Genomic DNA, 56,584 nt, shown 5'->3' with positions numbered 1-56,584 from the left:
CGCTCCAGGGCGGCGACGGAGGCCTCACTGCGTTCGATCAGCCCCGTCACGATCGCCGGATCGGTCGGGATCGGTGCGGGTGCGGGTGCGGGTGCCGGGGCGGAGGCGGGCTCCGCAGTGGACGTGGACGTGGACGCGGCGGTGGGTGTGGGGGCGGAGGCCGCGCGGGGCCGCGCTCCCTCCGGACCGGCGTCCGGACCGGTGTCCGGGAGCGGCAGGACGAAGTCGTCGCGGTCCAGGACGCTCTCCAGCGCGTCCCTGACCAGCGGGTCACCCTTCCCCATGAGGTCCAGGAGCGCGGCCCGGCTCGCGGGCGCGGCCAGCCGCCGGGTGACGTCGACGAACAGCCTTCCGCCCGCCTCCGCCATCGGCACCATGGCCGTCCGTCGCCATGTGGACAGCCCCAGCGGCTTCATGGCGTCGGTCATCATCTGCTGATGGCCGACGGAGACGTAGATGTGGTTCTCCCGGTCGTCACTGGCCGGGACGGGGAACAGCGTGGTGACCGGCCGGCTCTGCACGAGGTGGAAGCCGTCGTCGGCCAGGCACCACTCGATGTCCTGGGGGCGGCCGAAGTGGGCTTCGACGACCCGCCCGAGCCGTACGAGCTCGACCGCCTGGGCGTCCGTCAGCGCGGGCTGCTCCTGGAGTGCCGCGTCGACGGCCGTCTCCTGCGTGCCGCCGTCCGGCAGGGCGAGTACGGCACGCTGCTTGGCGGCGATCGTCCTGGCGACCACCTCACCGTCGCGCACCTTGAAGACGTCCGGGTTCACCAGGCCGGAGACCAGCACCTCGCCGAGGCCGAAGCCGGCGTCCACGGTGGCCACCCTCCGGTTGCCGGTGACGGGGTCGGCCGTGAAGAGGATGCCGGACGCCTGCGGGAAGACCATCTTCTGCACGACCACCGCCATGTGGACCGCACGGTGGTCGATGCCGTTGCGCCGGCGGTAGGTCACGGCCCGCTCCGTGAACAGGGACGCCCAGCACCGGCGGACGTGCCGGAGGATCTCCGCGGGCCCGACGACGTTCAGGTAGGTGTCCTGCTGGCCGGCGAAGGAGGCGGACGGCAGGTCCTCCGCCGTCGCGCTGGAGCGGACCGCGCAGGCCTCCTGCTCGCCGAGCCGGGCGAGCGCGCCGGTGATCGCGCCCGCGATGTCGTCCGGGACGTCGATCTCCTCGACGGTCCGGCGGATTCCCGCGCTGAGCGTGCGGATCGCCGCGCGGTCGTCGGGGTCCGCGTCCGCCAGCCGGTCGAGCTGACCGCCGAGCGACGGTCCTCCGGCCATGAACCGCCGGAAGGCGTCCGTCGTCACACAGAAGCCGGCCGGCACCCGCGCGCCCTCGATCCGCGAAAGGTCCCCCAGATGCGCTCCCTTGCCGCCCACCAACGCGACCTGGCTCCGGTCGGTCTCCTGAAGAGCCGACACGTACCGCTCGCTCATCGCGTTCCCCCCGGGACAGTCGTGATCCGTCGCGTTGTCACCCGCACGTAGTGCCCTCGTTTCCGCAGGTTGTGGCCTCGGCGGAAGATTCTGCGCCGTACCCGGGGCCTTGCCGCAAGCCCCCCTGTGCGCTATAACTTGAGACAGGCAAGGAGAGCACTCTCCTTGTCTTTGCCGTTTCCTGCCGGGAGTTGGTGCGCCGCAGGCCCGCGGGTCGGGCCGGTCAGGCCTTGCGGAGGTCCTTGACGCGACGCAGTTTGCCGAGGGAACGCTCCAGGGTGTCCGGGTCGACGATCGCGACGTCCACGGTGATCCCCACCCCGTCCTTGACGCCCTGGGCGATCGAACGTGCGGCGGCCTCCCGCGCGTCGTCGGCGGTGCCGGGGCGGGCCTCTACGCGGACGGTCATGTGGTCCAGCCGCTCGCGCCGCGTCAGCTCGATCCGGAAGTGCGGGGCGACTCCCGGGGTGCGCAGCACGATCTCCTCGATCTGGCTCGGGAAGACGTTCACCCCGCGCAGGATGACCATGTCGTCGCTGCGGCCGGTGATCTTCTCGATACGGCGGAACGCGGGCCGTGCGGTGCCGGGCAGCAGCCGGGTCAGGTCCCGGGTGCGGTAACGGACGATGGGCAGCGCCTCCTTGGTGAGCGAGGTGAAGACCAGCTCGCCCTCCTCGCCCTCGGGCAGGCTCTCCCCGGTGATCGGGTCGACGACCTCGGGGTAGAAGTGGTCCTCCCACACGTGCAGACCGTCCTTGGTCTCCACGCACTCCTGGGCGACACCGGGGCCGATCACCTCGGACAGGCCGTATATGTCGACGGCGTGGAGGTCCATGCGCTCCTCGATCTCCCGCCGCATCTCCTCCGTCCACGGCTCGGCGCCGAAGAGGCCCACCCGCAGCGAGGTGGACCGCGGGTCGACCCCCTGCCGCTCGAACTCGTCGAGCAGGGTGAGCATGTAGGACGGAGTGACCATGATGATCTCGGGCCTGAAGTCCTGGATGATCTGCACCTGGCGCGCGGTCATCCCGCCCGAGGCGGGGATCACGGTGCAGCCGGCCCGCTCGGCCCCGTAGTGGGCGCCCAGGCCGCCGGTGAACAGGCCGTAGCCGTAGGAGATGTGCACCTTGTGGCCGGGACGGCCGCCCGCGGCGCGGATCGAGCGGGCGACCATGTCGGCCCACATCGACAGGTCGTTCTCGGTGTAACCGACCACGGTGGGGCGGCCGGTGGTGCCGCTGGAGGCGTGGACGCGGCGGACCTGGTCCATGGGGACGGCGAACATGCCGAACGGGTAGGTGTCGCGCAGATCGGCCTTCGTGGTGAAAGGGAAGCGGGCCAGGTCGTCGAGCGTCCGGCAGTCCTCGGGGGCGAGGCCGGCCTCGTCGAACTTCTTCCGGTACGACTCGACGTTGTCGTAGGCGTGCCGCAGGGTCGTGCGCAGCCGGCTCAGCTGAAGGGCGCGCAGCTCGTCGGGGGACAGGCGCTCGCCGTCGTCGAGCAGGTGGTCGGGAAGAGGCTCCCCCCGGCGGGCGGGGGACGTGGCCGGGGTCTTGCGCTCGCTGGTCATGGCTGCGACTCCTCGATCCTCGAAGCGGTACGGCGGCTGCACCCGCGGAACCTGACGATCACCGCGTCACCTGGCAGAACGGTCGTGGCGTGGATGCCGTTCCGGCCGGAGACGAGGGCACTCATGTGCACCATCTTGTCACCCGACCGAACATTCGGTTAGCGTGCGGCACGGTCCATGCAGAGGAGTCCGCCCATGCCCGACGAGGTCTATCTGATCGACGGCGCCCGCACCCCGCAGGGCCGCTACGGCGGTGCCCTGGCCGCCGTGCGTCCCGACGACCTGGCCGCTCTCGTCGTGGGGGAGGCGCTGCGACGCTCCGGGGCGCCCGCCGAAGCCGTGGACGAGGTGATCCTGGGCGCCGCCAACCAGGCCGGCGAGGACAACCGGGACGTGGCCCGCATGGCGGTGCTGCTGGCCGGACTCCCGCACACCGTGCCCGGCTACACCGTCAACCGGCTCTGCGCCTCGGGCCTGACCGCGGTCGCCTCCGCCGCCCAGACGATCCGCGCCGGGGAGGCGGAGCTGGTCGTCGCCGGGGGAGTGGAGTCGATGACCAGGGCCCCGTGGGTGATGGCGAAGCCCGGCACCCCCTGGGCCAAGCCGGGGGAGGTGCACGACACCTCGCTGGGCTGGCGCTTCACCAACCCGCGCTTCACGGCCGCCGACCGGGCGGTGCCGGCGGACGCCGGACCCGAGGCGTCGAAGGTGACCCTCTCGATGGGCGAGACCGCCGAGGAGGTCGCCGCGCTCGACGGCATCACCCGTGCCGACTCCGACGCCTTCGCCCTGCGCAGCCACCAGCGGGCCCTCGCGGCCCAGGCGGCCGGGCACTTCGACCGGGAGATCGTGCCGGTCCCGGTGAAGGACGGCGAGGTCACCCGGGACGAGGGTCCGCGCCCCGGCACCACGCCGGAGAAGCTGGGCACGCTGCGCACCGTCTTCCGCGCGGACGGCATCGTGACCGCGGGCTCCTCCTCGCCGCTGTCCGACGGGGCGGCCGCGCTGGTGGTGGCGAGCGCGGCGGCGGTGGAGCGGTACGGGCTCGTCCCGCGCGCCCGGATCGTCACCTCCGCCTCGGCCGGCGTCCAGCCGAACCTCATGGGCCTCGGACCGGTGCCCGCCACCGAGAAAGCCCTCGCCCGAGCCGGGTGGCAGGTCGCGGACCTGGGCGCGATCGAGCTGAACGAGGCGTTCGCCGCACAGGCTCTCGCCGTCATCCGCCGCCTGAAGCCGGACGAGGAGAAGGTCAACGCCGACGGCGGTGCCATCGCCCTGGGGCATCCCCTCGGCTGCTCGGGTGCGCGCATCCTGCTCACCCTGCTGGGCCGCCTGGAACGGGAGGACGCCCGCAGGGGACTCGCCACCCTGTGCGTCGGCGTGGGGCAGGGTGTCGCGATGCTGGTGGAACGCGTCTGAGAGGGGCCGAGCGGGCGGTGCCGGGGGTGTCCGCGCCGGTGGGGTGCCCTCTGTGCAGGTCACCGGAGGCACTGGTGGACCGGCGGAAACCATCGTAGAATTGGCCGAACGAACGGTCGGTTGGGGAGAGTCCATGACAGACGCACAGGCCGGTCCGGCGGGGCCCGCCGAACCGGAGCTCCACAGGCACTTCGACGCGACGATCGCCCGTGACCAGCGCATCGAGCCACGCGACTGGATGCCCGACGGCTACCGCAACACGCTGATCCGGCAGATCGCCCAGCACGCCCACTCGGAGATCATCGGCATGCAGCCGGAGGGCGAGTGGATCACCCGCGCACCCTCGCTGCGCCGCAAGGCGATCCTTTTCGCGAAGGTCCAGGACGAGGCCGGCCACGGCCTGTACCTGTACTCGGCCGCCGAGACCCTCGGCGCGGACCGCGCGGACCTCACCGAGCGGCTGATCGCGGGCCGTCAGAAGTACTCTTCGATCTTCAACTACCCAACGCCGACCTTCGCCGACGTCGGAGTGATCGGCTGGTTCGTGGACGGCGCCGCCATCTGCAACCAGGTGCCGCTGTGCCGCAGTTCCTACGGCCCTTACGCGCGCGCGATGGTGCGGATCTGCAAGGAGGAGTCCTTCCACCAACGGCAGGGCTACGAACTGCTGATGACCATGATGCGCGGCACCGACGCCCAGCGGGAGATGGTCCAGGACGCGGTGAACCGCTGGTGGTGGCCGTCCCTCATGATGTTCGGCCCGCCCGACGACAACTCCCCCAACTCGGCGGCCTCCATGGCGTGGAAGATCAAGCGGCACAGCAACGACGAACTGCGCCAGCGCTTCGTCGACATGACCGTGCCGCAGGCCGAGAAGCTCGGGGTGACCCTGCCCGACCCGGAGCTGCGGTGGAACGGGGAACGCGGCCGGCACGACTTCGGCACCCCCGACTGGGACGAGCTGATGCGGGTCATCAAGGGCGGCGGACCGTGCAACGCGCAGCGCGTCGAACGGCGCCGCAGCGCCCACGAGGACGGCGCCTGGGTACGGCAGGCGGCCGCGGCCCACGCGGCGAAACAGCAGGCACGCGCGGCCGGGCGGCAGACCCCCGCGGCCGAGCGACGGACGGGCGCGCACGAAGGAGCGGCGGTATGAGCGACGAGCAGGCGACCAGGGCCGACTGGCCGCTGTACGAGATCTTCGTGCGCGGCAAGCGCGGGCTGAACCACGTCCACGTGGGCTCGCTGCACGCGGCCGACGACCGCATGGCCCTCAGCCACGCCCGTGACCTGTACACGCGGCGCAACGAGGGAGTGAGCATCTGGGCCGTGCGCTCGGAGCACATCGCGGCCTCCACCCGCGACGAGAAGGACCCCTTCTTCGAGCCCAGCGCCGACAAGGTGTACCGCCACCCCACCTTCTACGACATCCCCGACGACGTCCCGCACATCTAGTCCCGCATCGAGGAACAGGCATGAGTGACGACCACGTCTACATGACCCTCGCCGAGGGACACGACGACAGCGACGCCCGGTGGGCGTTCGGCACCGGCTTCGAGGACCCCCTGCACGGTGTCGACACCACCGTCCCGGCCGGTGTCGACCGGGACGACCTCGCCGCACGCTGCCTCGCGCTCGGCGACGACGCCCTCGTCTCGGCGCAGCGGCTCGCCGAGTGGACCACGCGCGCGCCCGAACTGGAGGAGGAGGTGGCCCTGGCCAACATCGGCCTCGACCTCCTCGGCCAGGCCCGCCTGCTGTACGCCCGCTGCGGCCAGGCCGACGGTTCCGGCCGGGGCGAGGACGCCTACGCGTACTTCCGCGACCCCGACGAGTTCCGCAACGTACGCCTCGCCGAACTGCCCAACGGCGACTTCGCGTTCAGTGTCGTACGGCTGCTGGTGCTGTCCAGCTGGCGGCTCGCGCACTTCGAGCGGCTGACGGGGGATCCGGACCCGGTGCTCGCCGCCGTCGCCGCCAAGGGCGTCAAGGAGCTGGCCTACCACCGGCAGTGGGCCGCCGAATGGGCCGTACGGCTCGGTGACGGCACCGAGGAGTCACGGCGCCGCACTCAGGCCGCGCTCGGCCAAGTCGCCCCCTACCTGGGCGAGTTGTTCTCGGCGTTCGACGTGCGGGACGAGGTGGTCGCCGTGCTCGGCCAGGTGACGGAGGCGGCCGGACTGAGCATGCCCGCCTGGCAGCCGCTGCCCGGACGGGGCCGCGAGGGACGCCACACCGAGCATCTCGCGCCGCTGCTGGCCGAGTTGCAGTCCGTGGCCAGGGCTCACCCGGGGGCGACATGGTGACCGCGTCAACCGCGTCAACCGCGTCGATCGCCTTGACCGACGTCGGGCGCGCCAGGCAGATCGCCTCGCGGGTCCCGGACCCCGAACTGCCCATGCTCACCCTGGCCGACCTCGGGGTGCTGCGTGACGTCGAGGTCGGGGCGGACGGGACGGTCGTCGCGACCCTCACCCCGACCTACTCCGGCTGCCCGGCGATGGCCGAGATGCGTGCCGCGGTGGCCGCCCGGCTGACGGACGCCGGGTACGCGCGCGTGGAGATCCGCACCCTGCTGGACCCGCCCTGGACCACCGACTGGATCAGCCCCGACGGGCGCCGCAAGCTCGCCGAGCACGGCATCGCCCCGCCCGGCCCCGCACCCCGGCCCACGCCCGGCCCGGTACCGCTGCTGCTGTCCCCGACCCGGCGCGAGGTGGCCTGTCCGCTCTGCGGTTCGGCGGACACCGAGGAGACCTCCCGGTTCGGGGCCACCTCCTGCAAGGCCCTGTGGCGCTGCCGCGCCTGCCGCGAGCCGTTCGAGTACGTCAAGGAGATCTGATGGAGGACCTGTTGAGCCCCGCCCCGGCCCGGGCACCCCGCCGTCGGCCCGCGTTCCACGCGCTGCGGGTGGCCGAGGTGCGGCGGCTCTGCGAGGACGCGGCCACCGTCGCCTTCGAGATCCCCGACGAACTGTCCGAGGAGTTCGCCTTCGCCCCCGGACAGTCGCTCACCCTGCGCCGCCGCGTCGACGGGCGGGACGAGCGACGGTCGTACTCCATCTGCGCCCCGGCCGGCACCCCGCCCCGCATCGGTGTGCGGGAGGTGCCCGGCGGTCTGTTCTCGTCCTGGCTGGTGCACGAGGTCGCGCCCGGAGACGTCGTCGAGGTGATGGCACCCACCGGCGCCTTCACCCCCGACCTCGCCACGCCCGGTCACCATGTCCTGATCGCCGCCGGCTCGGGCATCACCCCGATGCTGTCCATCGCCGAATCGGTCCTCGCCGCCGACGACCGCTCCCGGGTCACCCTCTTCTACGGCAACCGCCGCACCGACTCGGTGATGTTCGCCGACGAACTCGCCGATCTCAAGGACCTCCACCCCACCCGCTTCCAGCTCGCCCACGTCCTCTCCCGCGAGCCGCGCGAGGCCGAGGTGCTCTCCGGCCGCCTGGACGCCGAGCGGCTCACCGCGCTCGTCGAGGCGCTGGTGGACGTCGGTTCGGCCGACCACTGGTGGCTGTGCGGCCCGCACGGCATGGTCCGCGACGCGCTGCGCGTGCTCACCGGCCTCAAGGTCCCCGCCGACCGGGTCCACCAGGAGCTCTTCTACGCCGACGACGAGCCGGTGCGCGAGGTCCGCCACGAGGACGCTGCCACCGAGGGCCCCGTCAGCCAGGTCACCATCACCCTCGACGGCCGCTCCACCACCGGCGCCCTCTCCCGCGGCCGCAGCATCCTGGACGGCGCCCAGAAGACCCGCCCCGACCTGCCCTTCGCCTGCAAGGGCGGAGTCTGCGGCACCTGCCGCGCCCTGGTCACCGAGGGCGAGGCGGACATGCGCCGCAACTACGCCCTGGAGCCGGCCGAGGTCGACGCGGGCTATGTCCTGACCTGCCAGTCCTTCCCCGTCTCGGAGACGCTGACGGTCGACTACGACAGCTGACCTCGCCGTGACGTGGGGGACGGGCTGAATTTCTGGTGCGCCGGACCGGAGTTCGTGCGCACCATGTGCCGATGACGAATCTCGACGAAGGACTGATCGAGCTCCGCCGGGAGATCCACCGCCGCCCCGAACTCGCGGGCGAGGAGCGGGAGACGGCGGGGCTGGTCGCGCAACACCTGCGCGAGGCCGGGCTGGAGGTGACGACCGGCGTCGGCGGCCACGGCGTCGTGGCGGTGCTCGACGGTTCCGCGGACGGTCCGACCGTGGCGTACCGCGCGGACATGGACGCCGTCGACACGCGGACGAGCGCACTGCCCTTCCCGCGGTCCGACCGGGCTTTCGACGAGGGCTTCGCCTCCCGGGTCCGCGGCGTCGCGCACCTGTGCGGGCACGACCTGCACACCGCGATCGGCGTCGGCGTCGCCCGGGCACTGGCCCAGGGCTCCGATCCGGTGCGCGGCCGGCTGGTGTTCGTCTTCCAGCCGGCCGAGGAGTCCCTGCGGGGCGCACGCGCGATGCTGGACACCGGCCTGGTGCAGAGCCTCGCGCCGCGCGAGTTCTATGCGCTGCATTGCAGCCCGTTCCCGGTCGGCACCATCGGAGTCTCCCCGGGATACGGCCTGCCCGGACTCGACCACCTCCGGATCACGCTGCCGGGCGGCGACGAGGCCGGCTCCGCTGCCGCGGCCCTCACGGAACTCGCGGCCGAGGTGGGAGAGTTCGGCACGGTCGGATACCCGCGGAGCCTGGCCGAGTACCAGGGAGTTTTCCACTCGTTGCTGGACCCCGAGAGCGCCGCGTCGATCCAGGAGTCCGTGTGCCTCACCCAGTGGACCGAGCAGGCTCCCGACGGGCGACCCGTCGCCAACGTACTGCTGCGGGTCTGGCCGCAGGAACGGCTTCTGGAGCTGCGCGGGCAGGTCAAACGGCTGGTCGAGGCCGCGGGCGGACACGTCGAGTGCCCCGGTGACCCGTTCCCCGCCATGGTGAACTCGACGGACCTCAGCACGGCCGCCGGCCGGTACCTGAGCGCGGCCCTGGGACCCGAGTCCGTCGTGTGGGCCCGGGCGTCCTGGCCCTTCAACTGCGAGGACTTCGCCCTGTTCCTCCAGGAGGCGCCGGGCGCACAGCTCTATCTCGGTGTCGCGAACGCCGAGGCGGGGATGGACGGCGCCCCGCACAGCCCCGACTTCGCCGCCGACGAGCGGGCCATCGGCCACGGAGTGCGCGCCATGGCGGGTCTGCTGACCGACCGGCTGGGGGTTCGCGGGGGCGACGGTGACGGGCTCGGGGCCCGGTCCGGGGGTGAGGTGCGGGGGCGCGGTGCGGTGATTCCGGGCTCGGCGTGATCGTCGGGACGACCCGCGGCCGTTCCCTCGGAGGACGACCCCCACCCGCCCCTTCGGAAGAACGGCGATTCGACGCGTAGGCCGGGGCGACGGGGTTACCCGACGGGCATGGCGAGGCTGCATCTTCCAGGACACAAGGCGCATCACGACGAGACCGACACCGAGACCGAGCCTGAGGGCCGAAGGACCCCGGCGCCCGAGGAGGCCGGTCCGGGGCCCGAGGTGGAGCGCGAGGCACCCGACACGCCGGCCCGGCTGCCCAGACAAGCCTGGGGCGGGGTCTTCAAAGGGGCCGTGCGCGAGTTCAAGGACGACGAGCTGACCGACCGCGCGGCCGCCCTCACGTACTACGGGGTGCTGTCGCTGTTCCCGGCTCTGCTGGTCCTGGTGTCCCTGCTGGGCCTGACCGGCAAGTCGGCCACCGACAAGGTGCTCGACAACCTCAGGCAGCTCACCCCCGGCTCGGCCCGCGACATCATCACCCGGGCCGTCGAGCAGCTCCAGGGCAACGCCGGCACCGGCTCCCTCATGGCGATCGTGGGCCTGGTGCTGGCGGTCTGGTCCGCCTCCGGCTACATCGCGGCATTCATCCGGACCGCCAACAGGGTGTACGACATGCCCGAGGGGCGCCCGGTCTGGAAGATCCTGCCTCTGCGGGTCGCGCTCACGGTCGTGCTGATGATCCTCGCCGTGGCCAGCGCCCTGATCGTCGTCTTCACCGGCGGCATCGCCCGCCAGGCCGGGACCGCCCTGGGGATCGGCGACGCGGCACTGACGGTGTGGGCGATCGCCAAGTGGCCGGTCCTCGTCGTCCTGGTCACCCTCATGATCGCCATCCTGTACTGGGCCACCCCCAACGCCAAGGTCAAGGGCTTCCGGTGGATCACCCCGGGCAGCCTCCTGGCCCTGCTGATCTGGATGGTCGCCTCCGCCGGCTTCGCGTTCTACGTGGCCAACTTCGCCTCGTACAACAAGACCTACGGCACCATGGCCGGCGTCATCGTCTTCCTCGTGTGGCTGTGGATCAGCAACCTGGCCATCCTGCTCGGCCTGGAGTTCGACGCGGAGAGCGTCCGGCAGCGGGCGATCGTCGGCGGGTTGCCCCCGGACAAGGAGCCGTACACCGAACCGCGGGACACGCGGACGTGGACCGAGGAGGACGTCCGGAGGCTGGACGAGACCTGACGCCGCAGTCCTTGCGGCGGGGCGGCCCCTTGGCATCCGGCCTTCGGTATCCGCCCCCCGGTTATCCGCCCTCTCGGTCCGCCCTCAGCCGCCCGTCTCGCCCTGGGCAATCTCGATGTCCTCATGGACACGGACCGCCCCCGTGGCCGCCGTGGCGCAGGACAGTACGGCGCATGCGGCCAGCAACGCGGCGATCCACGGCACGGCGTGTCGCGTGGGCCGGGCGGGAGCCATGAGAGCGGCCACCCGCTGGGGCACCGGCCCCGTGGTCGCGGCGGGTGTGACCGTCGGCCGGGTGGCCTCCCTGCCGTTCGTGGCCAGTGCCGCGCGGGCGATGGCCCGCGCGGTCAGGCGCCGGTCGCCCACGGTGCCGGCCGCGGCTTCGTCGGCGGCCCGCTCGACGGCGAGCCGGATGGCGTCCCGGACCGGGCGCAGGGCCGGGTGGCAGTGGGCGGTGAGCTCGGCCACCGCCAGGAACCAGTGGTGGCCGCCGGTGTTGTGGGCCCGCTCGTGCGCGAAGAGCGCCTCACGCTCGGAGGCGTCGAGGCTGCGCAGCATGGCGGTGGTGACGACGATGCGGTGCGGGCGCCCCGGGAGCGCGTAGGCGTCGGGGCGCGGGGAGTCGATGACGCACAGGTCACCCGCGGCGGGCCGGCGGTCGGCTGCGGCGCGTGCCGTGCGCAGGCCCGCGCTCTGGCGTACGAGGGACAGCACCAGCGTGAGGGCGGCCAGGGTCAGCAGTCCGGCGGCGAGCGCGGCGAGCGGCAGCAGCACCCAGGCCGAGGGGGTGGGCAGCGGGTGGACCAGCTCGCCCAGCGCGGCGAAGGCCGGGATCTTGAGCAGACCGGTCAGGGTGAGGGTGCCCAGCGCCGCCACGCTGCCGCCCGCGAGGAGGACGGCCGAGACGGTCAGGGCCCACAGGGCGGCGGACGGGGAACAGTGGGCGGGCACCCGGCGGGCCAGGGCGGGGGCGGCCCAGGGCAGCAGCAACGGGACCAGCAACAGCGTGATCATCGGGGGCCGTCCTCGAGGAGCTGACGCAGGACCTCCTCGTCGTCGGGGCTGAGCCGGTCGACGAAACGGGCCAGGACCGTCGCCCGGTCGCTGTCGCGGTCGAGTTCGCCGTGCATGCGCAGGGCGGTCAGGCCGTGCGGGTCCTCTATGGGCCGGTAGGCGAAGCCGCGCCCCTGGCGCTCCCGTTCGAGCGTTCCCTTCTCGTGCAGCCGGGACAGGATCGTGGTCACCGTCGTGCGGGCCAGGTCGGAGGCGAGTTCCGCCTGGACCTGGGCCGGGGTGAGCGGGGTGCCCGCGGTCCACAGGGCGGCCAGCACGGCCGCCTCCAGTTCACCCGCCGGTCGCCGTTCGTCCCTTGCCTCGGTCATGGGAACCTTCCTCACTCCGCGATCGTCTACAGTGACGTAGACCGTCTACAGAATTGTAGTCAGTCGGAGTCGCCCTGTCAGGAGACCCCCGGCCGTCCGGCCGCCCGCAGCGAAGGGAACCACCAGATGACCGCCACCGTAGCCGGGCCGCCACAGCTCGCGGTGGGCCCCATGGCAAAGACCCTCGCCCTCGACGGAGCGTCGGTCGACGGCTCGGCCTACCGGGACGTGGTGGACCTGGCCCACCGGGCCCCAGGCTGGCTGGACGCCCTGGTGTCGGCCTGGTCGGCGTACGGACTCGTGCTGTTCGCCGTGTTGATGGTCGCGGGGTGGTGGCGCGCCAGACGCGTGGACGCCGCGGCGGCCGTGACCGCACTGGCCGTACCCCTGTGCGTAGGGGTGGCGTACGGCGTCAACTCCGTGATCAAGATTCTCGTGCAGGAGAACCGGCCCTGCCGGACCCTCGCGGTGAAGACCCTGGAGGCGTGTCCGGCGCGTGGCGACTGGTCCTTCCCCAGCAACCACGCGGCCATCGCCGCCGCCGCGGCCGTGGCCCTCCTCTTCGTCTCCCGAAGGCTGGGCGCGTGGGCGGTGGCCGGCGCGCTCGCGATGGCGGCCTCGCGGGTGTGGGTCGGCGTGCACTACCCGCACGACGTACTGGCCGGGCTGATCGTGGGCGCCGCGGTCGCCTTCGGCCTGATGACGCTCGTACGACGGCGGGCGCGGACCGTCACCCGCCTCCTCACCGGCACACCGCTGAGCCCGTTGCTCGCTCTCTCATGAAGCGCGGCGACGTCTCCGAACTGGCCGGCAGCATCGGTGTCGGCGCCTGGACTGCGTTCACGGTCCTGGCCGTCAACGCCGTCGGTGGCGACGGCGGCCCGCTCTGGGGCGACCGCTCCCTGCTCACCTGGTCGGTCCACCACCGCCCGAACCTGCTGTCGGCCCTCGCGCGGGGCGTGACCGCCACCGGCACGGGAGCCTTCCCGTACCTCCTCGTCGCGCTCGCCGGTGTGCTGGCCGGACGGACCGCGCGGCAACGCCTGACGGCCGCGGCACTCGGTCTCGCCTGCCTCACCGCCGGACAGGCCCTGCGCTACGGCCTGATGGAGGCCCTGCACCGGGCCCGCCCGCCGCGCGTGGACTGGGCCACGGCGGCGAGCGGCTGGTCCTTCCCCTCCGGGCACACCACTACCGCGGCGCTGACGGCGGGACTGCTCGTCATCGCGCTCACCCTGCGCGCCCCGCGTGGCGGCACGGCCTTGTGCACAGCCGTCGGCTGCTGGGGCGCACTGGTCGGACTGACCCGCGCCTACCTCGGCGTCCACTGGTTCAGCGATGTCGTCGCCGGCTGGCTGTTCGCCGTCGGCTGGCTCGGGCTGTGCCTGTGCGTCGCCGCCCACTGGCCGCCCGCCGCCTTCCTCGCCCCGCCCGCAGAACCGCGAACCCCGGAGGAGCATGCGCCCCAAGATCCTGGTCGTGGAGGACGATCACGCCCTGCGTGACGTCCTGCGCCGCGCCCTGAACGACGAGGACTTCACTCCCGTTCTCGCCGCCGACGGAGCCACCGCCCTGCGCCTGGCCGACGTCGACGTCTCGGGCGTGATCCTCGACGTCGGGCTGCCCGACGCCGACGGGCGGGACGTGTGCCAGGCCCTGCGCGCGGGCGGATTCCGCGGACCGGTCATCTTCCTCACGGCCCGCCACCACATCACCGACCGGCTCTCCGGGTTCTCCGCCGGAGGCGACGACTACCTGCCCAAGCCCTTCCACCTGGCCGAACTCACCGCCCGGCTGCGCGCCGCCCTCAGACGGTCCGGACCTCCGCCGCCGGCCACCGCGGGTGACCTGGTCCTGGATCCGGTGGGCCACAACGCGACCGTCCGCGGGGTGCCCGTCACCCTCTCGCCGACGGAGTTCCGGCTCCTGGCCGCGCTCGCCGCGGCGGGCGGCGACCTCGTGCGCCGACGGGACCTGGCCCGGGCCGGCTGGCCGGAGGGCGCCCACGTCAGCGACAACACCCTGGACCAGTACCTCACCCGCCTCCGCCGCAAGCTGCGCGCGGCGGACAGCGAACTGACGATCGGCACCGTACGGGGGATGGGGCACAGGCTGTCATGAACCGTGTCCGGCGCGGCCTCAACCGGGTTCAGGGGGGCCTCGATCGCCCTGTCGGCCGTGCCCTGAGCCGCCTCACCCCGCGCACTCTGCGTGGCCGCCTTTCCCTTACGGCACTCACCACCGCCGCACTGCTGATGACGGTCCTCACCGTGGTCTTCAACACGGTGATGGAACGGCACCTGGGACAGCAGGCGGACGACGAACTGCTCGGCCGGGCGGCCGCGGTCGCCACGACGGTCGACACCACCGGAACACGCGTCCGCGTCCTGGAGACCGGCCACGACGAACTCCTCGACACCAACGTGTGGATCTACACCGGCAGCCGTCTGCTGGAGGGGCCGCCGTCGGGCAGCTCCGCGCTGGAGAGACCACAGTCCGCGGCACCCGGCACGCCTCTCACCGCAGCCGGCAATCCCCGCACCACACCCGGCGATCCGCTCACCGCGGTCGCCGGCCGACTCGCCGCACAAGGCCGGCGAACCTGTTCGACGGTACGGGGGGAACGGCAGCGGCCGGTCCGCCTGTGCTCCGACATCGTCACCGGCGGCCGTACCACCGCCACCGTAATCACCGCCCTGGACCTTGCCCCGTACCGCAGTTCGGCCGACAGCATGCTGCTCGGCTCCCTCGTCCTCGACGCCGTGATGCTCGCCTGCACCTACGCCCTGACCCGCCTCATGGTCGGCCGCGCACTGCGCCCCGTCCGCGACATGACCGACCAGGCCACGCGATGGAGTGCGGTCGGTTCCGCCCAGCGCTTCGGCACGGTACGGCAGCCGGCCGAACTCGCCCGTCTCGGCGCCTCCTTCGACGCCCTCCTGGACCGCATCCGCGCGGTGCTGCGCCACGAGCGGCAACTGACCGGCGAGTTGTCGCACGAGCTCCGCACCCCGCTCGCCCGGATCGTCGCGGAACTCGACTGGTGGGGTGCCCGCCCCCGCTCGACGGCCGAGACCCAGGCCACCCACGAAGTGATCGCCGAGGCGGCCCACTCGATGCGCGCCATCTGCGACACGCTGCTCGACGACGCCCGCGACAGCACACAGAGCCCCGCGACCGCTCCCGGCACCGGCGAGGTCGGCCCGTCACTGCGTCGACTGTCCGAACTCCAGGGCACGGCCCGCGGAGTGGAGATCCGGGTCGAGACGCAGCACGCACCTCTGACCGCGGGCGTCACCGCCAACATCCTCGAACGGATCGTCAGCCCCCTGCTGGCCAACGCCCTCCGCCACGCCGACACGACGGTGACGGTACGCGCGCGCCCGGCCTCCGGTGCCGTCTGTATCGACGTCGAGGACGACGGCCCGGGCGTACCCAAGACCTTTGCCGCCGACCTCTTCCAGCCCGGCCGCCGTGCCGACCCCGACGACGGCCACGACGGCGCCGGCCTCGGTCTGTCCCTCGCCCGTCGACTGGCCCGCGCGGCCGGGGGAGACGTCGTGCACGACGCCGGTCACACACCGGGAGCCCGGTTCACGGTCACTCTGCCCACAGGGTGAGCGCGGAGCAGTGACCCACGGGGATCCGCAGGGACCCGCGCCCGCAGCGCATCGCCCCCATGCAACCCCGCCCCCAGCCCGTCGACCTGAACGCATCCTGACCACCGCGAGCATGTCCCCGCAGGTCACCACAGGCCGGGTCAGCATGCCCACATGCGCTCCGAGCCCGGCACCCACCCTCACGCTCACACCGACCAGAGCCCCACCCCCGGCCCGGCCGCCTGGCTCCGCCGCCGTCTCGGCCGTACCGTCGTCGTCTCCTACGCGCTCGCCGCACTCCTGCCCGGCCCCGGCCTGTGGCTCCGCCGACCGCACATCCTCCTGCTGGGGGACACCGCACGCCTCCCCCTGCACAGCGCACCGTTCCTCCTCGCGCTGGTCCTGTTCTCCGCCGGACTCCAGGTCCCCGCCCAGGCCTTGGGCGGACTCCTGCGACACCCGCGGACCCTGCTTGCAGGACTCACCCTCCATCTGGTCATCCCGCTGCTGGTCGTGCCTGCCCTGGCGTTCCTGCTCCGCCGGACCCCCGACTCCGACGGCGGCAGCGGCCTGGTCACCGCGATGATCCTGATCGTGGCGATGCCGGTCGCCGCGGGTGCGACGGTCTGGACCGGAAAGGGCGGCGGCGATCAGCCGACGATGGTCGGTCTCGTCCTCGCCTCCACCCTCCTCAGCCCTCTCGCCGTGCCCCTGACCATGAGGGCCCTCGCGCCGCTCGTCGACGAGGAGCACGCCGATCACCTCGGCCGGGCCGCGAACACCGCGGGCGGCGCCGTCACCCTCGGGGGAGTTGTCCTGCCCTGTGCGGCGGGTGTCCTGTGCCGTCTCGTCCTGCCCCCGGCCCCGCTCGCCCGGACACTGGCCGCGGTCGTCCCCACGGCGCTCGCGGGCTCGCTGCTGCTGACCTACGTCAACGCCAGCGGGGCGTTGAGCTCCTTCCTGACCCACCCACGCCCGCTGCTGCTGGCCGCCGCCCTCGCCGCGGCGACCCTGGTCTGCCTGACGTCCTTCGCCCTGGGCCGCGGCGCCGCCCGGCTGCTGCGCCTGGAGACGGACGCCGCTTCGTCCCTCACCCTCGCCTGCGGTATGAGCAACAGCAGCGCGAGCGCGGTCCTGATCACCACCACGCTGCCCGACAAACCGCACCTGCTCCTGCCGGTCCTCGCCTACGGCCTCCTGCAGAAGACGGCGGCGAACCACGTGGTCGGCGCACGCGCCGCGCGCAGGCTCAGACGTTGACGTTGACGTTGATGTTGGCGTTGACGCGGACGTCGCGCCGCGACACGGCGAGGTAGGCGACGAACGCCACGATCGCGGCCGTCCACGCGAGGGTGACCGGTGCGAGGCCGAGTCCCAGGCCGCCGCGGGTGTGCCCGAGGGCCATCCAGTCGGCGAGCGAGGCACCCAGCGGGCGGGTGATGACGTACGCCGTCCAGAAGGCGGTCACCGCGTTGAGCGTGCCGAAGCGGTGCGCGAGGGCGGGCAGGCAGATGGCGAGCGCGAAGAGCACGACCGAACCGAGGTACCCGAACCCGATAGCGGCGGTGAGGTCACCCGCCGCGGTACCGAGGGCGAAGGTCGCGAGGACGGCGGCCCAGTAGAACACCTCGCGGCGGCGCGTGCGGATGCCGTGGATCGACAAGGTCCCCTCGGAGCGGTACCAGAGGGCGAAGACCGCGGCCAGCACGACGAGGAAGGCCGGCGTCGAAGCGACGTACGGCACGCCGAGGCCGACATGCAGGACGTCGGCGGCCATGGTGCCGACGACGCTGACCATCACGACGGCCGTCCAGTAGGCCCAGGCGACGTACCGGCGAAGGGCGAACTGCACGGCGAGGGAGGCGATCAGGGCGAGACCGCCCAGTCCGACCGCGGGCACCGGTCCGAGGGCCTTCGCCAGGAAGTCCGACGCCGTCTCGCCCATGCCGGTGGTCAGCACCTTGATGATCCAGAAGTAGACGGTCACTTCCGGCACCTTGTTCGCCGTCCGGCGCACGGGGTCGAGGGGCCGGCTGTCAAGGACGTGCTCTGCGGTCATGATCCGCACGATGGCACCGGATCCCTGAACACAACCTGAACGCGACGGCAGGAGACCTTTGTTGCTGCTAGCGTGCAACTGCACATGATTCGCAATTGAGTCGGAGGACGTTGGACATGCCGGTGTACACGCTCCCGGAACTGCCGTACGACTACGCGGCACTCGCCCCGGTCATCAGCCCCGAGATCATCGAGCTGCACCACGACAAGCACCACGCCGCCTACGTCAAGGGCGCCAACGACACCCTGGAGCAGCTCGCCGAAGCGCGCGACAAGGAGTCCTGGGGCTCGATCAACGGCCTGGAGAAGAACCTGGCGTTCCACCTCTCCGGCCACATCCTGCACAGCATCTACTGGCACAACATGACCGGCGACGGTGGCGGTGAGCCCCATGAGGCCGACGGCGTCGGCGAGTTGGCGGACGCGATCGCCGCGTCCTTCGGCTCCTACGCCGGCTTCAAGGCCCAGCTGACCAAGGCCGCCGCGACCACGCAGGGTTCGGGCTGGGGCGTCCTGGCCTACGAGCCCCTCAGCGGACGTCTGGTCGTCGAGCAGGTCTACGACCACCAGGGCAACGTGGGCCAGGGCTCCACGCCGATCCTGGTCTTCGACGCCTGGGAGCACGCCTTCTACCTCCAGTACAGGAACCAGAAGGTCGACTTCATCGACGCCATGTGGGCGGTCGTCAACTGGCAGGACGTGGCCCGGCGTTACGCGGCGGCGAAGGAACGCGGCGACAGCCTGCTGCTCGCACCGTGAGGACGGACCGAAACGACCACCTCGGTGACCTCGGGCTCACCGGCTCACGAGGTCGCGCAGCGGCCGGCGACCACGGCGGCCCGGTCGCGAAGGGCGCTGCACTGATAGGCATGCGTCCTCCTACATCCGTTCGGGCTTCTCCCGTCGCGTGGTCGCGAACCGGCGCTGATAACCGGCAGGGGTGAGTGACAGCTCCCGTGCGAACACGCGGCGCAGGCTCTCGTAGCTGGGGAAGCCCGCCCTGGACGCCGCCTGGGTGGCGTTGTACCCCTGGTCGAGCAGTGACTTCGCGATGTCGAAGCGGATCGCCTCTACGTACCGGGCCGGCGTGGTGCCCAGTTCCTCCCGGAACAGCCGGGTCAGGTGCCGCGTACTGACGTTCAGCCGTCCGGCGAGCTCTGTCAGCGAGTGGTCGCCGACAGGGTCCGCCGTGACGAGGTCGACGACCCCGCGCAGGGCGGGGGAGCGGGGCGGCGGTCCCTGCAGGGGCGCGGAGAACTGTGACTGGCCGCCCGGCCGTTGCAGGTAGACCACCAGCGAACGGGCCACTTCCCGGCTGATGTCGGGTCCGTGGTCCTCCTCGACGAGCGCGAGCGCGAGGTCGATGCCCGCGGTGACGCCCGCCGACGTGTAGATCGTGCCGTCGCGCACGTAGATGGCGTCGGGCTCGACTCGCGCCTTGGGATATCGGGCGGCGAGTTCCGCGGTGATCTTCCAGTGCGTGGTCGCGCGTCTGCCGTCCAGAAGGCCCGTCGCCCCCAGGACGAACGCACCGGAACACACGGAGGCGACGCGACCGGCTCGGGCCGCCAGATCGCCGGCCGCCTCCGCCAGGTCGCGCGTGACCGCCGTCCGGGGGTAGACATCGCCACCAGGGACCAGGAACGTGCCGGGGTCCGGCTGCGTGGCGGCGCTGCCGTCGACGGCGATCCGCAGGCCGACCGACGAGGTGACGTCGGCGCCCGTCGTCGACACCAGCGCGATCCGGTAGTCGGCGCCGAGCAGATTGGCCTCCCCGAACACATCAGCGGGACCGGCGACGTCCAGCATCTTGACCCCGTCGTAGACGAGGACCGCCACCCGGTGCGGATCCGGGCTCACGGGCTCACCCTGGGATGACCGGATTCGAGTGGTTCATGGCCGGACCGAGGCGGCGCCGCCGGCCCTGGGTTCGGCACCGTGGAGGCCGGACGCATGGTCCACCCCCAGCATCTCGCATCGGAAAGCACGGGCATCATGACCGACATCATCGCAGGCGTGGAAATACCCGGGACCCCGGCTGTCGCGGCGGCCACGGAATTTCTCCGGGAGAGAACCAACCCCCTGATCTTCCACCACTCCCGAAGGGTATTCCTCTTCGGCTCCCTCCACGCCCGCGCAAGGGATCTCCGGCCCGATCCCGAGTTGCTCTACATCTCGGCGATGTTCCATGACACGGGTCTTCTGATCCCGTTCTCCGGCACGCCCCAGCGATTCGAGCTGGACGGCGCCGACCACGCGCGTACGTTCCTGCTCGACCGCGGATTCCCCGCGAGCGCCGCCGACGTGGTCTGGAGGGCGATCGCCCTGCACACGACGCCGGGGATCCCGGGCCGGATGGATCCCGAGGTCGCCGCCACGAACTACGGCGTGCTGACCGACGCGGTCGGCTGGGAGCTGAACAGCATCGAAAACGACGCGACAGAGGAGATCGTCAGCGCTCATCCGCGGGGCGATTTCAAGAAGGAATTCCTCGAGGCATTCGTCGACGGTCTCAAAGACCGTCCGGACACCACCTACGGCACGGTGAACGCGGATGTCCTGGAACATTTCCTGCCAGGATTCCGCCGAACGTCCATGGTCGAGCGCATTCTCGACGCCCCCTGGCCGCGCTGAAACCGACGCGTCCGCCCTCCACACCTCTCACTCCGCACCTCTCACTCCGCACCACGAAAGGAAAAATCGTGCGAGCCATAACTGTCCGGGATCGCAAGGCCGGGACCGACGGTCTGACACTCGAGGACCTCCCCCGGCCGAACGCCGCCGAGAACGACGTCATCCTGCGGGTGCACGCCGCGGGATTCACCCGAGGGGAGCTCGACTGGCCCGCGACCTGGACCGACCGGGCAGGCCGCGACCGTACGCCGAGTGTGCCCGGCCACGAGGTCTCCGGGGTGGTGACGGAACTCGGCTACGGAACGACCGGTCTCACCGTCGGCCAGCGGGTCTTCGGACCGACCGACTGGACCCGCGACGGCTCCCTCGCCGAGTACGTGGCCGTGGAGGCCCGCAACCTCGCGCCGCTGCCCGCCGACATCGACCACACGACCGCCGCGGCCCTGCCGATCTCCGGACTGACCGCCTGGCAGGGCCTGTTCGACCACGGCCGCCTCACCACCGGCCAGACCGTCCTGATCCACGGAGCGGCCGGCGGTGTCGGCTCGATCGCCGTCCAGCTGGCGAGGGAGGCGGGAGCACGCGTGGTCGGCACGGGCCGTGGCGCCGACCGCGACACCGTGCTCGACCTGGGGGCGCACACCTTCCTCGACCTGGAGACCGAACGGTTGGAGGACACCGGGCAGGTCGATGTCGTGCTCGACGTCATCGGCGGGGACGTCCTCGACCGCTCGGCCGCCCTGGTGCGCCCCGGCGGCACGCTCGTCAGCATCGCCCAGCCACCCGCCGTGCGCCCCGACGACGCGAGGGCCGTGTTCTTCGTCGTGGAACCCGACCGCGCCCGCCTCGTCGACCTCGCCCAGCGTCTGCGGGACGGCCGGCTCCGGGTACGGGTCGGCTCGGTGCGGCCCCTGGCGGAGGCGCCCGACGCCTTCTCCGCACGACAGCGTGTCCCCGGGCGCACGATCATCCGGGTGGCCGAGGAAAACTGATGGCGATCGACGGGAGCGCGTCCGACACTGTGCGAGTTCAGTGACTCCCGTGAGGTCTGCATGACGATCTACTTCTACGGCGCCGACGAGGTCCCGTACGGATGCTTCTCGAACTTCTCCGATCATGGTTTCGACCTCGACGGGTCGTGGTGGCCCACGTCGGAGCACTACTTCCAGGCGCAGAAGTTCGCGGGCACCCGCCACGTCGATCTCGTCCGGCGCGCTCGCACACCGCTGCGTGCGGCGGAACTGGGACGTGACGGGTCCAGGCCGCTGCGCAGGGACTGGGAGCGGGTCAAGGACGACGTGATGCGCCGAGCGGTGGGGGCCAAGTTCCGTGCGCATGCCGACCTCCGCGAGCTTCTGCTGTCCACCGGGGACGAAGAGATCGTCGAGGACACCACCACCGACCACTACTGGGGCCGGGGCCGGACCGGGAACGGCAAGAACATGCTCGGCAAGATACTGATGCGCACCCGAAGCCGTCTCCGCGACGAGGTTCGGTGAAACGGGCTGCCATGACCGATGAGCAGTACTCCCCACTGGCCGCCGAGCATCTTCCCGGCGAACGCGCGCAGCGCTGGACGGCGCTCCTGCGCCCGTGCGCACGCCTGCGCCGGGCCCTCGGTGAGCCCGTCCCCCCTGGGACCTGGGCCGGCGCCCGGGTGCTGTACATCCCGGAGAACACCCCGGTCGTCCCGGCCGATCAGCCCCCGGCCCTGGAGCCGCTCCCGCCCGTGGAACTCGGCGCGGACGACGGGCAGAGCGCCCCGGACCTGTCGCTGCCCCAGGCCCGGCGAGCCCTGCTCGGCGACACCCGCCCCTGGCCGCACCCCCGCGACACCCCGGCCGAACTCAAGCCGTTCGTCCGCACCTTCAGGCGGCTGCGGACCCGCATCGGCCACCAGATCGGCGGTCACGCCGTGCCCGTACAGGGCCCGGTGGAGTACGAGATCGCGAACGCGACGCACGGCGGCACCCAGGCATGGGGCGACGAGGCCGTTCTCTACTGGCTCATCCGGCCGGAAGACCTCGCCGCCCACCGCTTCGATCAGGCCCGGCTCACCGTGCAGGGGTGACGGGCCCCGCTCACCGTGCCGTCAGTCGCCACAGGTGATCGGCCGTGCCGTTGTCGTCCCACTGGAGTACCTGCGCGCCGGACGCCGTACTCATCTGGTCGACGCCGAGAAGCCGGCCGCTGTTGTAGTTGGCGATCTTGTAGTAGCCGTCCCGGGCCGGGATCACCTGCCACAGGTGGTCGGGGGTGCCGTTGTCACCCCAGATCAGGGCGGTGCCGCCGGACGCGGTGCTCGCGTTGGTGATGCCGAGCAGCAGTCCGCTCTTCTGGTTGACCAGCTTGTAGAGCCCGGAACCGGCCGCCACCAGCGTCCAGTTCTGGTCGGTGCCGGTTGTCGACGTGGCCTGGACGACCGAAGTCCCCTGTGCGGTACCCGCGTTGAGGGTGTCCAGCGCGAGGCCGCTGTTCCGGTTGGTGATCTGGTACCGCCCGGCCAGGGACGAGGACGTGCCGCTCGGTGTGATCACCAGGTGGTAGCCGTCGGAGGCGTTCATCGTCACCGGGACGGTGATCGAGCCACCCGAGACCGGGTAGTCGGCGTCGGAGATCGTGATCGGGCCCGGAGAGGCGGTCGTACGGCCGGTGTTGGGCGTGTACTCCAGCTTCACGTGGACCGTGCCCCCGAAGGCGGACAGGGACGACAGGCCGTTCACCGTCACCGCGCAGGAGCCGGCGCAGCCGCCCGCGATCACGCTCAACTGGTTGCGCGAGCCGTTGAGGGAGGCGATGCCGTCGATGCCGGTCTGCGCCGGGGGAGTGGTGACCAGCATGTTCCCCGACATGTCGCCGTACCACTTGTACATCCAGTACGAGCCGTTGGGTGATGCGCCGGTGTCGGTGAGGGTGTCGCCGAGGGTGCCGTAGTGGTTCCAGAAGGCGAGCTCGGCGTCATGGACGCCCGCCCGCTCGAACTTGGCGACGTAACCGATGAGGGAGCCCGGCACGCCCACCTCGGACGGCTCGGCGTACTCCTCGATGGAGATCGGGCGCGGGCTGATGCCGAGGCTCGACTCCAGCGCGCGGTACGCCGAGACATGCGCGGCGATGTCCTTGCTGCCCTGGAGCTCGTGCCAGGCGATGACGTCGGGGACCGTACCGCTCGCCTTGGCATCGGTGAGGAACGTCGACATCCACGACTGGTTCCAGGACGAGTAGCTCGGGCCCTGGATCGGTGTCGTGGCGTCCTTGGCGCGGACCTCCTTGTACGTCCGCGCCCAACCGGCGTCGAACGCGCCCGCGTTGGTGGTGTCCCACGTCCAGTCGGGCTCGTTCCACAGTTCGTAGGCCGCGATGTTCGTGGCGCCGGAGGACTTCACCGAGGCGATCTGCTTGTCCACCGCGGACAGCCAGTCGCTCCAACTGACCCACTTGTAAGGGAAGTTCGGGTACCAGTCCGGCATCCTCACGACCACCTTGGCGCCGGCCCGGGCCGCCTTCGGGGCCACGACGAGCGCGTCACCGGCCGGCGCGGGTTCGCCGTTGGGGAGCTGGGAGCCGCCCGGGGCCATCTGCACGAAGGTGTTCGGCTCCAGGGCGTTGGTGAGGCTGTCGCTGGGGGTGCTGTCGTTGGCGAGCCCGTAGAGGCTGCCGGTGGCGACATGGGTGACGGGGCGCAGGGTCTGGTTGGCGTTGACCACCAGGGTGGTGGAGGAGGCGGGGACCGCGGACGCCGGGGCGGCGGTGGCGAGTCCCGCGGCGGCGAGCACGGCTGTGCCGAGAGCTGCCGTGAGGCGCACGTGTCTGGTGTTGCGGCTCATTGAGGGGTTCTCCTGAGGAGAGGGGGATGGGGAGGACGACCTTCCTGGGGCGAGGCCGGTCCTTGCCCGGTTGATTCGGTCTCTGACCGGGTGGACTCGGTCCTTGACCGGCGGATCAGTCCTTGACCGCGCCCGCGGTGACACCCGCGGCCACGTAACGCTGGGCGAGTACCAGCAGGACCGCCGCCGGGACGGACGCGACGACGGCGGTGGCCATGATCGCGTTCCATTCCTGGTTGTTGTTGCCGATGTACTTGTAGATGCCGAGGGTGATCGGCCTGAGGTCGCCGCCGCTGTCGAGGGTGTTGGCGAAGACGAAGTCGGACCAGGCCCACAGGAAGCTGAAGAGGGAGACGGTGACCAGGGCGTTGCGGCTGACCGGCAGTACGACCGACCAGAAGGTGCGGAAGCGGCCCGCGCCGTCGATGCGGGAGGCGGCGATGAGCTCACCGGGGATGCCGGACATGAACGCGGTGAAGATCATGACGCCGAACGGCACGGCGATGGTGGAGTCCGCGACGATCAGTCCCCACCAGGAGTTGAGCAGACCGAGGTCCAGGAAGATGCCGTAGAAGCCCATCGCCATGACGATGCCGGGGATCATCTGGGCGACCAGCAGGGCGAGTCCGAGGAAGCCGCCGCCGAACGGCCGCAGCTTGGCCAGCGCATACCCGGCCGGGGCGGCCAGCAGCAGGGTGAGGGCGACCGTGCCCAGGCCGATGAGGAGGCTGGTGCCGAGGTAGGGCATCTGGTCGTCGAGGACGGCACGATAGCCCTCGAAGGTGGGGTGCAGCGGCAGCAGGTCCGGCGGGTCCTTGCGCATGTCCTGCTGCGGGGTGAGGGACACGTTGATCATCCAGTACACCGGGAACAGCATCACGGCGGTGAGCAGGAGCCCGATGACGGTGTAACGGCGCCTTCCGGTACGGGACTTCACGCTTCCTGCCTCCTCTGGACGCGGATGTACAGCAGACCGAAGACGAGCGCGATGAGGATGAGGATGTTGCCGACCGCCGCGCCGGGGCCGAACTTGGGCAGCAGGCTGCCGAACCCGAGCTGGTACGACCAGGTTGCGAGCGTCGAGGAGGAGTCGTCGGGTCCGCCCTTGGTCATGATCCAGATAAGGTCGAACACCTTGAGGGTGTAGACGAGTCCGAGCAGCAGGGTGATCGCCGAGACCGGGCGCAGCAGCGGGAAGGTGATCCGGTGGAACTGCTGCCAGGCGCTCGCCCCGTCCAGGGAGGCGGCCTCGTACAGCTCGGCGGGGATGTTCTGCAGTCCGCTGTAGAGGATGACCAGGTTGAACGGGATGCCGATCCAGATGTTGGCGATCACGACCGAGGTGAGCGCCCAGTCGGGCGAGGTGAGCCAGTCGACGGGGGAGGCGCCGACCAGGTGGAGGGCGTAGTTGATGACGCCGGACTCGCTGTTGAACATCCACGACCAGGTGGACGCGGACACGATCAGGGGGAGCAGCCACGGGATCAGGAACAGGGCCCTGAGGGTGCCCGCCAGGCGGAAGTGCCGGTTGAAGAAGACGGCCAGCGCGAGTCCGAGGACGTACTGGAAGGCGATCGACACGAAGGTGAACAGCATCGTGTGGCGCAGCGCCGGGCCGAACGTCGGGTCGTCGAGGACTGTACGGAAGTTGTCCCAGCCGGAGAACGGCGCGTCACCCGCGACGAACGAGCGGACGGTGTAGTCGCGCAGGCTCAGGTCGAGGTTGCGGTAGAGGGGATAGACGTAGAACGCGCCTAGGTAGACGGCCAGCGGTGCGAGGAACGCGAGGGCGGTCAGCCGGCTCCTGAGGCGTCGGCGGCGCCGCAGCGCGCGCCCGTCGGCCTCCTCGGCGGCGCCTTTCGCCCCGGGCCTTGCGGCCGGGGACCGCGGGGGGCGGTGGCCGACGCGGGCGGTGGTCATGTGCACTCCTGGATGCGGGCGGCCTGCCCGGGGCGCCGAACGCCCTCGGGCGGGCCACTGGGGAAAGGGGAGCCGACCGTCAGCTGGTGCCCTTGCCCGCGGCCGACTGCGCGGTGTCGAGGGCCTCCTGGGGGCTCTTGGCGCCGGACACCGAGGACTGGACGGCGGTCCACATCGGCTCGGAGATCACCGGGTACCTGGTGCCCAGGCCGCCGCTGGTGCGACCGCGCGCCGAGGCCACCGCGTCGACCCACGGCTTGAGCGCCGGGTTCGCCTTGACCTGCTCGGACTGCACGGCCGCGGTGGGTGCGACGTACGCCAGGGTGGTGTCCGTGGCCAGCAGATTGGCGGAGTTGGTGAGACAGGTGACGATCTTCTTGCTGACGTCGTAGCGCCCGGTGTCCTTCTGCACCGGGACGGTGACGAACTCGCCGCCGGTCGGCACGGGCGCCGAACCGCCGTTCCGCGCCGGGATGCTGAGGACGCCGTAGCCGAAGCCGGCCTTCTCGGCGTTGCCGAGCTGCCAGGTGCCGTTCTCGCCGAACGCGTACTCGCCGGTGGCGAACTCCTGCCAGCTGGTCGTCTGGGTGTTCTGGAGCACGTCCTTGGGTGCGTAGCCCTCGTCGACCCAGTTCTTCCACAGGGTCAGCGCGGCGACTCCCTGGGCCGAGTTCAGCTTGGTGAGGTCACCGCCGGCGCCCCAGAACCACGGCAGGAACTGGAAGCTGCCCTCCTCCGTGTTGATGGCGGAGAAGGTGATCCCCTTCTTCCCGGCCGCCTTGACCTTCTTCAGGGCCGCCGTCAGCGACGCCCAGTCCTTGACGGAGGCCGGATCGACCTTCGCCGCGGACAGCACCTTCTTGTTGTAGTAGAGGGCGAGTGTGTTCGCGCCGATCGGGACGCCGTACGAGGCACCGTCGATGGTGCCGGCGCCGATGATGTTCTTCTGGATCGACGCCGTGTCAAGACCGAGGTCGCTCGTCTTGTTGAGGATGCCGGCCTCCACCAGGGTGGAGACCACGGGGTTGTCCACGAGCATCACGTCGGGGGCGTTGCCCTGCTGGGCCGCCAGCAGGGCCTTGTTGCCCAGGTCGGTGGTGTCGTAGGCGGTGCGCTTGACGGTGACCCCGGCATCGGTGCCGCACTTGGCGACCAGCTTGCCCCACGCCGAGGAGGCGTCGAACTGCGGGTACGGGTCCCAGAAGGTGTACGTCCCGCCCGTGCTGCCGGACCCGGAGCCGGCGGAGTCGGACCCACCGCCGCACGCCGCGACGGAGGTGAGCGCGCCGAGGGCGGCTATGGCGGTGATCAGGGTGCGTCGGGGCTTTCTCACGGGTGACCTCGTTGTCTCGGCTCGGCGGAGAGGAAGCGCGGGGGGAAGTGGGGTGGAGCGGTGGAGCGATATACAACAGGGGGGTTCAGGAGGTGGGCAGCCAGACGCGCATGCTGCCGTCCCGGCGGTTGGCCCACGCGTAGTAGGGGACCGCGGTCAGTTCGAGGGGTGCGCCCGGCACCGGTGCCTCGGCGTCCTCCGCGCTCCGGTACGGCCACCAGCCCGTTTCCGGGAGGTGCCGACGGTGTCCGGCGGCGACCACGGTGGTGACTCCGCCCAGCAGGTCCGGGCGGTGCTTCACGGCGAGCGGTCCGGTGGTGTCGATGACCATGTCGTCGAGGCCGCCACCCGGGTGGTCGACCTGCTCCAGGCAGTACACCAGCGGCCCGCGCTCGATCGCCACGCAGCCGCGCACGGCGTCCACGCGCGGGTCGGCCGCGGTGAGCCGGGGCTCCATGCCGAGGTCGAGCACGACCTGGTCGCCGGGGGTCCACGTCCGCTCCAGACGCAGCCAGCCGTCGGTCACGGGCGCGTCCCTGCGGTCGTACACCGTCCCACCGGCCCGCACCCGGAAGTCCCGGCACCACTGCGGGATCCGCAGCGAGAGCGTCCAGGGCCGGTCGGCCGGGCTCTCCTCGACGGTCAGGGCGACCGTGCCCTGCCAGGGGTAGTCGGTCTCGGCGCCGACCGCGACGGGGGTCCCGCCGAGGTCACCGGCGTACCGCCCGGTGACGTACTGGTGGATCTGGAGCCCGTCGGCGTCGGCGGAGGCGAGGTAGTGCTCCAGGGAGGCCATCAGCCGCATCATGTTCGGCGGGCAGCACGCGCACCTGAACCAGCGGGTGCGGCGCGCGGACTGGTCGCCGCCGGGGTCGGTGTGTCCGTCGCGCACCTGGAGCGGATTGACGTACAGCCAGCGCTCGCCGTCCAGGGACACCCCGGCGAGGAAGCCGTTGAACAGGGTGCGCTCGACGAGGTCGGAGTAGCGGGCGCTGCCGGTCAGCAGCGCCAGGCGCCAGCTCCACTGGATCGAGGCGATGGCGGCGCAGGTCTCGCAGTACGCCCGCTCGTTGGGCAGTTCGTACGGGTCGCCGAAGTCCTCCTCGTCGTGATGGGCACCGAGCCCTCCGGTGAGGTGGGTCTTGGCGGCGGTCATCGCCGTCCACAGCCGCTCCGCGGCCGCCCGCAGCTCCTCGTCCCCGGTCTCCGTCGCCAGGTCGGTGGCAGCGGCCAGCAGGTACAACTGGCGTACGGCGTGCCCCTCGACGTCGGTCGCCTCGCGCAGCGGCACCCGGTCCTGGCAGTACGCCTCGCCGCCCAGCAGGCCGTGTCCGAACCGGTCGACGAAGTAGCCGGCCAGGTCCAGGTAGCGCCGCTCGCCGGTCTCCCGGTACAGCTCCACGAGGGCGGTCTCGATCTCGGGGTGGCCGTCGACGCCGTCGATGGGCCTGCCGCTGTCCGGCGGTCCGAAGACGGAGTCGACGTGGTCGGCGAACTTGCGTGCCACATCCAGCAGTTCGGCGCGGCCGGTGGTCCGGCGGTGGGCCACGGCGGCCTGGATGAGATGTCCGGCGCAGTACAGCTCGTGACTCCAGCGCAGCTCCGCGTACCGCTCGCCGCCCTTGCCGAGCTGGAACCACGTGTTGAGGTAGCCGTCGCTCTGCTGGGCCGCGGCCACGAGCGCGACGATGCGGTCGACGTCCGCGGCGAGCGTCTCGTCCTCGCCCTGCCCGAGCTGCCAGGCGGCGGCCTCCAGCCACTTGTAGACGTCGGAGTCCACGAACGGGTAGGCGCCCTTGAACTCGCCCTCGGCCGTGCCCGCGGCGAGGCGCAGGTTGTGCAGGTTGCCTGCCGACTCCAGCAGGTCGGGGCCCTGGGGGACGGAGGTACGGCCGTTGACCTGGCGGCGCACGGCCCAGAAACCGTCCCGCAGTTCCACGGCGACGGGCGTGAGCGCGGCGTGGGTCGCTGCGCCCGGACCGGGACGGACCGGACCCGTGGAGCCGTGTCCCGGTCCGGGGGAGGCCGGGGACGTGGGCGCGGTGGAACGTGGGCGGGGCATGGCTCTCCGGTCGGCTAGGAGGGAGACGGGCGGACGCACCGGGGTGGGGCGCGCTCCCGGAGCCGGACGGTGTTCGACGGCTCCGACCTGGTTGCGCAATCGTTTTTCTAGCCGAAACGTAGGAACGCGACCGGCCGGAGTCAAGAGGTTCGGCGCAGGGAATTTCCTGTGTATCGGCGGGGCTGGTCAGCTGTACCGGCAGGGCTGGTCAGCGCGGGCGATCGGTGTCAGGATGAACGCTGTCGACGATGTCCAGGAAAAGGGTTGCGCGTGACCGTCGTTCCAGGTTCTCCCCCAACAGGGCGGGCGAAGCTCGCCGACGTCGCCAAGCTGGCCGGTGTGAGTGTCGGGACGGCTTCGAAGGCGCTGAGCGGCAGTGGCAGGATGCGGCCCGAGACCAGGCAGCGGGTGCTGGACGCGGTGGCGGCGCTCGACTTCCGGCCCAACCAGCACGCCCAGAGCCTGCACACCGGGCGCAGCTGGACCGTCGGACTGATGACCACCGACGGCATCGGCCGTTTCAGCACCCCGGTCCTGCTCGGCGCGGAGGACGCACTCGGCGCCGGGAAGATCTCGGTGCTGCTGTGCGACACCCGCGGCGACGCCATCCGTGAGCAGCACCATCTGAGCAACCTCATGGACCGCCGGGTCGACGGCATCATCGTGACCGGCCGCCGTACCGACCCGCGCCCGCCCCTCAAGGGCATCGAACCGATCCCGACGGTGTACGCCCTCTCGCCGTCCACCGACCCGGAGGACATCTCCGTCGTCTCCGACGACCGCAGCGGAGCCCGGCTGGCCGTCGAGCACCTCATGGCGACCGGCCGCACCCGGATCGCGCACATCACCGGCCCGGCGCACCACGCGGCCGCCCAGGACCGCGCCCGCCACACGGTCGACCTCCTCGCCGAGGCCTCGCTCGCGTTGTCCACCGGCCGCGTCCACTTCGGGGAGTGGAGCGAGGCGTGGGGGCGCCGGGCCGCCGAGGCCGTCCTGCGCACGGCGCCCGACACCGACGCCTTCTTCTGCGGCAACGACCAGATCGCCCGGGGCGTCGCCGACACCCTGCGGGAGAAGGGCCTCGACGTGCCCGGCCAGGTGGCGATCGTGGGCTACGACAACTGGGACATCATGGCCCTGGCCAGTCGGCCGCCCCTGACGACGATCGACACCGACCTCGGCGAGATCGGCAGACAGGCCGCGCTGCGCCTCCTGGACGCCATCGGGGCCGAGCCGGAGCCCGGCCTGCACACCGTGCCGTGTCGGCTGGTGGTGCGGGAGTCGACCTGAGGGCGAGTGGTGGAGTACCCGTGGCGGGGGCGTCGAGGGGTGGGTGAGAGGGCGGGTCATGTGGCGCCGTTCGCGCCGGATTCGGCCATCCCTGTCGCCGAGCGATGTCGTCCTCAGGTTCGGTCCAACCGGCCGTGGCCGCCGAGGGGCAAGCCAGGTGGAGGACGGCGACCGTGACGCCGTCCGCGGTCCCCGAATGTCCTGGCGGCCGGCGGCCGGCGGGCGTTGAGCGCGGAACGCTCGGCCTCAGGCCCCGCCGGCCCCGTGCAACCGAGGCGCGTCTTCGGGATCGCCCCTGCACGGCGATGAAGCACTTTCACCCGCTCGGTCAAAGGGCTGTCTGTCAGGGAGACGTGGGGGTGGGGTGCGTGACGGCTCGCGGCCGACCTGACCTGCGAGCGTTACCGCGCAGGAGGACTGCACGCATGCTGTTCGGTGCCGCTCCCCTATCCCGTTGAGCAGTTCGGGACGGGGGTCGGGGAGGCGGGCGGGTGCCAGGTGAGAAGCCAGCCGGCGGCAAGTACCGCCGCGCCGCCTGCCAGGGCGATTGCGCCGCCGGTTCCGATGACTGCGGCCACCGAGCCGAAGCAGGCCGGTCCGACGCCCTGCAGCGTCATGCTGCCGGAGCCGAGCAGACCGAAGGCCTGGCCCTGGCCACCTGGCGGCAGGGCGTCCAGGAACGGGCGTTGGAGGCCGAGACCATAGGCGTATCCGAGGCCGCTGAGCAGCAGCAGACAGGCCGAGACGCCCACTCCGGGCTCGGCGGCAAAGCCGATCAGCGGCAGCCCCGCCAGCGCAATCAACGGGACTACCAGGCGCTCCCGGGTGCGTGGCCGTAGCAGTCGACCCACCAACAGATCACCGACAAGCATGCCGACCGGCAGGCAGCCCATCAGTACCGCGTACCAGCCGGGCGCGAAGCGGCGTTCTCCCGCGTAGGCGACGATGAGGCCTTCCGCGCCCGCCACGAACGCGACGGGCAGCCACTGGGCCAGCATCAGCCGTCGCACCGTGCGTCCGCGCAGCAGCAGGCCTGCACCGTGCAGGCTCGCACGGACGGCCCCGCTACCGCCCTCCGCGCGGCCGGGTGTGCCGCCGGACTCTGCCGGCTGCAGCCGGGGCAGTCGGATGCGGATGGCGAGCGCGCAGCCGAGGTGGAGGACGGCGCTGACCGCGAGTGCCTGGCGTGGGCCGAGTGCCGCGACGATCGCCCCTCCCAGCGCCAGGCCGAACAGTTGGGCGCCGGCGCCGGCGATGTTGTTCAGTGACCGGCCCAGTACATAGGCGTCGCCCTCCAGCGACCGCGCCACGAGCCGGCTCGACGCGCCGTGGAACACCGGAGTGGCGAGGGCGACCAGCGCCACGACCCCGAGGCTTGCCGCGACGGGCATCCGTACCAGGGCGAGCAGCAGGGCTGCGGCGCACGTCAGGGTGTAGCCGCCGGCGATGAGTGCGCGGGGCGGCAGTCGGTCGGCCAGTGAGCCCAGCAGCAGCGAACCGAACAGCTGCGGGATGAAGCCGATACCGAAGCCCACGGCGCTCAGCAGCGCGGAGCCGGTGGCCGAGAAGATCAGAACCGAGAACGTGGTGATCCGCAGCGCGTCCGCGGTGATCGAGACGGCGCGGCTTGTGAAGAGCAGCCGGAATCGCGGATCGGCCAGCACCTCCCGGTAGGTGGCACGGTGGTTGCCCTGCGCGGGCTCGGCGGTAGGAGGCATGACGCTCACCCTCGCCATGCGCCCACGCCGCTCACCAATGATTCGTCGCTGGACGAATCGAGCAGCGTCCCTCGGTAGCATGACGGAGTGCTGCGCTTCGAAGTCTCCGTCGAGGACCTGCTGCGCAGCCGGTTCGCGCTGTCGCCCGCGCTGGACCTCTGCCTGCTGCTGCGCTCGCTCGCCGGTCAGGACCGGCCGCTGCCGCGAGCCTGGGCCGCCCGGCTCCTGCCGGCCTTTCAACGCCTGCGCCGTGAGACCGAACTGAACGCCGTCCTCGCCCTGCAGACCCCGCTGTCCGGGCCGAATTTCGTCGCCCCGCCTCCAACCGGCCTGAATCAGACCTGGGCAGACGACCTGGCGATGATCCGGGCCACACCGCTGGAAGCGGCCCGGCAGGAATTCGCCACCCCCCTGCCTGGCCCGACCGTTCGCGATCCCCGCGTACGCGCAGTGCTGGACTCGAAGGACGTTGTTCCCACGATCGCCGAGGCGATGGACCGTGCCTGGCACGAGCTGCTTGCCCCGGACTGGCCGCAACTGCGCGCGATCTGTGAGCGCGATGTCGTGCACCGGGTGGGTGTGATCGGCGAACACGGATGGGCCAAGGCCATCGAGAGCCTGCATCCGGGCATCGCCTGGCAAGGCGGCGGTATCGAGATCGGCTTGTTCCGAGGCGGAACAATCCGCCTCGCCGGCGACGGGCTCCTTCTGATCCCCTCGGGCGTCGTCGGGCATATCGCCGCCCACACGGAAGACTCCTGGCCCAGGACCTTGGTCTACCCTGCCCGCGGCACCGCCGCCCTGTGGGGCGGGCAGGAGACCGTCCCTCAACCGCACGCGCTGACCGCGCTGGTCGGCCGGTCCCGAGCCCGGCTGCTGTTGGCGCTGGACGCCCCGGCCAGTACCAGCCACCTCGCCCGAAGCCTCGCCATGACACCGGGCGCGGTGGGAGACCACCTCGCCATCCTGCGCGGCGCGGGACTGCTCGTCCGCGCCCGGTCCGGACGGTCGGTGCTCTACCGGCGCACCCCGCTCGGCGAGGCACTGGTCGCCGGTTCGGGCTGAGGGCTCGGATCAGCACTGGGGCAGCGCGGCCCGGGGGCACGGACGATGCCGACGGCGTTGACGTCGAAGACGCGGTGCCACTGCTCGTCCGTGTGGTGCTCGACGGTGCCGATCGCACCGATCCAGTACACCGGAGGGATCGAGGCCGAGCACGGCGACACTCCCTCCGCGCTCGGCCGGCAGCTCGGCGACGGCCCGTCCGACGGCTGGGGCTCCGCCGGTGACGACGGCCCGCTGGACGGTGAACTCGGTGATGCCGCTGTCTCGTTCAGGGCTGCGGACAGGGGAGTCGGGTGCCCTTCGACCGCCGCGGCGGGGACCGCCGGGGTGTCGTATCCCGGCGGTCCCCGGCGCACGAGTCTCGTCCGCGTACCTTGCTACGGCCGTGCCGCTCGTCCGGCGTGTGGATGACGGCTCGGTAGCGGATTCAGCGGTGTCAGCAGGTCGAGTTGGTCTGGGTGAGGAGGCCCAGGCGCCAGGGCAGGCTGTTGTAGTCGCCGCCGGCGTTGGGGTCCTTGCCCTGGTACAGGTACTGGAGCTTGCAGGCCGGGATCGTGAGGGTCTGGTCGTAGCCCGCGCGGATCATCTCGCCGTGGCTGATGTCCCGGCTCCATGTACCGGACGGGAACGTCACGTTGCTGGACTTCGCGAACGGGTTGCTCTCGGACGCGGCCAGCGGCGACCACGAGCCGGCGAGGCTGCTCGACGTCCAGGAGCGGAAGTAGCGCCGACCGTCCGAGGCGATCGCCTCGACGAGCAGCAGGTACTGGTTGCTGCCCTGCACCTTGTAGACGTTGCTCGCCTCGAACAGGGCGTACTTGGAGTCCTGGGCCGCGATGACGGTGTTGGTGAACCCGTTGGGGAACTGGCTCACGCTCGTCTGCGAGCGGTACAGGTGGCCGTTGTCGTCCGAGGAGAACAGGTAGCAGTTGGCGCTGTCGCAGATCACCCACATGTCGACCCAGTAACCGTTGCCGATGTTCTGGCGGATGATGTCCGGCATCGAGGAGTAGAAGTTCTTCGGAGCGCTCCACCCGTTGGGGTTGCTGATGTCCGGGTTCGTCGAGTACGACGCGTTGCCGGTCTGGTAGACGAGGTACCACAGGCGTTGCGGGGCGTTGTAGAAGACCTGGGGCGCGGCCCGGTACCCGGTGCCGATGGCGGTGCGGTCCAGGTAGTAGTGGGTGGCCGAGCCGGCCTGGGACCAGTCGGGGAAGCTCAGGTACACCAGGTTGTACCCGGCGGCGTTCGCGGTGCTCGCGAACACGTGGTACTTGCCGTTGTAGTACACGACCGACGGGTCCTTGATCCCCGCGATGTTGTGCGTCGCGTCCGGCTTGGGCGCGATCAGGGCGCCGCTCGAACTCCAGCGGTAGGAGGTGGGAAGCGCCGCGGCGGACCGGGGCGCAGGGGCGTCGGCCCCGCTGACCGCGGCCCTGCTGACCGAGGCACTGCGGACCGCGGCACTGCCGCCCATCGCGGTGAGCGCCGACTGGTAGGCGGGCTTCTTGTTGCCGTTCCGGTCGAACAGCAGCGGGTTCTCACCGCTGCGCCAGGAGTCGCTGTCGCGGATGCCCCACACCGTGATGCCGGTGCAGCGGGCCACGTTCATGCAGGCCCGTACGGTGTTGGCGTACGCGGTCGTCGGCGCCTGGGCGATGTCCAGTTCGGTGATCTGGACGTCCACGCCGAGGGCGGCGAAGTTCGACAGGGTCGTCTGGAAACTGGACGGCGGCCCGCCCGCCCCGAAGTGGGACTGGAGGCCGACGCAGTCGATGGGCACGCCGCGGGACTTGAAGTCGCGCACCATGCGGTAGACGCCCTGGGTCTTGGCGTCGCTCCAGTTCTCGATGTTGTAGTCGTTGTAGCAGAGCTTGGCGGCGGGGTCGGCCGAGCGTGCGGTGCGGAAGGCCTCCTCGATGAAGCCGGTGCCGAGCACGTCGCGGAAGACCGAGCTGCGCATCTGGCCGCTGCCGCCGTCGGCAAAGGCCTCGTTGACCACGTCCCAGGCGTAGACCTTGCCCTTGTAGTGGTTCATGACCTGGTTGATGTGGTTGTTCATGACGCTGCGCAGGGTGGTGGCGTCCCTGATGGAGCTCACCCAGGACGGCAGTTGGGAGTGCCAGACCAGGGTGTGGCCGCGCAGGCGCTGTCCGTGGGACGCGGCCCGGTTCGCGATCTGGTCGCCGGGACCGAAGTTGAACTGGCCGCGGGAACGCTCGACGGTGTCCCACTTCATCTCGTTCTCGGGTGTCACCGCGTTGAACTCGCGGTCCAGGATGCCGGTGTACGTCCCGTCGCCGAGCCGGCCCGCGGCCACGGCCGTGCCGAAGTACCGTCCGGACTGGGCCGCTTGGGCGCCCAGCGTGGAGGCGCGGACGCCGTCGGGCGCGGCGCTCGCGGCACCCGGCGTGACCAGGGCGGCCACGGCCAGCAGCGACAACACCGAGGCGCGGCGACAGCCGAGCCGTTTGAGAGGGTTCATGGTTCTCCTCGTGCGGGTGGGTGGGGGGTTGTGCCGTGCGCTCGGCGGAACGGAGCGCACGGCGTCGAAAGGCCGAACCGCGGGACAGGGTTCAGCGCGTCGACGGTTCGAACCGCGCGGGACGGGGTTCAGCGCGCTGACAGTTGGCACCCGGGGACGCGGACAACGGCGTCCATGGTGCGAACCCCGGACCGGGGTTCAGGGCGTCGACAGCTCGAACCGCGGGATGCGGACCGCGCCGCCGAGTGCCTGGGTGGCGTAATTGAAGAGGGCGAACCGGTAGCCCATGAAGAAGCGCCAGTCGTTGCCCATGGAGAACGCGGGACCGAGCGGCGTGAAGCGGGTGCCGTCGGTGCTGTACGAGAAGGTCCCGGGGCGGGCCGAGCCGGGTCGGATGTCGGCGGTAGCCCGCAGCCAGACGGTGCCCGAGGGCGCCGCCGCGCTCGCGACTTCGGTGCCGGTGCCCGTCGTATTCCAACTGCCGTCCATGGTGAGCCCGTTGACCATGACCACACGAGCCGTGCCGCCGTCGCGCTTGACGCCGATCCATGCGGAGGAGTCACGCAGCAGGGCGAGACCGGCGCGGTCGCCGTCACGCATCCCGGAGTGGTCGAGCTGGACCGTGGCGGTGGAGGTGGGGCCCTGAATGCGGTGGGTGAGGGTGTTGCGGGCCCAGTACAGGTCGTTGGTGACGGTCGCGGTGCGCAGGGTCAGGCCGTTGCCGGTCGACCACTTGGTGTTGTCCGGGTTGTGGTTCCACTCCCACCTCGGCTTGAGGGCCGTACCGTCGAAGGTGTCCACGCCGGTCATGGGGGTGACCTGGCGGGGCGGAGCGGGCACGGCAGGGGCCGGATACGACGTGCCCCAGGCCCCGTTGACCAGTTGGACTACGGGCCAGCCGTCCGAGGTCCACGTCACCGGTGCGAGCACCGGCACCCGGCCGCCGGGGTAGGCGTCCACGAAGGCCATGTAGTACCAGGCGCCGCCCTGTGTCTGCACGAGCCCGCCCTGGTGCGGGACACCGCCGCCGGAAATCGGCCCCCGCAGGTCCAACAGGACCTGTCGCATCGTGTAGGGGCCGAAGGGACCGCCCGAGGACTTCAGGATGTACTGGCCGTTGGCCGGGCGGGTCAGGAAGATGTAGTACTGCCCGTTGATCCTGTAGAAGCGGGAGCCCTCCAGGGTGCCGACGCTCGACGGCGTGGTGAACACCTGCTGGGTGCGGACCTGGCTGCGGCCGTCGGGGGAGAGCTGGGCCACGCTGATGGTGGTGTTCCCGTACGCCACGTACAGGGTGTCGTCGGTGTCGACGAGCAGCCCCGCGTCGTAGTACGGGGTGCTGATCGTCGTCAGTCTGCTCCACGGCCCCTCGACGGCGGTCGCGGTGTAGACGTACGTCCGGGCGAAGTCGATCTGACCGAGCCAGTAGAAGGTCCGGTTGCTCGGCCGGTAGGCCAGCGACGACGCCCAGATCCCCCGGACGTAGCCGCGCGCGCCGTTGAGGTCGTACTTGGCGCCGAAGTCGAGGACGGGCACCGAGTGGCCGGCGATCTCCCAGTTCACGAGGTCGTACGAGCGCAGCACGGGGGCGCCCGGCGAGTAGTGCATCGTGGAGGCCGAGGCGTAGTAGGTGCTGCCGACGCGGATGACGTCGATGTCCGCGAAGTCCTGCCAGACCACCGGGTTGGTGTAGGCGGCGGCCGCCGCCGTGGGAGCCGGTCCTCGGGTGGGGGTCAGGAAAGCGCCGCCGGCCAGGCCGACGGCGGCGCTCAGTGCACGACGACGGTCCATGTATTGGCGAGACCATGACATATTCATGTGTCGTTCTCTCTGCGAGGGAGCGCGGTGGGGGTGGGCTGATCCTGCTCGTTCGAGAGTGCGAACACCGACTGAGGTGGTGGGCAACCAGGATGTTAGGGGGCCGACACATCCCGTCAATACCCCTCGCATGATTCGTTGTTGAGGGCGAAAGTTTTCGGAGATCTGTCGCTTCCGGATCGCGTTCTTCTCTTCCGACAGTGTTGACATGTCCAGCTCGATCTCTAACATCCGTACGGCTGACCATCCGGAATCCGCTCGAAATTTCGAACTGCCGACGGGGATTCCCGCCATGGCGCTGCCCGGACCCGTGCACGGGTCATCCGCTGTCTGCCCGCGAAAGGAGAGCACGGTGCCCCGACGATCACGCGGACGACTGCTCCGTGTCCTGGCCGCCGTCACGCTGGCCTTCGCCGCGTCCTCGACCGTCACCGCCCCCTCCACCGCCACGGCCGCCCCCGGCAGCCCCGCCCTCACCCCGCCCCTGGGGTGGAACAGCTGGAACAGCTTCGGCTGCGGGATCACCGAGGCGCAGGTCCGCCAGGCCGCCGACGCGATGGTGTCCTCGGGCATGCGGGACGCCGGCTACCGGTACGTCGTGGTCGACGACTGCTGGTTCGACCCGCAGCGCGACGCGGCGGGCAACCTGCGGGCCAACGCGACCAAGTTCCCCGGCGGGATGAAGGCGCTCGGGGACTACATCCACGGAAAGGGCCTGAAGTTCGGCATCTACCAGGTGCCGGGCGAGCGCACCTGCGCCCAGACCAGCGGCGCGTACCCGGGATCGACGGGCAGCCTGGGACACGAGGCCCAGGACGCCGCCACCTTCGCGTCCTGGGGCGTCGACTACCTCAAGTACGACTGGTGCTCCTCCAGCGGTACCCGGGACGAACAGGTCGCCCGGTTCACGCTGATGCGTGACGCCCTGCGCTCCACGGGACGGCCGATCGTCTACAGCATCAACCCCAACAGCTTCCACGCCATCACCGGCGCCACCTACAACTGGGGCGAGGTTGCCGACCTGTGGCGGACGACGGAGGACCTGCTCGACATCTGGCAGAACGGCAACACCAACAGCTACCCCATGGGCGTCGGTAACGTCCTCGACATCACCGCCCCGCTGGCGGCGCAGTCCGGCCCCGGACACTGGAACGACCCCGACATGCTGGTGGTGGGCCGCCCGGGCCTGTCCCTGACGGAGTCCCGCGCGCACTTCGCCCTGTGGGCGCTGATGGCCGCACCGCTCATGGCCGGCAACGACATCCGCACCATGTCCGCCGACGTGAGCGCGATCCTGCGCAACCCGCGGCTGCTGGCGGTGAACCAGGATCCGCTGGGCGCCGGCGGACGCAGGGTGCGTGACGACGGCGACGTCGAGATCTTCGCCAAGCCCCTCTCCGACGGCTCGGTCGCGGTGGGCCTGTTCAACCGGGGTGGCGCAACTGCCACCATCTCCACCACGGCCGCCCAAGTCGGCCTGTCGGGCGGGCCGTTCACCCTGACCGACCTGTGGACCGGCGGCACCTCCAGCAGCTCCGGGCAGATCTCGGCGAGCGTGCCCGCGCACGGCGTGGCCGCCTTCCGGGTGAGCGGCGGCAGCCAGGTGGCCGCCACCACCGCCCGACTGCGCGGCAACGCCTCCGGCCGCTGCGCGGACGTGGACAACGCCTCCACCGCGGCCGGGGCAACGGTGCTGCTCTGGGACTGCCACACCGCCGCCAACCAGCTGTGGACCACCTGGGCCGGCGGCGAGATCCGCGTCTACGGCGACAAGTGCCTGGACGCCTACAACCAGGGAACCACCGACGGCACCCGGGTCATCACCTGGACCTGCAACGGCCAGAACAACCAGAAATGGACCACCGGTTCCGACGGCACGATCCGCAACGTCAACGCCCCCGGTCTGTGCCTCGACACCGACCGCTCCGGCACCGCCAACGGCACCGCGCTCCTGCTGCGCACCTGCAACGGGCAGACCGGCCAGAAGTGGAGCCGTGCGTAAAGCGTTTCGCGGTCAGCCACCCCCAACACCCCCGACCAGAAAGGCAGGTGCGCGATGCCCAGGTCAAGAACCCTGTTATGGCCCGCCATGGTCGCCGTGCTGGTCGTCCTGAGCCTCGCCGGCACGGCACTGGGCCGTGGCCAGGACACCACCGCCCCCGCGGCACCCGCCGCCGCGAGCCCGGGCTGCGGCAAGACCCCCACCCTGACGAGCGGCACCTACACGATCCAGAGCGGCGGCAAGAACCGCACCTTCATCCTGAAGGTCCCGGACGGCTACGACCGCGACCACGCCTACCGGCTGGTCTTCGGGTTCCACTGGCTCGGCGGCACCTCCACCGACGTCGCCACGGGCCGCACGGTGGAGACGGGTACCTGGGCCTACTACGGCCTCCAGCGGCTGGCCGGTAACAGCACGATCTTCGTCGCCCCCCAGGGACTCAACAACGGCTGGGCCAACTCCGGCGGCGAGGACGTCACTTTCGTCGACGACATGATCCGCCGCATCGAGTCCGACCTGTGCGTCGACACCACCCAGCGCTTCGCGCTCGGCTTCAGCTACGGCGCCGCCATGTCGTACGCCCTCGCGTGTGCCCGTGCGACGGTCTTCCGGGCGGTCGCGGTGCAGAGCGGCGGACAGCTGAGTGGATGTGACGGCGGCACCCAGCCCATCGCCTACCTCGGCGTGCACGGGCTCAGGGACAACGTCCTCGGCATCTCGGGCGGGCGGACCCTGCGCGACCGGTTCGTCAGGAACAACGGCTGCACCCCTCAGAACCCGCCCGAACCCACCCAGGGCAGCCTCACCCACCGGGTCACCACCTACGCGGGCTGCTCGGCCGGACACCCGGTCGCCTGGGCCGCCTTCGACGAGGGCCACATCGCCGCCCCGCAGGACGGGGCTCCCGGCGACAGCGGCAGGACCTGGGTGCCGGGCGAGGTGTGGAAGTTCTTCTCCCAGTTCCAGAGCTCCGAACCGCCACCGGGCACCGCCGGCTGCCGCGTCACCGACACCGTCAGCGCGTGGAACAACGGCCTGACCTCGAACATCACCGTCACCAACACCGGCCCGACGCCCGTCGACGGCTGGTCCCTCCTCTTCACCCTGCCGGCCGGCCAGGTCATCACCTCCGGCTGGAACGCGGACTACTCACCCACCTCCGGCCAGGTGACAGCCAGAAACGTTGCCCACAACGCCGTCATCGCACCGGGCGCCTCGACCACCATCGGCTTCCAGGCCACCCACACCGGTGTCACGGCGGCGCCGACATCCTTCACCCTCAACGGCACCATCTGCGCTGTCGGGGGGAGTTGACCGACCGGCCGGGTGTCGGCGCCCGGTTCGTCTATTCGTCGAGGTATCCGTAGTCCTGGCCGGCGGCCCGGATCCTGACCGTCCCGTCGCGGACCTGCCACTCGCTCATGCCGTCGACCTCGTGACTGACGAGGAAGAGGCCGGTGATCAGGTCGTTGTCGTCGTCCGAGGCCGGGATCCGGGCCACGCTCCGCAGTCGGTCGAGGAACCAGTCGACGGACTGGGCCCGCATATGGGCACCGAAGAACACCCAGTTGACGTAGTTGTACTGCCGGGGAGGAAAGGCCCAGCCACCGCTGTACGTCTGCTCCGGATCGTCCGCCCGGACGATCTCCTTGACCTGCGCGAGCTGCTCGTCATCACACTCCAGCCAGCCCCTGACCCCTACGAAGGCACCCACGGCGAACCAACTCCCCTGCGGTACGCCTGCATGCGTCGCACCGCAATTACGGGCCGTGGGGTGGGGTAGTTCTCGGACATGGGTGACGAAGACGTCGTTCCGGAGAAGGTGGCCTGGGTTCTGGTGCGGGACGGGCGGGTGCTCGTGACGCGCAACCATGGTGTGGACGTCTTCTACTTCCCCGGTGGGAAGCGGGAGCCGGGGGAGTCCGACGCCGAGACCCTGGTGCGCGAGATCGAGGAGGAACTCCGGTCCCAGGTCGATCCCGCCACCATGACGCACGTGGGCACCTTCGAGACCCGAAGCGAGCATGACGGTGGGCCCGAGTTCCGGATGATCTGTTACACCGCCGAGTACGCCGGGCCGCTGCTCCCCTCGCGGGAGGTCGCCGAGTCGGACTGGTTCGGCTACGGCGACCGGGCGCGGGTCTCGGCGGTGGACCGGTTGGTGTTCGACATGTTGCGCGACTCCGGCCGGCTCACCTGAAGCCAGGGCGGCAGCGGCGCGGCCGGAGCGTGCCGGTTCAGGTCGCGAGCAGTCCGCGGCCCAGCCAGTCCTTCCCGTCCCGCACACCCGGCAGGGCGAAGAAGTAGCCCCCGCCCGTGGGGGAGATGTAGTCGACGAGCGGCTCGTCGATCAGCCGGGTCTGCGTGGCCTCGAACTGCCGCTGGACGTCCTGCTGGTAGCAGCAGAACACCAGCCCCATGTCGAGGTTGCCGACGGAGTCGATCCCCCGGTCGTAGTTGTAGCCGCGCCGTAGGATGCGGGAGCTGTCCGTGCGGGCGGTACGGGGGTTGGCGAGCCGTATGTGCGCGTCGAGCGGGATCGCCTCGCCCTTGGGATCCTTGGCGTAGTTCGGGATGTCCGTCTCCTTGGCGCCGTCCAGCGGGGCGCCGGTGTCCTTGCGCCGGCCGAACATCAGCTCCTGCTCGCTGAGCGAGACCCGGTCCCAGAACTCCACCAGCATGCGGATGATCCGGATCACCTGATAGCTGCCGCCCGACGCCCAGGCGGGCTCCCCGTCACCCTCCCCGACCCAGACGAGCCGGTTGGTCTCACGGGCCGAGTGGACGTCCGGATTGGCGATCCCGTCCTTGAAGCCCAGCAGATTGCGCTGGGCACCGGTGGGCCGGGGCGCGTTCTGGAAACCGTCGATGCGCCACTTGATCTGCATGGCTCCGCGCGTGTGCTTGGCGATGTCCCGCAGCGCGTGCAGCACGGTGTCCTGACGGTCCGCACAGATCTGGAGGGACAGGTCCCCGTGGCACTCGGCGGCCCGGAGATTGTCGTTGGGGAAGGTGCGCATCGGGGTCAGTCGGCGCGGCCGGGCCTTGGCGAGGCCGTAGCGGTCGTCGAACAGGGACGCGCCGACGCCGACCGTCACGGTGAGGCCGTCAGCGGGGACGGTCGGACCGAGGATGCCGTTGTCCGAGGGCGGGGCGCCGACGCCGAGGTCGGCAGGGGTGCCGCCGGAGGTGAGGAAGCGCGCCCGGGCCGTGATCGTGCGCAGCAGGCCGGCGAGTTCGTCGCGGCTGCCGGCGATCACGTCGAACGACACGAAGGTGGCCGCGGCCGGCGCGGGCGTGACGATTCCCGCCTGGTGGGCGCCGTGGAAGGGGATCGCGGGGGAGTTCTCCGTCTGCTCGGCGGCCTGCGCGGTGCCGCCGCTCTCGGCGAGGGCGAGTCCGCCGCCGGCGAGCACCGCACCGGCGGCTCCGGCGCCGAGGGCCGTCTTCACGAAGGAACGGCGGCCGGCACCGGCGGGACAACCACCCTGCAGGGCAGGGGATTCGGCGGACGGCATGGAGGCGTTCCCTTCGCTCTGGGCGGAGTTGTCGTGTCGGGTGCTCATCAGGCGGACTTCCTGATCTCCAGCAGGTCGGGCACCGGGGAGAGATCCTCCAGGAGCTGCCCGGTGGCGCCGTTCACCTCGGCCCGCACGGTGGCGTCGAGTTGGGCGACGGGGGTCCAGGTGCTGCCGTGCCGGGCCGCGTCCAGAAGCGTCTGAAGGCGGGCCGCGTCGGCGTCGACGGTCGGCAGCAGGTGCGGCGCCCGGGTGGTCAGCAGGGGCCTGAGCACGGCGAGCAGCTCGCGGGTGCCGGCGAGATTGGCGTCGGCGGTGGCGAGGTTGGTGCCACTGCCTTCGTCGGTGTCACCGGTCAGTTCGAACTGGAGGGTGTTCTCGAGGATCTCGTGGGCGCGCAGCGGCAGGTCGGACGGGTCGAAGTCCTGGTGCGGAAAGGCTGTCCGAAGTCCCGCGACCGCCGTGGCGAGCTGCTGGGCCGGCGCGGTGAGCGAGGCCGCGGACTCGCCGTGCCACAGGCCGTACTCGACGCGGTGGAAGCCGGCGAAGTCCTTGTCGTGCACGCCGCCCGGCAGGCCGTCGGCCCGGCCGTTGATCTTCTGGTCGAAGTCCTCGAAGGTGCCGTAGGCGGCGCCGAGGGAGGAGTAGGTCAGGTGCGCGGTCAGCCAGTCGGCGCGCGCCTTGCCGAGATGCCCGCCCTTGATGTCGGCGGCGAGGGTGCGGGTCTGCCCGACGAGTGTGGCCAGCCCCTTGTCGACGTACGACTCGTACTGTTGGAGCGGCCCGGAGAGGTCCTGCTCGGACACCGGGACCACGGCCTGCGAGGTGCCCCCGCCGCTGACCCGGACTGCCTTGGAGGTCACCGCGGGCCCGCTGCTGGGCACGCACCGCCAGGCGTACGTGCCGCCCGCGACGGTGGCGACCAGTGCCCGGGTGGTGCCGGGAGCCAGGCCCTCGACCTCGCCGTACACGGCGTTGGTGGCCGGGTCGACGAGGTACACCTCTGACGTCTTGTCACCGGTGTTGTGCATCTGGAAGGTCTGCCGACCCGGCTTGGGCGCGCTGAAGCCCTTGCCGCACTCCTTCCCGGAGACGGCGACGGTCTCGGCGGCAGCCGGCTTGGGGCGCCCGAAGACGACCGCGGCACCGGCGATCAGGGCGGGGACGGTGACGACGGCGACAGGCACGAGCCAGGCGGGCCGCCGCCGGGAGGCCTGCGTGGGCTGCGCGGCCGGGAGGTTGGCTTCGTCGGCTTCGGTCGCGTCCGTCGCTTCGGCGCTTTCGGCGGCCTCGGTCCCGACCCGCGTCGGTACCCCCGTCGGTACCCGCCTCGGTGCCGTGTCGCGCACCCCCCGTACGAACAGCGTCAGCACCACGGCGAGGTACCCGCCGTAGCCGAGAACCTGAAGCCAGGTCATGGCCGGCGTCAGGTTGAGCACGCCCTGGACGAGGGTGCTGTACCAGGCCCCCGCGTCGACGCTGCCGCTCAGGTCGAAGGCGTACGACGTGTGCCCGGGCAGGACGCCGCCCTCCTGGAGGTCGCGCAGACCGTAGCCGAGGACACCGGCGGCGATGACGATCAGTACGGCGCCGGTGGCGGTGAAGAACTTCGTCAGGTTGATCCTCAGGACCCGCCGGTACAGGCCCCAGCACAGCGCGGCCGACAGGACGAGACCGATGGCGGCGCCGGCCAGGGGGCCCGCGGACTCCCCGGCCGCCTGCGCGGTGGTCCACAGGAACAGCGCGGTCTCCAGGCCCTCCCGGCCCACGGCGAGAAAGCTCGTGGCGACCAGGACGCCCGCGCCCATGCCGAGCGCGCCGGTCACCTTCTCCTTGATCTCGCCGGACAGACTGTGGGCCGACCGGCGCATCCAGAAGACCATGGCCGTGACGAAGGCGACCGCGATCACGCTGAGTGTGCCGCCGAAGGCCTCCTGGGCGGTCGCGGACAGGGAGGCCGCGGTGAACGTGAGGACCGCGCCGAAGCTCAGCGCGAGCGCGATCGCGGCGAGGACGCCGGTCCACACCTGCGGAAGCCGGGAGCGGGCACCGGCCCGTACCAGCGTCGCGACGAGGATGGAGACGATGAGCCCGGCTTCCAGCCCTTCCCGCAATCCGATCAGGAAGCTCGGAAACGCGTCATCCCACATGCGGTCCTCATTAGCGTAGGCATGCCTAACTTCAACGCGGACCATCATGACTGCGGGTAGGCAATCAATCGGTTCCGGAAAGGTAATTCCGGAGCCAAAACCCGTTCAGGAGGTTCGTCCCGTCGTACGAAGAAGGCCCCGCTGTCGGTCCGGAATCCTCCGAGGGCTACCGTCCCGCTGGGACGAGACACGCTTCGCCCCGACCGGATCGGAGGAGGACGGCCCGCATGACCACTGACCTGTCGACGACCGTCCTGTCGGCCGGACAGCTCGCCGAGCTGACGGCGGGCAGGCTGCTGTCGTCCTGGCAACCGGACGTCCCCGCGCTCCTCCTGATCGCCGTGCTGGCCACGCTGTACGGCTGGGGCGTACGACGGGTCCACCTGCGCGGTGAGCGCTGGTCGCCCGCTCGCAGCGCCGCGTTCGCGGTCCTCGGACTGGGCGCCCTGGCGGTGGCGACGATGTCCGGGCTCGCCGTCTACGACCACGTGCTGTTCTGGCCGGCCGCCGTCCAGAACATCCTCCTGGACCTGGTGGCCCCCCTGGGCCTCGCCCTCGGTGACCCGCTGCGCCTCGCGGTCGACGCGCTTCCCGAGGAGGCGGCGGCCCGGGTCCGCCGGACGATGACCGGCAGGCTGGTACGCGTTCTGACCTTCCCCCTGGTCAGCACGGTTCTGGTGCTCGCCACCGAACTCACCGTGTACTTCACGCCGTACTTCGCCACGGCCCTGCGCGTGGGCTGGCTGCACCAGCTGATGTACCTGCACCTCCTGGTCGCGGGCTGCCTCTTCGTCGTACCGGTCCTGACCCGCGAGCAGACGTTGCCGGCCTGGTGCACGCATCCGGTCCGGGCGGCACTGGTCTTCCTCGACGGCATCGTCGACGCCGTGCCGGGCCTCGTCGTCATGACCCACGGCACGCTCATCGCCGGCGCCTGGTACCTGCACCACGCGCCGTCCTGGTCCCCGGACGTCCGGCACGACCAGCAGATCGGCGGCGGCGCGATGCTGGGCATCGCCGAACTGACCGCACTGCCCTTCCTGCTGGCCCTCCTGTACCAGTGGGCCCGCGCCGAGCGGCTCCAGACCGCGGCCCTGGACCGCCGTCTCGACGCGGAACTCCCGCCCGCCACCGCGTCCCCCGGCCAGGACACAGCCTCCGAACGCGTCCGGCCCTGGTGGGAAACCGAGCAGAACGAGGTGGCCGCACGCATCCGACGCCAAAGGTGAGTACCGGGCACAATCCACGGATGACGATCACGTACGAATGGCGGGGCGACTTCGACAACGCAGCCCTCAACTCCCTCCACGCTGACGGCTTCGGCACGGAAGGCCGGCCGCCCGCACAGACGGACTGGCGAAAGCGACTCGAGCGGCACAGTCTCGGCTGGGTCTGCGCAGGGGAGGACGACGCCCTGATCGGCTTCGTCAACGTCGTCTGGGACGGTGGCGCCCACGCCTTCCTCCTGGACACGGTGGTCGCAACTCGCCACCGAGGGCAGGGCATTGGGGCCGCGTTGGTCGCAACGGCCGCCCGTGAAGCCCGTAGTGCGCACTGCGAATGGCTCCACGTGGACTTCGAGGACCGCCTGCGTCCGTTCTACTTCGGTGCCTGTGGCTTCGAGGAGACGACCGCGGGTCTGATACGGCTCCGCTGAACCCGGTCCTGTGCGCTGCACTCCCTTCAGACTGTCCCCCATGAAGCCTCAACCGGACGGCCCTGGCATGCGCTTGCAGCCCTTGACCGAGACCGGGGTCCGCCGGATCCAACACTGGTTCGACCACCCCGAGGTCCAGAGCCGGCTGGGCGGCCGGTCCTGGATCCGGAGTCAGCTGCGGCTGACCGGTGAGCCCCCCGGCACCGCCTTCCGCGGTGCGGTCGTACTGCGCTGCCACGCATGGATCGGCCTGGATCAGGCTGGAACTCCGGTCGCGTTCCTCTGCGGGGACGTGTACGACCGCTGGGTCCGCTACCACGGCGAAGGCCCCGACGGCCCCCTCGTGACCGAGGCCGACCCCCGACCCGCCATGGGCCTGGCCTACCTGGTCGACCCCGGCCGATGGGGCCACGGACACGGCCGGGCAGCCCTCGAAGCCGCCCTCGCCCACCCCGCCACCCGAGACGTCGAGACCTTTTTCTGCGGCATCGACGCCGACAACCACGCCAGCCGCAAGTGCGCCGAATGCGCCGGCTTCACCCTCACCGACCCCGAACCGGACCACGAGGAGATGCTCTACTACCGCCGGGCGCGCGGCGCCCACCACGACCGCGGGCGGACGCCGTACGTCATGAATCCGTAAGGGCTGAACATGTGCGTCGGACCGGGACAAACCGACGTGCGCGCGAGACGCTGCCCCCATGACAGCACCAGCCACCGACGCCTCGTACCGTTTCGACGACCTGACCGCCCTGTTCATCAACTGCACGCTCAAACCGTCCCCGCAGCTGAGCCACACCCAGGGCCTGATCGACAAGAGCGCGGAGATCATGATGTCGCGCGGTGTCACCACGTCCGAGATCCGTGCCGTCGACCACGACATCGCCCCCGGCGTCTACCCGGACATGACCGAGCACGGCTTCGCCACCGACGAGTGGCCCGCGCTGTACGAGCGGGTGATGGCCGCGGACATCCTGGTCGTCGCCGGTCCGATCTGGCTGGGCGACAACAGCTCGGTGACGAAGAAGGTCATCGAGCGCCTCTACGCGTGCTCCAGCCTGCTCAACCCGCAGGGTCAGTACGCCTATTACGGCCGGGTCGGCGGATGTCTGATCACCGGCAACGAGGACGGGGTGAAGCACTGTGCGATGAACGTTCTCTACAGTCTCCAGCACCTCGGGTACACGATCCCGCCCCAGGCCGACGCGGGCTGGATCGGCCCGGCGGGTCCGGGACCCTCGTACCTCGACGCGGGGTCGGGCGGCCCGGAGAACGACTTCACCAACCGCAACACCTCGTTCATGGCCTGGAACCTCATGCATCTGGCCGCTCTGCTCAAGCGGGCCGGTGGTGTGCCCCCGTACGGCAACCAGCGCGCGCAGTGGGACGCGGGGTGCCGTCCGGGCGCGGAGAACCCCGAGCACCGCTGAGGGAAACGGCGAGGTCCCTCAACCCTTCTGCAAGGTGCCCCGGCCGTCCCGGTCGGGCAGCCGCAGGAGTGAGGCGCCGAGCGGGGTGAGGGTGTGCAGGACGGTGTTCGCGTGGCGGTGGCTGGCGATGAGCCCCGCGTCGCGCAGCACCGTCGTGTGGTGGCTGGCGTTGGCGGCGGACACCGAGACGGCCCGCGCGATCTCCGAGTTGGTGGCTCCGTACGTCACCGCGACGAGCACCGCGGCGCGGGTCCGTCCGAGCAGGGCCGACAGCGGAGCCTCGCACGGGCTGGGCCGGGACGCGCGCTCGGCCGGGGCCAGCGGATAGAGCAGGACGGGCGGGAGGTCGGGGTCGGCGAAGGACACCGGCTTCTGCCAGCAGAAGTAGGAGGGGATCAGGAGCAGACCGCGACCGTCCAGACGCAGGTCACGATCGATGCCGCCCACGTAGTCGACCTCGAGGACCGGCGCCTTCCACCGCATGGCCGGTCCCAGCCCCCCGAGCAGTCCCTCCGCTCCGCCGTGCAGCAGGGCGCGGCCCTGGCGCGCGCCTTCGGCGTCGATGCGGGCCTGCATGCGGTCGAGATAGGGACCGATGACGGCGTCGTGGTACCTGCGCAGCGCCGTGACCAGGTCCGCGCGGACGTCCTGGTCGGCCAGCCGGTACATCTCGCTCGGCACTCTCCGCACCTGCGCCAGCAGACCGATCTCCTGACGGACCCGGTCGGGCGGGGTGCCGAGGATGGTGTCGAGCCCGGCGCGCAGCCCCTGGTCGGCCTCGGCCGGAGTGAGGAAGTCGGGGAAGTAGGACGCGCGGGGGAACAGCGGGATCAACAGGGTCCGTACGACGGAGCCCAGCTTCTGGCTCGCGATGGCGGCGCGGGCGTCGCGGTACCAGCCGGCATAGGCCCAGCGCCCGGCCTGGGACTGAAGCCGGTGCAGACTGGCGGTGATCTCCCACAGCGGATCGGGGCGTTCGGCGAGTCTGGTCCGCGCGAGATCCTCCGCAGTGAAATGGATACGCAGCACGGTCCCCCCATGCGTCACTCCGGCCCGGTGGGGTCGAGAATGCCCCACCGCCCCAGGGAGACAAAGACGGGACCAAGCCATCCTCGGCCGTGCGACGGCGTCCGCGCAGAGGCGGTGCACGGCCGTGCCGTCATCCTGACATCAGGGCGGCCACTTCCGCGCGTATGGCGGGGAGTTGGGACCAGACCGTGCCCGGGCAGTCGGTGGCCGCCCAGTCGAGGTGGCCGCCGATGACGGGTGCCGCGCGGCTGACTCCGCTCACCGGATTGCGGTAGAGCACCTTGCCCGCCGGGACGAGCGCGTGGCGCCCCGCGAGGTCGGCCAGCAGCTGGACGAGCGCGGTACGCGCGGCGGTCGTCGGGGGAGTGGTCGTGAACGTCCCCAGCAGGGCGATCCCGAGGTTCCCGCTGTTGTATCCCTGGACGTGCGCGCCGGTCACCATCCGCCCCGTCGCGTCATGGGCGGCCGTGCCGTCGGTACCGGACCAACGCCCTTCGTACACCCGGCCGTTCCTGTCGATCAGGAAGTTGTAGCCGATGTCGCCGTAGCCCTTGCCGACGGTGTCGTTGCGGTAGATCGCCCGCACCACCGCGGCCGGATCCGGATCGGTGCTGCCGTCGTCGGTGTGGTGCACGGTGAGCGTCTGGACCGGGTAGTACTCCGGCGGCCAGATCTCCGTCCCGCCGGCGGTGTACCGCAGCGTCTCGTCCGCGCCCCAGTCCGCACGCGACAGCAAGGTGTAGGAGGTGGAGTCGGCGGAGGCGGCCGCAGCCGCGGGCAGCGCGGGTACGACGCTCCACGCCCCGGCGGCTCCCAAGGCCCCCAGGAACACGCGGCGCGGCACCAAGGGCCCCGGGCGGGTGGGGCGTCGGGAGCCTGCGGAGTTCGGGTCCGACATCGTGGGGGTTCCTCCTGTGCGTGGTCCGGGCCGGTCGAACGGCGTCGAGCTGAGGTGGGGCGGGATCCCGCTGCGCTGTCCGCTTCCGCGCACGGAAGCGGACAGCCGGCGGAACGAAGGAGCGCTGCCGCGGGCCTACAGTGCGCAGGCGGCCTTGGGGCTGTAGAGCCGGGACCAGGTGCTCGGACCGACGATGCCGTCGGCGCCGCCCGTGGTGCCGTTACAGGTCTGCACGTAGTAGATGCCGGCCGCGGTCTTCTGGCCGTAGTCCCCGTCCACGTCGAGCCACGTCGGGTAGTTGCTGTAGTAGTTGATGAGGCACTGCACCTGGCGGACGTTGTTGCCCTTGTCACCGGGGTGAACCGTGGGCCGGGCGCTGTCGGAGATGTAGTTGCAGTTGTCCTCGGCGGCGGTGGCGCCGGCGGAGGGCGCGCTCGCGAGGACTCCTCCGGCGGCGAGCGCGAGGGTGCCGAGCAGGAGGGCTGAGCGGTGGGTGCGCATGTCGTCTCTCCCGAGGTGAGGGGTTCCTGTGACGGAAGAAAGACTGCGCGGTGAAGGGACGGCCGGTCCACGAGATTCGAACAGCCCGAAAGAACGCAGGTCAGAGCCGAAGACTGGCAGCTCCTGTCTCCGACGCGTCCCTCCACGCGCGGAACACCGCGGCCTGGCCGTGGTGGGTGCCGTCGGTGTCGACCAGGTTCCACATGGTGACGTCCTCTATCCAGAACCTCCGGTCCGACTTGGCGATCCGGAGGCCCCGGTACCCGGACGCGTATCCCCGTTCCGTCACGGACCGTACGAACTCCCGCCTGTCGTCCTGCCCTTCGGCTGCCGCGGACAGCCGGGACGGGAGCCGTACGAACTCCGGCCAGGAGTATCCGAAGCACCGCTGTGCGGTCCTGTTCGCGTAGACGAAGACCGGGTCCGGGCCCGTGTCGTGGGCGAGCAGGCCGAACGAGGCGTTGCCGTAGAGGAGGTGGACCGGGTCGTCGCCGGGTGCCGACGGACACAACGGGGTGCCGGTCAGCCGCTCGTGACTGGAGAGGAGGAGCTGGGCGAAGGCCTCGTCCCGGTCCCGCGTGGCCTCGGAGGCGCCGGGGGCGGCGTCAGCTGCGCGGTCGTCGGAGAACGTGGTCATCGAGGGGGGCCTCTCGCTGGTCCCGGGTAGGGAGAGGGATCACGGGTGCGTGCGCCGCCCAGTATGCGTGTGCACCCATGTCCCGCCTCCGCGGGGGCCGTTGTCGCAGAACCTTGCCCTGGACGCCCGCGGTCCACCCGGGCCGTCCGCACCGCCCGGCAGCGGATCAAGGCATGGACGACCGCTCATGCCTCGGTGCCGGGCGGTGCTCACACGGGTCAGTGCTGGGCGAACTGGACCCGTGTCGGCTGGACGACGTTCGCCAGCACCGCGAGTCCGCTGACGGTCAGTTGCTCACCGTAGATGTCGGTGACTCTGATCGCCTTGCCGCAGCCGGTGCCGTTCTCGGAGATGAAGTAGTTGTAGCCGGTGCGGGGCAACTGACGCCAGCCGCTCCCGGTGCTGACCTCCAGCCGTGCGACCGGGTTGCGGTGGCCGATGACCTGGATGCCGCACCAGTAGATGCTGGAGCCGGTCTTGTACCGGATGGACATGGTGCCGATGGAGCTGGGGCTCACCAGGCTCCAGGTGATGGCCAGTCGGCCCACCTTGAGGTCGGCGAGCTTGGCGAAGGCCTGTTGGCTGAGGTCGATCTGCCCGGGGGCGCAGGGCAGCGGGCACTCGTTGGTGATCCGCACCGTGACGGACTTGCCGTTGGACGCGTGGACGAGGATGTAGGCGCCGCAGGCTCGGGAGGTCTCGTAGTCGGTGGTGTTCATCGCCGCGATCATCATGTCGGGGCTGGGACCGAACAGACAGGCCCCGTCCCCGACACCGGCCTCGTAGGCGGTGGCGACGCCCTTGTACGAGGTGTGGGGCCGGATTCGCCCTGCTGCGGGGGGTGTCGTGGTCCCGCGCGAGGTCTTCGGGGCGGCCTTGGACGACGACTTCGTCGCCTTGGGGGTCGTTCTGGGCTTCGGGCTGGTGGAGCCGCTTGCACTCGGGCTGGCTGACGGGCTCGGCGTCGCGCTGGGAGAGGCTGTGCCGGTGGGGGCGGAGGCGTCGACGGCTTTCGGCTGGGTGGTGACGAGGGGCGAGGCCGCGGTCGACTCCGCATCCACCTTGTTGCCGGGGAGCAACGCCATGACCAGGTAGACGAGAACGCCCACGGAGGTCAGCGCCGCCGCGGTGCCCACTGCGAGTCTGCGCCTGCGCCTGCGCTGCCGCGCTATCTGCCTCGTTGTCATCATCTGTCCGTTCAGGATCGTGCCGATATACCGATGTGCACTCCTGAGTGGCCGCCCACGACGAAAAGGTTGCCGACGACTTTTGCGCTGCCGAGAATGGACGGTCACGTCGGCTGCGGGCAGCCGGTGGTCCTCAGGTCGACTCGCGGACGACCAGTGCCGTACGGAGAATGACATGCCGGTACGCCACCGACGGCTCCTCCATGTCCTCCAGGAGCAGCCGGATCATGGCCCGGCCCATCTCCTCCAGCGGCTGGCGCACCGTCGTGAGCCGCGGCCTCGTGCGCTGGGCCAGGGGGAAGTCGTCGAAGCCGATCACGGCGACGTCCTGCGGCACGCGCCGCCCCGCCGCGCGCAACGCCTGCAAGGCCCCTGCGGCCGTGGTGTCCGACGCGGCGAGGACGCCGTCGATCCCCGGATGCCGTGCGAGCAGTTCGGCCATGGCGCGGCGTCCGCTCTCCTGCGTGAAGTCGCCTTCGGCGACCAGGGACTTCTCGCTGTCCAGGGCGGCCAGTGCCAGAGCGTCCTGATAGCCGCGCAGCCGGCACTGGGCGGCGTCCATGTCCAGGGGCCCGGTGATGGTGGCGATAGTCCTTCGGCCCCGAGACACCAGGTGGGAGACGGCGCTACGGGCGCCCCCCACGTTGTCCGCGTCCACGTAGCTGACGTACTCGTCGCGGGAGCGGCGACCCAGCATCACGGTCGGCAACCGCGCCTCGGCGAGCATGTCCGGCAGCCGGTCCCCGGCGCGCACCGACAGCAGCAGGACTCCGTCGACCCGGCTGCCGCGCGCGTACTCCAAGAAGCGCTTCCGGTCGGTGTCCGAACGGACCAGGGTCAGCATCAGCTGCATCCCGATGTCCGCCAGCGCGTCGCCCAGGGAGCGGACGATCTCGGAGAAGAAGGGCTCCGCGAACATTCTCCAGTCGGGTTCGGTCAGGACGAGGGCGACGGCGTTGCTCCGCTGTCCGGCCAGGGAGCGGGCCGCGAGATTGGGGACGTAGCCCAGTTCCTCGATGGCCTGCTGCACGGCTCGACGCGTCGACTCCTTCACGCCTGCCGCGTTGTTGATGACGCGGGAGACCGTGCCCCGCCCCACCCCGGCGTGAGCGGCCACCTCTTCCAACGTCGGCGTGCCGGGGCGTCGCGTGCCCATGACCACCTCCCCCATGAGACAGCCGATCTTACGGGCCGAAGGAACCGGGCACAGGCCTTCCGTGCGGAACCCGTGCCGTGCCGGCCAAGGGGGTGGTGGTCGCGGTGACGGAGGAGAGCGGGGCCCGCCCTGTGGCCATGTGGGCGGGCCCCGCGGGGAGGAATCCCTCCGTCACGCGATGGTGCAGGACGTTCCGTTGAGGCTGAAGGCGGCCGGCTTGGCGAAGCTGCCGCTGTAGGTGCCCTGGAACCCGAAGGAGGCCTGTCCGCCTGGCGCGATGGACGCGTTGTGTGCCGCGTTGGTGGCCGTCACGGCCCCCGACGCCGGGGAGACGGTGGCGTTCCAGGCGTTGCTGATCCGCTGCCCCGACGGCAGCGTGAACGCGACCTTCCAGCCGTCGACCGGGGAGGAACCCGTGTTGGTCACGGCGACGTCCGCGGTGAACCCGTCCTGCCAGACACTCGTGCCGTAGGCCACCTTGCACGCGACGGGACCGCCGGGGGTGCCCGGGCCGCCGGGGGTGCCGCCACCGAGGTTCACCGTGGAGGAGAACGAGTTGACGGCCAGGCCGGCGCCGTTCTGCCAGGGCTCGAAGCCCGCCTGAATGCTCGTCAGATACCAGTTGTTCTGGGCGAGTCCGCGGGAGACGGCCTGCCGGACGAAGTCCATCACGTCGAAGTTCCAGCTGTCGATCGCCGACGGCGCGACGAAGGACAGGACGTCGTTGCCGCCGTTGTTGCCGGACCACACCTGCCACTGGCGTCCGCCCACCGTGGCGGAACCGACGACCGAGCCGACCGGCTGCACGGATCCCACACGGTTGAACCAGATCATGATCTCGGTACGGTTCACACCGTCCTTGCGCGGGGTCGGGTCCAGCCAGATGTCGTAGGCGGCGTCATAAACAGCACCGCTCACGTAGCTGTAGGAGATGCCCGAGGGCGCGCTCGAGATCGAACTCAGCTGGGCCGGGAGGTTGGTGCCGGGCGAGCAGTTGGTGTAGTGGCAGCCGTTGAACACGGACGGGTACGACTTCGGGGCGCCGTTCGTCGGGACCGAGCCGTCGGCCTGGGTGATCCTGAAGCCCGAGTTCGTGACGGAGATGCACTGCGTGGCGCTGGTGCCCCAGCGGTTGTTCTGCACGACGTAGCGGCCCTGGATGGTGGTGCTGCCGAACTCCTCGCAGATCGTCGTGTCGGCCTGGGAGGCCGTGGCGCCGGTGAGCAGCGCGGCCAGCGCGACGAGCGTGGTCAGCAGCGCACCGCAGAGCGCGCGCGTCCTGCGGACTTGGTGATGTGACGGTTGCATGCGGGTCCTCCGCGCGGGTGGGGTGGGGGGCGAGGGCTTCTGCATGGGATTGGGAGCGCTCCCAAAGAGCGATCTCGCAGGGACTGTAGGAGAGGATCATGTTCCTGACAAGGAGGTCGGCTCCGGTGTCTTGAAGTGATGTCCGAAGCCGCTGGTGGGTGCTGCTGGATCGGGGCCCGCCGGATGGTGGGCCCCGAGCGCCGGGCGGCCCCCCAAGGGGGCGGGGGCCGCCCGGTCGGGTGACCCCGCCGCCTGATGGCGGGGTCGCGCACGCGGCCTCAGCGGGGGGTTATTCGAGGAGCTCCGCGTACGAACCCATGGCCAGGGCGATGTCCGCCTGGGCCCAGAACCGGTGGTAGGTGAACGACGGCACCGCGCCGCCCGCGAGATACGCCTGGATCTTCGACCAGGCCGGGTCGTTCTTGTAGAAGGACCGGATGGAGTCGAAGGTGGAGGAGGAGTTGATCTTGTCCCCGTTCGGCATGGTGCCGGTGCAGCCGCTGGGGATGTAGACGGTGTCGTTGAACCGGTTGTAGTCCGCGCGGTTCTCCGGGACGGCGACGCCGAGGCTGTCCTGGTAGTTGTTCCACATGCCGTCAAGGAGTGCCTTGGCGGTGGTCTTCGCGGCGGTGTCGCCGGACTTGGCGGCGTAGTAGCTGAGCGTCTTGGCGTAGGCGGCGGCCACGCCGACGTCGTTGGTGTAGTCGGCGACGGTGACGTGAAGTGCGCTGTTGGCGCCGGGACTTGAGGCGTTCCAGGTGTCGGGCTGGCCCGACCACTGGAGCGTGGAGGGGATCTGGTAGGTGCCGTCCGGGTTGATCGTGGTCTTGGACAGCGCCCACTTGACCCACTTGTCGAGGACCGCCTTGGCCTGGGTGTTGCCGGTCTGCTGGTAGTACTCGGCGACGCGTTCCATCGACCAGGCCTGGAAGCCGAACCACTGGTTGGAGGGCGGGTCGTGGTAGACGGGCTGCTCGTCGTAGTACATGCCGTAGAAGGTGGACTTGCCG

The 56,584-nt window shown here is 71.0% G+C and carries 52 protein-coding genes (1 of these 52 cut by a window edge); 27 read left to right on the top strand and 25 right to left on the bottom strand.

Going from position 1 to position 56,584, the window contains the following annotated elements; genetic code table 11:
- Both rph and paaK read right to left on the bottom strand, forming a co-directional pair.
- A protein-coding gene (gene rph / locus H295_RS0106875; protein WP_020134602.1) for a rifamycin-inactivating phosphotransferase crosses the window boundary here: on the bottom strand, positions 1-1,442 show its 5' portion. Its footprint begins 1,246 nt before the window's first position; the window shows 1,442 of its 2,688 coding nt (coding positions 1-1,442); it begins with the start codon at positions 1,440-1,442; its stop codon lies off the left edge, out of view.
- A gap of 223 nt (positions 1,443-1,665) precedes the next feature.
- The gene (paaK, locus tag H295_RS0106870) at positions 1,666-3,012 is read right to left on the bottom strand and encodes a phenylacetate--CoA ligase PaaK (protein WP_020134601.1); all 1,347 of its coding nucleotides are present in this window, start codon (positions 3,010-3,012) and stop codon (positions 1,666-1,668) included.
- 195 nt (positions 3,013-3,207) lie between these two features.
- On the opposite strand from paaK, the gene H295_RS0106865 reads away from it, so the two are divergent.
- The 8 genes from H295_RS0106865 (at position 3,208) to H295_RS0106830 (ending at position 10,910) form a co-directional block, all read left to right on the top strand.
- Positions 3,208-4,431 (top strand): thiolase family protein, encoded by a 1,224-nt coding sequence (locus H295_RS0106865; protein WP_020134600.1) that lies wholly within the window; start codon positions 3,208-3,210, stop codon positions 4,429-4,431.
- A 133-nt stretch (positions 4,432-4,564) separates the two neighbouring features.
- A complete protein-coding gene (gene paaA / locus H295_RS0106860) occupies positions 4,565-5,587 on the top strand; it encodes a 1,2-phenylacetyl-CoA epoxidase subunit PaaA (protein ID WP_020134599.1) in 1,023 nt (340 codons plus the stop codon).
- Entirely contained in the window at positions 5,584-5,886 is a 303-nt protein-coding gene (gene paaB / locus H295_RS0106855) for a 1,2-phenylacetyl-CoA epoxidase subunit PaaB (protein WP_020134598.1), read from the top strand. The genes paaA and paaB overlap by 4 nt, the downstream gene beginning before the upstream one ends.
- 20 nt (positions 5,887-5,906) lie before the next feature.
- Positions 5,907-6,737, top strand: coding sequence for a 1,2-phenylacetyl-CoA epoxidase subunit PaaC (gene paaC, locus H295_RS0106850; RefSeq protein WP_020134597.1), 831 nt, complete (start codon positions 5,907-5,909; stop codon positions 6,735-6,737).
- The gene (paaD, locus tag H295_RS0106845) at positions 6,731-7,273 is read left to right on the top strand and encodes a 1,2-phenylacetyl-CoA epoxidase subunit PaaD (protein ID WP_051135515.1); all 543 of its coding nucleotides are present in this window, start codon (positions 6,731-6,733) and stop codon (positions 7,271-7,273) included. Before paaC ends, paaD begins: the two co-directional genes overlap by 7 nt.
- Positions 7,273-8,376 (top strand): 1,2-phenylacetyl-CoA epoxidase subunit PaaE, encoded by a 1,104-nt coding sequence (gene paaE, locus H295_RS0106840; protein WP_020134595.1) that lies wholly within the window; start codon positions 7,273-7,275, stop codon positions 8,374-8,376. The genes paaD and paaE overlap by 1 nt, the downstream gene beginning before the upstream one ends.
- Positions 8,377-8,447: 71 nt before the next feature.
- Positions 8,448-9,725, top strand: coding sequence for a M20 metallopeptidase family protein (locus H295_RS42855; protein ID WP_020134594.1), 1,278 nt, complete (start codon positions 8,448-8,450; stop codon positions 9,723-9,725).
- A 108-nt stretch (positions 9,726-9,833) separates the two neighbouring features.
- Positions 9,834-10,910, top strand: coding sequence for a YihY/virulence factor BrkB family protein (locus H295_RS0106830; protein ID WP_020134593.1), 1,077 nt, complete (start codon positions 9,834-9,836; stop codon positions 10,908-10,910).
- Positions 10,911-10,994: 84 nt separating this feature from the next.
- Here H295_RS0106830 and H295_RS0106825 read toward each other — a convergent pair whose 3' ends face one another.
- Positions 10,995-11,924 (bottom strand): M56 family metallopeptidase, encoded by a 930-nt coding sequence (locus tag H295_RS0106825; protein WP_020134592.1) that lies wholly within the window; start codon positions 11,922-11,924, stop codon positions 10,995-10,997.
- Positions 11,921-12,292: a BlaI/MecI/CopY family transcriptional regulator gene (locus H295_RS0106820; RefSeq protein ID WP_020134591.1), complete on the bottom strand. Its 372-nt coding sequence runs from the start codon at positions 12,290-12,292 to the stop codon at positions 11,921-11,923. The genes H295_RS0106825 and H295_RS0106820 overlap by 4 nt, the downstream gene beginning before the upstream one ends.
- 126 nt (positions 12,293-12,418) lie before the next feature.
- Here H295_RS0106820 and H295_RS0106815 point away from each other — a divergent pair, with 126 nt between their 5' ends.
- From H295_RS0106815 to H295_RS0106795, 5 genes are all read left to right on the top strand, one after another.
- Positions 12,419-13,075, top strand: coding sequence for a phosphatase PAP2 family protein (locus H295_RS0106815; protein ID WP_020134590.1), 657 nt, complete (start codon positions 12,419-12,421; stop codon positions 13,073-13,075).
- A complete protein-coding gene (locus tag H295_RS0106810) occupies positions 13,072-13,797 on the top strand; it encodes a phosphatase PAP2 family protein (protein ID WP_020134589.1) in 726 nt (241 codons plus the stop codon). The genes H295_RS0106815 and H295_RS0106810 overlap by 4 nt, the downstream gene beginning before the upstream one ends.
- The gene (locus tag H295_RS0106805; protein WP_020134588.1) at positions 13,751-14,413 is read left to right on the top strand and encodes a response regulator transcription factor; all 663 of its coding nucleotides are present in this window, start codon (positions 13,751-13,753) and stop codon (positions 14,411-14,413) included. The genes H295_RS0106810 and H295_RS0106805 overlap by 47 nt, the downstream gene beginning before the upstream one ends.
- Positions 14,410-15,912 (top strand): ATP-binding protein, encoded by a 1,503-nt coding sequence (locus H295_RS0106800; RefSeq protein WP_020134587.1) that lies wholly within the window; start codon positions 14,410-14,412, stop codon positions 15,910-15,912. Before H295_RS0106805 ends, H295_RS0106800 begins: the two co-directional genes overlap by 4 nt.
- A gap of 153 nt (positions 15,913-16,065) precedes the next feature.
- A complete protein-coding gene (locus tag H295_RS0106795; protein WP_020134586.1) occupies positions 16,066-17,151 on the top strand; it encodes a hypothetical protein in 1,086 nt (361 codons plus the stop codon).
- Here the strand turns inward: H295_RS0106795 and H295_RS42850 are convergent.
- On the bottom strand, positions 17,141-17,950 hold the full coding sequence (locus H295_RS42850; RefSeq protein WP_043217247.1) for a membrane protein: 810 nt from the start codon (positions 17,948-17,950) through the stop codon (positions 17,141-17,143). The two genes, H295_RS0106795 and H295_RS42850, sit on opposite strands and share 11 nt — an antisense overlap.
- 116 nt (positions 17,951-18,066) lie before the next feature.
- Here H295_RS42850 and H295_RS0106785 point away from each other — a divergent pair, with 116 nt between their 5' ends.
- Positions 18,067-18,708 carry a superoxide dismutase gene (locus H295_RS0106785; protein ID WP_020134584.1) on the top strand — a complete coding sequence of 214 codons (642 nt, stop codon included), beginning with the start codon at positions 18,067-18,069 and terminating at the stop codon, positions 18,706-18,708.
- Positions 18,709-18,828: 120 nt separating this feature from the next.
- On the opposite strand, the gene H295_RS0106780 is transcribed toward H295_RS0106785, so the two are convergent.
- On the bottom strand, positions 18,829-19,809 hold the full coding sequence (locus H295_RS0106780) for a GlxA family transcriptional regulator (protein WP_020134583.1): 981 nt from the start codon (positions 19,807-19,809) through the stop codon (positions 18,829-18,831).
- Positions 19,810-19,944: 135 nt separating this feature from the next.
- On the opposite strand from H295_RS0106780, the gene H295_RS0106775 reads away from it, so the two are divergent.
- The 4 genes from H295_RS0106775 to H295_RS0106760 all read left to right on the top strand — a co-directional run bounded on the left by H295_RS0106775 (position 19,945) and on the right by H295_RS0106760 (position 22,654).
- On the top strand, positions 19,945-20,583 hold the full coding sequence (locus H295_RS0106775; protein ID WP_028809128.1) for an HD domain-containing protein: 639 nt from the start codon (positions 19,945-19,947) through the stop codon (positions 20,581-20,583).
- Between the two features lie 68 nt (positions 20,584-20,651).
- Complete coding sequence (locus H295_RS0106770; protein WP_020134581.1) at positions 20,652-21,575, top strand: NADP-dependent oxidoreductase; 924 nt, start codon at positions 20,652-20,654, stop codon at positions 21,573-21,575.
- 60 nt (positions 21,576-21,635) lie between these two features.
- Positions 21,636-22,082, top strand: coding sequence for an NADAR family protein (locus H295_RS0106765; RefSeq protein ID WP_020134580.1), 447 nt, complete (start codon positions 21,636-21,638; stop codon positions 22,080-22,082).
- Between the two features lie 11 nt (positions 22,083-22,093).
- Positions 22,094-22,654 carry a DUF1963 domain-containing protein gene (locus H295_RS0106760; RefSeq protein ID WP_020134579.1) on the top strand — a complete coding sequence of 187 codons (561 nt, stop codon included), beginning with the start codon at positions 22,094-22,096 and terminating at the stop codon, positions 22,652-22,654.
- A gap of 10 nt (positions 22,655-22,664) precedes the next feature.
- On the opposite strand, the gene H295_RS0106755 is transcribed toward H295_RS0106760, so the two are convergent.
- From H295_RS0106755 to H295_RS0106735, 5 genes are all read right to left on the bottom strand, one after another.
- On the bottom strand, positions 22,665-24,410 hold the full coding sequence (locus H295_RS0106755; RefSeq protein ID WP_020134578.1) for an RICIN domain-containing protein: 1,746 nt from the start codon (positions 24,408-24,410) through the stop codon (positions 22,665-22,667).
- A 115-nt stretch (positions 24,411-24,525) separates the two neighbouring features.
- Complete coding sequence (locus H295_RS0106750) at positions 24,526-25,347, bottom strand: carbohydrate ABC transporter permease (RefSeq protein WP_020134577.1); 822 nt, start codon at positions 25,345-25,347, stop codon at positions 24,526-24,528.
- Positions 25,344-26,330, bottom strand: coding sequence for a carbohydrate ABC transporter permease (locus tag H295_RS0106745; RefSeq protein ID WP_020134576.1), 987 nt, complete (start codon positions 26,328-26,330; stop codon positions 25,344-25,346). Before H295_RS0106745 ends, H295_RS0106750 begins: the two co-directional genes overlap by 4 nt.
- Before the next feature lie 79 nt (positions 26,331-26,409).
- The gene (locus H295_RS0106740) at positions 26,410-27,663 is read right to left on the bottom strand and encodes a sugar ABC transporter substrate-binding protein (RefSeq protein ID WP_020134575.1); all 1,254 of its coding nucleotides are present in this window, start codon (positions 27,661-27,663) and stop codon (positions 26,410-26,412) included.
- 85 nt (positions 27,664-27,748) lie between these two features.
- The gene (locus H295_RS0106735; RefSeq protein ID WP_020134574.1) at positions 27,749-29,725 is read right to left on the bottom strand and encodes a glycoside hydrolase family 127 protein; all 1,977 of its coding nucleotides are present in this window, start codon (positions 29,723-29,725) and stop codon (positions 27,749-27,751) included.
- Between the two features lie 270 nt (positions 29,726-29,995).
- On the opposite strand from H295_RS0106735, the gene H295_RS0106730 reads away from it, so the two are divergent.
- The gene (locus H295_RS0106730; RefSeq protein WP_028809127.1) at positions 29,996-31,015 is read left to right on the top strand and encodes a LacI family DNA-binding transcriptional regulator; all 1,020 of its coding nucleotides are present in this window, start codon (positions 29,996-29,998) and stop codon (positions 31,013-31,015) included.
- Between the two features lie 446 nt (positions 31,016-31,461).
- Here H295_RS0106730 and H295_RS42845 read toward each other — a convergent pair whose 3' ends face one another.
- Positions 31,462-32,733: an MFS transporter gene (locus tag H295_RS42845; RefSeq protein ID WP_020134572.1), complete on the bottom strand. Its 1,272-nt coding sequence runs from the start codon at positions 32,731-32,733 to the stop codon at positions 31,462-31,464.
- An 87-nt stretch (positions 32,734-32,820) separates the two neighbouring features.
- Between H295_RS42845 and H295_RS0106720 the strand changes: the two genes are divergently transcribed.
- Entirely contained in the window at positions 32,821-33,798 is a 978-nt protein-coding gene (locus tag H295_RS0106720; protein WP_020134571.1) for an ArsR/SmtB family transcription factor, read from the top strand.
- A 436-nt stretch (positions 33,799-34,234) separates the two neighbouring features.
- Here H295_RS0106720 and H295_RS0106710 read toward each other — a convergent pair whose 3' ends face one another.
- Together H295_RS0106710 and H295_RS0106705 are read right to left on the bottom strand one after the other, a co-directional pair.
- Positions 34,235-36,283, bottom strand: coding sequence for a non-reducing end alpha-L-arabinofuranosidase family hydrolase (locus H295_RS0106710; RefSeq protein WP_020134570.1), 2,049 nt, complete (start codon positions 36,281-36,283; stop codon positions 34,235-34,237).
- Between the two features lie 198 nt (positions 36,284-36,481).
- Positions 36,482-38,074 (bottom strand): glycoside hydrolase 43 family protein, encoded by a 1,593-nt coding sequence (locus H295_RS0106705; RefSeq protein WP_020134569.1) that lies wholly within the window; start codon positions 38,072-38,074, stop codon positions 36,482-36,484.
- A gap of 379 nt (positions 38,075-38,453) precedes the next feature.
- On the opposite strand from H295_RS0106705, the gene H295_RS0106700 reads away from it, so the two are divergent.
- Entirely contained in the window at positions 38,454-40,103 is a 1,650-nt protein-coding gene (locus H295_RS0106700) for a glycoside hydrolase family 27 protein (protein ID WP_020134568.1), read from the top strand.
- A gap of 54 nt (positions 40,104-40,157) precedes the next feature.
- The gene (locus H295_RS0106695) at positions 40,158-41,417 is read left to right on the top strand and encodes a cellulose binding domain-containing protein (RefSeq protein ID WP_043217195.1); all 1,260 of its coding nucleotides are present in this window, start codon (positions 40,158-40,160) and stop codon (positions 41,415-41,417) included.
- 31 nt (positions 41,418-41,448) lie between these two features.
- Here H295_RS0106695 and H295_RS0106690 read toward each other — a convergent pair whose 3' ends face one another.
- Positions 41,449-41,817 carry a hypothetical protein gene (locus H295_RS0106690; protein WP_020134566.1) on the bottom strand — a complete coding sequence of 123 codons (369 nt, stop codon included), beginning with the start codon at positions 41,815-41,817 and terminating at the stop codon, positions 41,449-41,451.
- A 78-nt stretch (positions 41,818-41,895) separates the two neighbouring features.
- On the opposite strand from H295_RS0106690, the gene H295_RS0106685 reads away from it, so the two are divergent.
- Entirely contained in the window at positions 41,896-42,303 is a 408-nt protein-coding gene (locus tag H295_RS0106685) for an NUDIX hydrolase (protein ID WP_020134565.1), read from the top strand.
- Between the two features lie 37 nt (positions 42,304-42,340).
- Here H295_RS0106685 and efeB read toward each other — a convergent pair whose 3' ends face one another.
- Together efeB and efeU are read right to left on the bottom strand one after the other, a co-directional pair.
- Positions 42,341-43,621 (bottom strand): iron uptake transporter deferrochelatase/peroxidase subunit, encoded by a 1,281-nt coding sequence (gene efeB / locus H295_RS0106680; protein WP_028809125.1) that lies wholly within the window; start codon positions 43,619-43,621, stop codon positions 42,341-42,343.
- A 47-nt stretch (positions 43,622-43,668) separates the two neighbouring features.
- Entirely contained in the window at positions 43,669-45,771 is a 2,103-nt protein-coding gene (gene efeU, locus H295_RS0106675) for an iron uptake transporter permease EfeU (RefSeq protein WP_020134563.1), read from the bottom strand.
- Positions 45,772-45,998: 227 nt separating this feature from the next.
- Between efeU and H295_RS0106670 the strand changes: the two genes are divergently transcribed.
- From H295_RS0106670 to H295_RS0106655, 4 genes are all read left to right on the top strand, one after another.
- Complete coding sequence (locus H295_RS0106670; RefSeq protein ID WP_020134562.1) at positions 45,999-47,000, top strand: cytochrome c oxidase assembly protein; 1,002 nt, start codon at positions 45,999-46,001, stop codon at positions 46,998-47,000.
- 20 nt (positions 47,001-47,020) lie between these two features.
- Positions 47,021-47,428 (top strand): GNAT family N-acetyltransferase, encoded by a 408-nt coding sequence (locus H295_RS0106665; RefSeq protein WP_020134561.1) that lies wholly within the window; start codon positions 47,021-47,023, stop codon positions 47,426-47,428.
- Positions 47,429-47,495: 67 nt separating this feature from the next.
- On the top strand, positions 47,496-48,071 hold the full coding sequence (locus H295_RS0106660) for a GNAT family N-acetyltransferase (protein ID WP_020134560.1): 576 nt from the start codon (positions 47,496-47,498) through the stop codon (positions 48,069-48,071).
- Between the two features lie 58 nt (positions 48,072-48,129).
- Positions 48,130-48,858 (top strand): flavodoxin family protein, encoded by a 729-nt coding sequence (locus H295_RS0106655; RefSeq protein ID WP_020134559.1) that lies wholly within the window; start codon positions 48,130-48,132, stop codon positions 48,856-48,858.
- Between the two features lie 18 nt (positions 48,859-48,876).
- Here the strand turns inward: H295_RS0106655 and H295_RS0106650 are convergent, their stop codons facing one another.
- From H295_RS0106650 to H295_RS42830, 8 genes are all read right to left on the bottom strand, one after another.
- Positions 48,877-49,887 carry an ArsR/SmtB family transcription factor gene (locus H295_RS0106650; RefSeq protein WP_020134558.1) on the bottom strand — a complete coding sequence of 337 codons (1,011 nt, stop codon included), beginning with the start codon at positions 49,885-49,887 and terminating at the stop codon, positions 48,877-48,879.
- 130 nt (positions 49,888-50,017) lie between these two features.
- Entirely contained in the window at positions 50,018-50,785 is a 768-nt protein-coding gene (locus H295_RS42840) for an N-acetylmuramoyl-L-alanine amidase (RefSeq protein ID WP_020134557.1), read from the bottom strand.
- Between the two features lie 135 nt (positions 50,786-50,920).
- Positions 50,921-51,286, bottom strand: coding sequence for a peptidoglycan-binding domain-containing protein (locus H295_RS44690; protein ID WP_020134556.1), 366 nt, complete (start codon positions 51,284-51,286; stop codon positions 50,921-50,923).
- Positions 51,287-51,386: 100 nt separating this feature from the next.
- The gene (locus H295_RS0106635; RefSeq protein WP_020134555.1) at positions 51,387-51,923 is read right to left on the bottom strand and encodes an MEKHLA domain-containing protein; all 537 of its coding nucleotides are present in this window, start codon (positions 51,921-51,923) and stop codon (positions 51,387-51,389) included.
- A gap of 218 nt (positions 51,924-52,141) precedes the next feature.
- Positions 52,142-53,113 carry an expansin EXLX1 family cellulose-binding protein gene (locus H295_RS0106630; protein WP_028809123.1) on the bottom strand — a complete coding sequence of 324 codons (972 nt, stop codon included), beginning with the start codon at positions 53,111-53,113 and terminating at the stop codon, positions 52,142-52,144.
- Positions 53,114-53,243: 130 nt separating this feature from the next.
- A complete protein-coding gene (locus tag H295_RS0106625) occupies positions 53,244-54,266 on the bottom strand; it encodes a LacI family DNA-binding transcriptional regulator (RefSeq protein WP_020134552.1) in 1,023 nt (340 codons plus the stop codon).
- A gap of 171 nt (positions 54,267-54,437) precedes the next feature.
- Positions 54,438-55,574 carry a GH12 family glycosyl hydrolase domain-containing protein gene (locus tag H295_RS0106620; RefSeq protein WP_020134551.1) on the bottom strand — a complete coding sequence of 379 codons (1,137 nt, stop codon included), beginning with the start codon at positions 55,572-55,574 and terminating at the stop codon, positions 54,438-54,440.
- A gap of 289 nt (positions 55,575-55,863) precedes the next feature.
- On the bottom strand, positions 55,864-56,584 hold a 721-nt coding region (locus tag H295_RS42830), incomplete at its 5' end, for a glycoside hydrolase family 48 protein (protein WP_043217193.1).

The organism is Streptomyces sp. 351MFTsu5.1 (assembly GCF_000383655.1).
In the GTDB taxonomy this organism is placed as follows: Bacteria; Actinomycetota; Actinomycetes; order Streptomycetales; family Streptomycetaceae; genus Streptomyces; species Streptomyces griseorubiginosus.
Note: the sequence above shows the minus strand (reverse complement) of the source record. Positions and strands in the feature narration are given on the sequence as shown.

Bases quoted from the DNA above. Each gene is read 5' to 3' on its own strand.
- H295_RS0106735 (WP_020134574.1), bottom strand. From the start codon at position 29,725: ATGCCCCGCCCACGTTCCACCGCGCCCACGTCCCCGGCCTCCCCCGGA.
- H295_RS0106705 (WP_020134569.1), bottom strand. From the start codon at position 38,074: ATGGACCGTCGTCGTGCACTGAGCGCCGCCGTCGGCCTGGCCGGCGGC.
- H295_RS0106760 (WP_020134579.1), top strand. From the start codon at position 22,094: ATGACCGATGAGCAGTACTCCCCACTGGCCGCCGAGCATCTTCCCGGC.
- H295_RS0106630 (WP_028809123.1), bottom strand. From the start codon at position 53,113: ATGATGACAACGAGGCAGATAGCGCGGCAGCGCAGGCGCAGGCGCAGA.
- H295_RS42845 (WP_020134572.1), bottom strand. From the start codon at position 32,733: ATGCCTCCTACCGCCGAGCCCGCGCAGGGCAACCACCGTGCCACCTAC.
- paaK (WP_020134601.1), bottom strand. From the start codon at position 3,012: ATGACCAGCGAGCGCAAGACCCCGGCCACGTCCCCCGCCCGCCGGGGG.
- H295_RS0106655 (WP_020134559.1), top strand. From the start codon at position 48,130: ATGACAGCACCAGCCACCGACGCCTCGTACCGTTTCGACGACCTGACC.
- H295_RS0106670 (WP_020134562.1), top strand. From the start codon at position 45,999: ATGACCACTGACCTGTCGACGACCGTCCTGTCGGCCGGACAGCTCGCC.
- H295_RS42855 (WP_020134594.1), top strand. From the start codon at position 8,448: ATGACGAATCTCGACGAAGGACTGATCGAGCTCCGCCGGGAGATCCAC.
- efeB (WP_028809125.1), bottom strand. From the start codon at position 43,621: ATGCCGTCCGCCGAATCCCCTGCCCTGCAGGGTGGTTGTCCCGCCGGT.
- paaA (WP_020134599.1), top strand. From the start codon at position 4,565: ATGACAGACGCACAGGCCGGTCCGGCGGGGCCCGCCGAACCGGAGCTC.
- H295_RS0106685 (WP_020134565.1), top strand. From the start codon at position 41,896: ATGGGTGACGAAGACGTCGTTCCGGAGAAGGTGGCCTGGGTTCTGGTG.
- H295_RS0106805 (WP_020134588.1), top strand. From the start codon at position 13,751: ATGCGCCCCAAGATCCTGGTCGTGGAGGACGATCACGCCCTGCGTGAC.
- H295_RS0106665 (WP_020134561.1), top strand. From the start codon at position 47,021: ATGACGATCACGTACGAATGGCGGGGCGACTTCGACAACGCAGCCCTC.
- paaB (WP_020134598.1), top strand. From the start codon at position 5,584: ATGAGCGACGAGCAGGCGACCAGGGCCGACTGGCCGCTGTACGAGATC.
- H295_RS42840 (WP_020134557.1), bottom strand. From the start codon at position 50,785: ATGTCGGACCCGAACTCCGCAGGCTCCCGACGCCCCACCCGCCCGGGG.
- H295_RS0106755 (WP_020134578.1), bottom strand. From the start codon at position 24,410: ATGAGCCGCAACACCAGACACGTGCGCCTCACGGCAGCTCTCGGCACA.
- H295_RS0106775 (WP_028809128.1), top strand. From the start codon at position 19,945: ATGACCGACATCATCGCAGGCGTGGAAATACCCGGGACCCCGGCTGTC.
- H295_RS0106695 (WP_043217195.1), top strand. From the start codon at position 40,158: ATGCCCAGGTCAAGAACCCTGTTATGGCCCGCCATGGTCGCCGTGCTG.
- H295_RS0106815 (WP_020134590.1), top strand. From the start codon at position 12,419: ATGACCGCCACCGTAGCCGGGCCGCCACAGCTCGCGGTGGGCCCCATG.
- efeU (WP_020134563.1), bottom strand. From the start codon at position 45,771: ATGTGGGATGACGCGTTTCCGAGCTTCCTGATCGGATTGCGGGAAGGG.
- H295_RS42850 (WP_043217247.1), bottom strand. From the start codon at position 17,950: ATGACCGCAGAGCACGTCCTTGACAGCCGGCCCCTCGACCCCGTGCGC.
- H295_RS0106620 (WP_020134551.1), bottom strand. From the start codon at position 55,574: ATGCAACCGTCACATCACCAAGTCCGCAGGACGCGCGCGCTCTGCGGT.
- H295_RS0106810 (WP_020134589.1), top strand. From the start codon at position 13,072: ATGAAGCGCGGCGACGTCTCCGAACTGGCCGGCAGCATCGGTGTCGGC.
- H295_RS0106825 (WP_020134592.1), bottom strand. From the start codon at position 11,924: ATGATCACGCTGTTGCTGGTCCCGTTGCTGCTGCCCTGGGCCGCCCCC.
- H295_RS0106660 (WP_020134560.1), top strand. From the start codon at position 47,496: ATGCGCTTGCAGCCCTTGACCGAGACCGGGGTCCGCCGGATCCAACAC.
- H295_RS44690 (WP_020134556.1), bottom strand. From the start codon at position 51,286: ATGCGCACCCACCGCTCAGCCCTCCTGCTCGGCACCCTCGCGCTCGCC.
- H295_RS0106820 (WP_020134591.1), bottom strand. From the start codon at position 12,292: ATGACCGAGGCAAGGGACGAACGGCGACCGGCGGGTGAACTGGAGGCG.
- H295_RS0106635 (WP_020134555.1), bottom strand. From the start codon at position 51,923: ATGACCACGTTCTCCGACGACCGCGCAGCTGACGCCGCCCCCGGCGCC.
- H295_RS0106765 (WP_020134580.1), top strand. From the start codon at position 21,636: ATGACGATCTACTTCTACGGCGCCGACGAGGTCCCGTACGGATGCTTC.
- H295_RS0106830 (WP_020134593.1), top strand. From the start codon at position 9,834: ATGGCGAGGCTGCATCTTCCAGGACACAAGGCGCATCACGACGAGACC.
- paaC (WP_020134597.1), top strand. From the start codon at position 5,907: ATGAGTGACGACCACGTCTACATGACCCTCGCCGAGGGACACGACGAC.
- H295_RS0106625 (WP_020134552.1), bottom strand. From the start codon at position 54,266: ATGGGCACGCGACGCCCCGGCACGCCGACGTTGGAAGAGGTGGCCGCT.
- H295_RS0106785 (WP_020134584.1), top strand. From the start codon at position 18,067: ATGCCGGTGTACACGCTCCCGGAACTGCCGTACGACTACGCGGCACTC.
- H295_RS0106800 (WP_020134587.1), top strand. From the start codon at position 14,410: ATGAACCGTGTCCGGCGCGGCCTCAACCGGGTTCAGGGGGGCCTCGAT.
- paaE (WP_020134595.1), top strand. From the start codon at position 7,273: ATGGAGGACCTGTTGAGCCCCGCCCCGGCCCGGGCACCCCGCCGTCGG.
- H295_RS0106865 (WP_020134600.1), top strand. From the start codon at position 3,208: ATGCCCGACGAGGTCTATCTGATCGACGGCGCCCGCACCCCGCAGGGC.
- H295_RS0106795 (WP_020134586.1), top strand. From the start codon at position 16,066: ATGCGCTCCGAGCCCGGCACCCACCCTCACGCTCACACCGACCAGAGC.
- H295_RS0106710 (WP_020134570.1), bottom strand. From the start codon at position 36,283: ATGAACCCTCTCAAACGGCTCGGCTGTCGCCGCGCCTCGGTGTTGTCG.
- paaD (WP_051135515.1), top strand. From the start codon at position 6,731: ATGGTGACCGCGTCAACCGCGTCAACCGCGTCGATCGCCTTGACCGAC.
- H295_RS0106745 (WP_020134576.1), bottom strand. From the start codon at position 26,330: ATGACCACCGCCCGCGTCGGCCACCGCCCCCCGCGGTCCCCGGCCGCA.